The organism is Derxia gummosa DSM 723 (assembly GCF_000482785.1).
Taxonomy (GTDB): domain Bacteria; phylum Pseudomonadota; class Gammaproteobacteria; order Burkholderiales; family Burkholderiaceae_E; genus Derxia; species Derxia gummosa.
The window spans coordinates 1-56,387 of sequence record NZ_AXWS01000008.1 but is presented as its reverse complement, the minus strand read 5'-3'; the positions used below and the strand labels follow the sequence as shown (position 1 = coordinate 56,387).

Genomic DNA, 56,387 nt, shown 5'->3' with positions numbered 1-56,387 from the left:
TGGGTTGAACCCTGACTCAAGTCGTCGATGACAAATTCCGCACATGCACCTGTAAGAGCACTCCCTAGCATGCGACGCACTTCTCAAATTCGACGGTGAATGGAGACCCGGAATGACCCTGACGATGGAAGCCGTGCTGCGCAAGACCGAACTCGGTCGCGCCGAGATCAGCCGCCGTGGCGAAAGCCTCTCGCGCCATGAGCGCAATCTGCTCGTCGTGGCCGATGGCCGTCGTCGCGCGGCGGAACTGCTCGATCTCGTCGGCATGGAAAACCAGCATTCGCTGGTGCGTCTGCTCGAAGCGGGTCTGCTCGAGATCGTCAGTCTCGCCAGCGAGGCCGTGCACGCGGTCACGCCCTCGCGTGCCGAGCCTGAACCCGGCAGCCCTGCCGCGATCGCGCCCGAACTGTTCAAGGCCTACGCCTGTCCGCCAGACGCCTCGCGCCAGTTCCGGCTCTACGCCTTTCTCGGTGCCCAGATTCCGGAGTTCTTCGGGCTCGGCGCCATCCCGCTCACGCTGCGGCTCGAACGTGCCGATTCGCTCGACGAACTCGTCACCCTGTTCGACAAGCTCGTGGTCGCCGTCGAGAAGAAGCGCGGTCCCAAGGCCGTCGCGCTCTACCGCGAACGCCTCGACGAACTCCTGGCCACGTCCTAGTCACCCGGGCGGCAGCCGGCGAAAGCTCCCCGGGTAGAATCCGGGCCAATTTTGCGTTTCCGGAGTCACCGCATGGGCTTTCTCGCCGGCAAGAAGATCCTAATCACCGGTCTGCTTTCCAACCGTTCCATCGCCTACGGCATTGCCCAGGCCTGTCACCGCGAAGGCGCCGAACTCGCCTTCACCTACGTCGGCGAACGTTTCAAGGACCGCATCGACGGCTTCGCCAAGGAATTCGGCAGCTCGCTCGTGTTCCAGTGCGATGTCGGCAGCGATGACGAGATCGCCTCCACCTTCGCCGGCCTCGGTGAAGCCTGGAGCCAACTCGACGGCCTCGTCCATTCGATCGGCTTCGCGCCGCGCGAAGCCATCGCAGGCGACTTTCTCGACGGCCTGAGCCGCGAAGGCTTCCGCATCGCCCACGACATCTCGGCCTACAGCTATCCGGCGCTCACCAAGGCCGCGCTGCCGCTGCTGCTCAAGGCGGTCGAGGCAGGCGGCTCGCCGAGCAGCCTCACGCTGAGCTATCTCGGCGCCGAGCGCGTCGTGCCGCACTACAACACCATGGGCCTGGCCAAGGCCTCGCTCGAAGCCTCGGTGCGCTACCTGGCCGAAAGCCTCGGCCCGCGCGGCATCCGCGCCAACGGCATCAGCGCCGGCCCGATCAAGACGCTGGCCGCCTCGGGCATCGCCGACTTCGGCAAGATGCTCAAGTTCAACGAGATGAGCACGCCGCTGCGCCGCAACGTGACGATCGAGCAGGTCGGCAATGCTACGGCCTTCATGCTGTCCGACCTCGCGAGCGGCATCACCGCCGAGATCATGCATGTCGACAACGGCATGCACGCGGTCGTCGGCGGCATGGCCCAGCTCTGAACGCCAGGCAGGCGATCAGCAGGGGTTTGGCCCGACGCTGATCGCATGTCCCCGCGCGCCACGCATCGCGCGAACAGGCGGGGCAAAGCGGTGCTGCGCAAGGCAGCATCGGTTCAAGTCGCATGGCGGAACGGCCGTTAAACGGTCAGACACTTTCCGCTCCACCGCCATGCGCCCACCTCTACTCGTCGCCAGCGCGCTCGCGCTCACGCTCTTCCTGCCCGGTTGCGACAAGCTGACCGCCCTCACCGGCAACAGCAAGGCCGATATCGAGGCCGAAGGCAAGGCGATCGGCTCGGCCTGCCGCCACGCGGGCCGCGCGATCGAGGACTGCTTCACCCTCAACGCCAAGGCCAACAAGGCCGCCATCTTCGAGGGCTGGCGCGAGATGAACGACTACATGACCAAGAACAAGATCGAGGTCGTGGCACCCGTCGTCCCGCGCGATCCGCCCAAGCCGCCTCCCGTGCCGGCACCGGCCACCGCCGCCGCCCCGCCCGAACCCGAGCACGCCGCGCCGCCGCCCGACGACAGCAAGTCGCGCACGAAACGTTCGCGCAGTGGCCAGCAGGCCGACCTGCCACGCGATACGCCGGTCAGGGTCGCCAATGCGCCCGACCTCGCGGCCGACCCGCGCGCCGTGCTCCAGGAACGACGCGGCGGCACTCCCGAGCATGGCGCGGCGTCCGGTCACGCCGCTGCCGGCGAAGGCCATGCCGGCAGCACCGAGCACGCGCCGCCGCCCCGCGTCACCGCCGTGGGCGCATCGGAAATCCAGCGCATGAAGGCCTACGCGAACACGCCCTGAACCGCGCCACATCGATCGCGGCGCACGTCCGCCGCGACAGCGGCAACCGACGTCGATGACCTGCGTCTGCCGCCCCGACGGACCGACGCCGCACATGACAAAGGCCACGACGCCTCGCGGCAGTCGTGGCCTTGCACATTGATCGGCGAGCCTGCAGCCCGCCTCCTAGCATCGGTCGGCGCGGTGCCGGCGATGCAGACGCGTCGTCGGCCCGAACCGGTCCGTTATCCCGGGGCTGCGTCGGCGCGACGACAGCGGCGTTCAGCGCCGATTCGCATCCACGACGGCGAGCGCCGTCATGTTGACGATGCGCCGCACCGTCGCGCTCGGCGTCAGCACGTGCACCGGACGCGCCGCACCGAGCAGCACCGGCCCGATCGCCACGTTGTTGCCCGCCGCCGTCTTCAGCAGGTTGTAGGCGATGTTGGCCGCGTCGAGGTTGGGCAGCACCAGCAGGTTCGCCTCACCGTTGAGCGTCGAGCGCGGCATGATCGCCTTGCGCACGCTCTCGTCGATCGCGCAGTCGCCGTGCATCTCGCCATCCACCTCCAGCCACGGCGCCTGCTCGCGCACGATCGCCAGCGCCTTGCGCACCTTCTCCGACGACGCATTGGTGTGCGTGCCGAAGTTGCTGTGCGACAGCAGCGCCGCCTTCGGCGCGACGCCCAGGCGGTTCATCTCTTCCGCCGCCATGATCGTGATCTCGGCGAGCTGCTCGGCCGTCGGATCGACGTTCACGTGAGTGTCGACCAGGAACACCGTGCGGTTCGGCAGCAGCAGCCCGTTCATCGCCGCGTACACCGTCGCGCCGGGGCGCTTGCCGATGACCTGGTCGATGTACTTCATGTGGATGTCGAAGGTGCCGTAGGTGCCGCACACCAGCGCGTCGGCCGCGCCCTTGTGGATCAGCATGCTGCCGATCAGCGTGTGGCGACGGCGCATTTCCAGCTTGGCGTAGTGCTCGGTGATGCCCTTGCGCTCCGTCATCTGGTGGTAGGTCTGCCAGTACTCGCGGTAGCGCTCGTCGTACTCGGGATTGATGAGCTCGAAGTCGATTTCCGACCGCAGACGCAACCCGAAGCGCTCGATGCGCTGCTTGATGACCGCCGGCCGGCCAATGAGCACCGGCATCGCGATCTTCTCGTCGACGATGACTTGCACCGCGCGCAGCACGTTCTCTTCCTCGGCCTCGGCGAACACCACGCGCTTGCTCTTCGCCGGCAGCTTCTTCGCCGCCGAGAAGATCGGCCGCATCAGCGCGCCGGAGTGATAGACGAACTGCTGGAGCTGGGCGGTGTAGGCCTCGTAGTCCTGGATCGGGCGGGTGGCCACGCCGGAGGCTTCGGCGGCCTTGGCGACGGCCGGCGCGATCGTGGTGATGAGGCGCGGGTCGAAGGGCTTCGGGATCAGATACTCCGGGCCGAAGGACATGTTCTCGACGCCGTAGGCGCTCGCGACCACATCGCTGGCTTCCTGCTGGGCCAGTTGCGCCACGGCTTCGACCGCCGCGATCTCCATCTCGCGCGTCACCGTGGTGGCGCCCGCGTCGAGCGCGCCGCGGAAGATGAACGGAAAGCAGAGAACGTTGTTGACCTGGTTCGGATAGTCGGTGCGACCGGTCGCGATCAGCGCGTCGTCGCGCACCGCCTTGACCTCCTCGGGGAGGATTTCCGGCGTCGGGTTCGCGAGCGCGAAGATGATCGGGCGCGCAGCCATGCTCGCGACCATCTGCGGCTTGAGCACGCCGGCGGCCGAGAGGCCCAGGAACACGTCGGCGCCCTGGATCACTTCGGCCAGCGTGCGCAGCTGCGTCGGCTGGGCAAAGCGGGCCTTGTCCGGGTCCATGAGCTCGGTGCGGCCCTGGTAGACCACGCCTGCGAGGTCGGTCAGCCAGATGTTGCCGATGGGCACGCCCAGATCGACGAGAAGGTCCACGCAGGCCAGCGCCGCCGCGCCCGCGCCCGAGGTGACCACCTTCACCTCGTCGATCTTCTTGCCCGTGACCTTGAGCGCATTGAGGATGCCCGCGCCCACGACGATCGCGGTGCCGTGCTGGTCATCATGGAAGACGGGAATCTTCATGCGCTCGCGCAGCTTGCGCTCGACGACGAAGCAGTCCGGCGCCTTGATGTCTTCGAGGTTGATGCCGCCGAAGGTGGGTTCGAGCGCGGCGATGATCTCGACCAGCTTGTCCGGGTCGCGCTCGTCGATCTCGATGTCGAAGACGTCGATGTTGGCGAACTTCTTGAACAGGACGGCCTTGCCTTCCATCACCGGCTTGGCGGCCAGCGGGCCGATGGGGCCCAGGCCCAGCACCGCCGTGCCGTTGGTGATCACACCCACCAGGTTGCCGCGCGAGGTGTAGCGCACGGCGTTGGCCGGGTCTTCGACGATTTCCTCGCAGGCGAAGGCCACGCCGGGGGAGTACGCAAGCGCCAGATCGCGCTGGTTGGCGACGACCTTCGTCGAGCTGATCGCGATCTTTCCGGGGGTCGGAAACTCGTGATACTCGAGCGCGGCCTTGCGCAGCAGTTCCTTCTTGGACGGGTCCGCAGCCTGTTTGGAATTATCGGTCTCTGACATTTCTCTGTAAGCCTGGTGTTAGGAAACGGGGGCGTCGATTCTAGCCGCTCCACCTTGCCGGACTCTGGCGGAGCGGCCCGTTTGTTCAGAAGCCGAGCATCTTCGGCAGGAACAACGTGATCGACGGCACGTAGGTGATGACAAGCAGGAAGCCGACCATCGCCACAAGCCAGGGCGCGACCGCCACCGTCAGCTCGGTGATGCCCATCTTCGTGATGCCGGATGCCACGTACAGGTTGAGACCCACGGGCGGATGGCACATGCCCACTTCCATGTTCACCACGATCAGGATGCCGAAGTGCACCGGGTCGATCCCGAGCTTCATCGCGACCGGGAACAGGATGGGCGCCATGATCAGGATGATCGAACTCGGCTCCATCACGTTGCCCGCGAGCAGCAGCAGGATGTTCACCACCAGCAGGAAGGCGATCGGGCCGAAGCCTTGCGCCACCATCCAGTCGGCCATCGCCTGCGGAATGTTCTCGCTCGTCATGAGGAAGCTGAACAGCACCGCGTTGGTGATGATGTAGAGCAGCATCGCCGACATGCTGGCCGAGTCGAGCAGCACCTTGGGGAGCTGCTTGAGCTTCACGTCCTTGTAGACGAATACCGCGATGAAGAAGGCGTACACCGCCGCCATCGCCGCCGCCTCGGTGGGCGTGAACTTGCCGCTGTAGATGCCGCCGATCACCACGACGATCAGGAACAGGCCCCAGGCCGAATCCTTCAGCGCCTTGAGCCGTTCGGCCCAGCTTGCCTTCGGCATGCGCGGATAGCCGTTCTTCCAGGCCAGATACCAGGTGACGGCGCCGAGCAGCGTCGCGAGCAGGATGCCGGGGATGACGCCCGCCATGAACAGCGCGCCCACCGAGGTGTTGGTGGACACCGAGTACATGACCATCACGATCGACGGCGGAATCAGGATGCCGAGCGCGCCTGAGGTGGTGATGACGCCCGCGCCGAAGCGGTTGGGGAAGCCCTGCTTCACCATCGCCGGCAGCACGATCGAGCCGATCGCCACCACCGTTGCCGGGCTCGATCCCGACACCGCCGCGAACAGCGCGCAACCGAGCACGCCCGCGAGGCCGAGGCCGCCATGCCAGTGGCCGACCATCGACGAGGCAAACGTGATCATCCGTTTGGCCACTCCGCCATGCGTGAGGAAGTTGCCGGCGAGGATGAAGAACGGGATCGCCATGATCTCGAACTTCTCGATGCCCGTGAAAAGCTTGAGCGCGACCGATTCGATCGGCACCTGGGTCATCGTGAACAGGAAGGTCAGGACCGTCAGGCCCAGCGAAATGCTGATCGGCATGCCCGTGAGCATCAGCACGAACAGCAGCACGAAGATGATCGCGGCGCTCACTTGCGGCCCCCCTTGCGTTCGCCGGCGTCGAGCGCTTCCTCGATGCCCGGAATCTCGGCGCCCATCGGCGACGCGACCGCGCCGCCCTCGTCGATGCCTTCAACATGCGAATGGTCGTGATGCGGCAGCTCGCCGGTGCGCACGAACTGCACCGCCACCTGGAGGAAGCGGAAGCACATCAGGTAGGAGCCGAGCGGGATCGCGAGATAGACGATCCACATCGGCACTTCCATGTCGGCCGAGGTCTGGTCGGTGCCGGCCATGTGCCACACGAAGTTCGCGCCCAGCGTGCCGACGATGCCGGTGAACAGCGCGCCCGCCAGCAGCCCGAACACCACGAAGCCGTTGCGCCCCTTCGGCGGCAGCCGGTTGATGAGCACGTCCACCCCGACATGGATGCCGGTGCGCACGCCGTAGGCGGCGCCGAACTTGGCCATCCACACGAACATGTAGATGCACAGTTCCTGAGCCCAGCTCAAGTTGATGGACAGCATGAAGTCCTGCGTCAGTTCGACGGTGGACAGGTAGCGATGGACGACGGCGACGAAGATGACGAGCGTCGCGAGCGCCATGAGGCTCGCGATGATCGTCTCTTCGAGGCGGTCCAGAAGTTTCAGCACCATGAGCGTGCTTCTCCGAACCCGGACCGGCGGCTTACTTGACGCCGAGGTTGGCGGCTTCGGCGTTGATCGCCTTGATCAGGTCGGCGCCGACACGGCCTTCCACATCCTTCTGCACCGGCTTGAGCGCGTCGCGCCAGACCTTGCGCTGGGCCTCGGTCAGATGCGTCACCTGCGTCTTGCCCGACTTCTCGATCGCGGCGAGCGCGGCGTCGTTGTCCTGCTGGGCGATGGCGTTGGCATAGCGGGTGGATTCCTTCATCGCCGCTTCCAGCTCCTTGCGCACGTCGGCGGGCAGCTCGTCCCAGAACTTCTTGTTCACGATGACCGCGTAGCCGAGGTAGCCGTGATAGGTGTCGGTCGCGTACTTCTGCACCTCGTGCATCTTCTGCGTGTACATGTTGGACGGCGGGTTCTCGGTGCCGTCCACCACGCCGGTCTGGAGCGCCTGGTACACCTCGCTGAAGGCCATCACCTGCGGGATCGCGCCGAGCGCGCGCATCTGCGCGTCGAGCACCTTGCTGCTCTGGATGCGCATCTTCTGGCCCTTGACGTCGGTGGGCACGAGCAGCGGCTTGTTGGCGCTCAGCACCTTGAAGCCGTTGTCCCAGTAGCCGAGGCCGGTGATGCCCTTGCTCTCCAGCTTCTTGAACAGGCCCTGGCCGACCGGGCCGTTCTGCACCGCCTGGAGCACTTCCTTGTTGGGGAAGATGTAGGGCACGTCGAACACCTCGAATTCCTTCACGCCGAGCGGGCCGAACTTGGCCAGCGAGGGCGCCAGCATCTGCACCGAGCCGAGCTGGAGGGCTTCGAGTTCTTCCTTGTCCTTGTAGAGCTGCGAGTTGGGATAGACCTCGACCTTGACGCGGCCCTTGGTCTTTTCCTCGGCGAGCTTCTTGAAATAGTCGGCCGCGCGGCCCTTGGGCGTGTCGGGCGCGACGACGTGGCTGAACTTGATGACGATGGGGGACTGGGCGTGGGCGACGCCCGCGACGGCCAGGGCCAGGACGAAACCGAGCGGCTTCAGGAAGCGCATGTCTGTCTCCTCAAGGGATGCGCTGGCGGCGGTCATTGCCGCCATCTTGGTTTGTGTAGGGATGAATCCGCGCCTCGGGTGGTCTCTCACCCGGGCGGGTTGGGCGGGACTATGCCTTGCGGCAAGGTTTCAAACGAGCTTCGGATTTCCACAATGCCGGCAACCCTTGGTCGCGCGCGCGACGGGCTGGGGCATCATCGGCCCCCCCTGTCCGCCTGCCGATGCCGCCGATGTCCACGCCCGTCACGCCGTCCGCCGCGCCGCCGATGAACTGGCGCCGCCAGGGCTGGCGCCTGCGCCACTGGCTGCCGCCGCTGCTGGCCGGCCTGCTGCTGCTGGCGACGGCTGCCGGCATCCTGTGGATCAACTGGCGCAGCGAGGTGAGCCACCGGCTCGAAGCGCAGGTGGCCGACACGCTGTGGGTCAAGCAGAGCATTGAGTTCCAGCTGCGCCATCACGAGGAGGCGCTGCGCGAGCTGGCCACCGGCTGGCACCAGGGGCGCATCGGGCCGAAGGAGTTCGCCACCAAGGCGCGCTCGATGCTCTCGACCAACCACGAGCTGGTGCGCATCGCGCTCTACGACGCCGACGGCCATGCGGTCGCCGTCGAGCAGACCCGCGGCCTCGACACCGCCGCGATCGAGACCGAGCTGGCGATGTACGCACGCCGGCGCGGCGGCGAGCTGTACGGCGGGCCGAACGAGATCGGTGGCCAGGAACTGCTCACGCTCGCGGTGCCGGCCATCGGCGGGCGCGAGGGCACGCTGGTGCTCGAAGCCTCGCTCGAAGGGCTGTTGCAGGAATCGGTGCCGTGGTGGTTCGCGCGCAATAACGAGGTCGGCTTCGCCAACGGCTTCGGCGAGCTGATCGCGGTGCGGCGCGCGCCGGCGCCGGCACGCGGCCACTACCGCCACCAGACGCCGCTGGAAGCCGTGGGCGTGTCGCTGCTGCTCGTGACCGACTCGACCGAGGACACGCCGCGCGTCCTGCCCAGCCTCATGAGCGTGACCGTGGTGGTGCTGACGCTCACCCTGCTCGCGAGCCTCGTGCTGCTGTGGCGCGACAAGGCGCGCCGCGCCGAGGCCGAGCGCCGGCTCCAGGAGCAGCTGTCGTTCCGCCAGGCGATGGACAACTCGCTCATGACCGGTCTGCGCGCGCGCGACCTGTCGGGCCGCATCACCTACGTCAACCCGGCCTTCTGCCGCATGGTCGGCTACTCGCCCGAGGAGCTGCTCGGGCGCAGCTGGCCCATGCCCTATCACGACCCCGAGCGTGATCGCGTGTCGCGCGCGCGCTTCGCCCAGGTACTCGACGGCACGCTGCCCGCGAGCGAGTTCGAGAGCGTGTTCGTGCATCGCAATGGCCGACGGGTGCAGGTGCTGATCCACGAGGCGCCTCTCATCGACGCGCGCGGCCGGCGCACCGGCTGGATGAGTTCGGTGCTCGACATCACCGAGCGCAAGCATGTGGAGGAAGTGAACCGCCAGCAGCAGGAGGCGCTCCAGGCAACGGCGCGGCTCGTGACGATGGGCGAGGTTGCCTCGACGCTGTCGCACGAACTCAACCAGCCGCTGTCGGCCATTACCGCCTATGCGACCGGCTGCCTCAACCTCGTCGCGCATGACGAGGACGACGGCGAATTCAGCCTGCGCGCCACGCTGGAGAAGATCCAGCGCCAGGCCGCGCGCGCGGGCCAGATCATCCGCTCGGTGCACGACTTCGTGCGCCGGCGCGAACCCGAGAAGACGCGCTGCCAGATCCGCGAGGTCATCGACACCACGCTGCCGCTGGTGCAGATGCAGGCGCGCAAGCTCGGCGTCGCGGTCGAGACGCGAGTGGCGACCGAGCTGCCGGCGATCGACGCCGATCCGGTCATGCTCGAACAGGTGCTGCTCAACCTCGCGCGCAACGCGATGGAAGCGATGGCGTCCCAGCCGCCGCTGCGCCGCAAGCTGGAGATCGCCGCCGTGCCGCATGACGCCGGCGTGGAAGTGGCGGTGATCGACCATGGCACCGGCATCGCGCCGGCCGACGCCGAGCGGCTGTTCACGCCCTTCTTCAGCACCAAGGCCGAGGGCATGGGCATGGGACTGAACATCTGCCGCACGGCCATCGAATTCCACCGCGGACGCATCTGGCACGAGCCGACCGAGGGCGGCGGCACGACCTTCCGGTTTACGCTCCAGTCCTGACGCCCGGCCGGCGCCGTGGCCACCACCGCGCTTCGGCGCGCCGGCCACCGCGTGCCCCGCATCCCACCGCTCACGACCGCAGCACGCCATGAACCGACTGGTCCACATCATCGACGACGAAGAAGCCATCCGGGACGGCCTGGGCTGGCTGCTGCGCACGCGCGGCCTCGACTCGCGCGGCTGGGAGGACGGTGCCACCTTCCTCGCCGCCGGCGACGACGCGGTCGCCGGCGTGACCTGCCTCGTGCTCGACGTGCGCATGCCCCAACTCTCGGGACTGGAAGTGTTCGACCGGCTCCAGGCCCGCTATGGCGAGGCGATGCCGCCGGTCATCTTCCTCACCGGCCACGGCGACATCCCGATGGCGGTCGAGGCGGTCAAGAAGGGCGCCTTCGATTTCTTCGAGAAGCCGCTGAGCAACAACCGGCTGGTCGATCGCGTGATCGAGGCGCTCGACCGCGCCGAGGCCTCGCTCGCGCTGCGCTCGACCCAGGCCGAGACCGATCGGCGCCTCGCCAGCCTCAGCCCGCGCGAGACCGAGGTGATGGAGCGCGTGCTGGCCGGCAAGCTCAACAAGGTGATCGCCGACGAGCTGGGCATCACGATGCGCACGGTGGAGGTGCATCGCGCGAGCATCTTCAACAAGATGGGCGTGCGCGGCGCGGTCGAGCTGGCTCAGCTGCTCAAGCGCTGACAGCGCTTGCAGGCGCCCGCGCCCCAGCAGCGGCCCCAGCTCCGATCAACCACCGCACCTCGCTCCGCCGCCATCGCGGCGCCTCCTCCCGAAGCAGCACGACACCATGCAGCAAGCCTCCCCCGCGCTGGCCGCCCGCCTCGCCAACATCCAGCCCTTCCACGCGATGGAAATCGTCAAGGCCGCCGACGCGCTCGAACGCGCGGGCCGCGATCTCGTCTATCTCGCGCTCGGCGAGCCCGACTTCGCCGCGCCCGAGCCGGTGCAACGCGCCGCGCTCGCGGCGATGCAGTCGGGCGCGACGCGCTACACCGCCGCGCTCGGCCTGCCCGAGCTGCGCGAGGCGATCAGCGGCTTCTACGCCCGGCATTACGCGCTCGACGTGCCGCCCGAGCGCATCGTCGTGACGGCCGGCGCCTCGGGCGCGCTGCTGCTCGCCTGCCTCGCCACGCTCGATCCGGGCAGCGAGGTGCTGATGAGCGACCCCGGCTATCCGTGCAACCGGCATTTCGTCGCGGCGGTGGACGCCGTGCCGCGCGCCCTGCCCTGCGGACCGGAGCAGCGCTTCCAGCTCGACGCGCGCCAGATCGCCACGCACTGGACCGCCCGCACCCGCGCGGCGCTGCTCGCCTCGCCGTCCAACCCGACGGGCACCTCGGTGCTGCCGGCGGAGCTGGCCGCGATCGCGCGCGAGGTGCGCTCGCGCCACGGCTGGCTGATCGTCGACGAGATCTATCACGCGCTCAGTTACGACCTCGCCGATCCGACCACTGGCTGGGCACCGTCGGCGCTTGCGCTCGGCGACGACATCATCACCGTCAACAGCTTCAGCAAGTTCTTCGGCATGACGGGCTGGCGGCTCGGCTGGCTGGTGCTGCCACCAAGCGTCGTGCGCGCGGTCGAAAAGCTCGCGCAGAACCTGTTCATCTGCGCCTCGACGCTGTCGCAGCGCGCGGCGCTCGCGTGCTTCGGCGATGACGCGATGGCAACCTTTCTCGCCCGCCGCGACGAATTCCGTCGCCGCCGCGCCTTCCTGCTGCCCGCGCTGCGCGACCTCGGCCTCGACGTGCCGGTCACGCCCGACGGCGCCTTCTACATCTACGCTGACGTCAGCCGCCACGCGCCCGACAGCGACGCCTTCGCCAACCGCATGCTCGAAGAAGCCGGCGTCGTGCTGGTGCCGGGCAAGGACTTCGGCGCGGCCGGCACGCGCGACTTCGTGCGCTTCAGCTACGCCACCGGCTACGAGCGCATCGAGCTCGCGGTCGAGCGCATGGGTCGGGTGCTGCGCGGCTGAGCGAATCGGAGCGGCGACCCTGAGCGCGGCGCCTTGCGCGCCGGCCGACCCGGCGCAGGCCCGCCTCGCCAACGTAGGCCCAGGCCTGTCCAGCCTGCGCCTACACCATGCCGGCCGCGCCGTCGTGCCGCATCTCGATCACATCGAAGGGACAGACCGCCTCGCAGCGCGAGCAGCCGGTACAGCCCGACGCGTCGTGCAGGACCGACTGCTTGCGGCCCCAGCCGTTCGGCCCCGGCGCTTCCAGCCAGAGCACGCGCGGCGGACAGGCCGCCACGCAGCGGCCGCAACCGGTGCAGCGATCGGCATCGATGGCGGGCAGCGGCTGGTGGCGGTCGGCGGTCATGAAAGTTCTGCGGCGCAAGAAAAAGGCCCGCGCTCGGCGGGCCTTTCCGTGTGGGCGGCGACGCATCGCCGCGCGCATAGGGCAATCAGCTGCCCGGGGCTTCGGTCTGACGCTCCGGCGCCTTCGCCACCGTGTTGGCGGCGGTCTGCACCGGCTGGCGCACGCCGCGCATCGCGGCCTCGATGCGGGCGCGCTCGCTCATCACACGCTCGCCGTAACCGTTGTCGTCCACGCCCGGCTGGGCGCCGAGATAGGCGCGCAAGCCGGCCTCGACCGACCCCGTGCGCTCGATGGTCTCGCGCAGCACCTGGGCGCCGACGCGGATGTTCACGAGCGGATGGAAGGCCGCCGTCGCGCCGCCGAAGGCCGACAGCTTGTCGGCATGCACGACCGGCATCACCTGCATCAGCCCGCGCGCGCCCATCGGGCTTTGCGCGAACGGATTCATGCTCGACTCAATGCTCATCACCGCCAGCAGCAGCAGCGGATCGACCTTGAGCTGCTGGCCGGTGCGGAAGGCCTCGGCCACCACCTGGCCGATCGCCTCCGGCGCCAGCTTGTATTTGCTGGCCAGGAAATTGGCCGCCGCGCGCTGTTCGCGCGTGAGGCTGACGGGCCGGGTGAGCGCGGCCTGCTCGCGTTCGAGCGCCTCGCGCGTCGCGGTCTGGATGGCGTCGGCATCCGGCGCCTCGCGCTGGACCACGACAACCGTCTTCGGCACGCCGAGCACGCGGCTCGACATGTCCGTCGCCGCCTGCTTCATGACGGTGCGCGCTTCCGGATTGATGAAGCCGAACACCGCCGCGCACAGCGTCACGATGCCCAGCAGCGCGAAGCCCTTCTTCGCGCAGATCACCATGCCCGAGACAACGTCCGCGATCACGACGCGGAAGTTGCCGCCGGCGGTGGCGGTCTGGTTCACAACATTTGCAGCAGTCATCTGCATGCGTCACTCCTGTCAGAGTTGTGCCGCCGCGCGCCAGCCAGCACCCGTCGGACCCTTGGGTCGGGGGCGTGGTGCAGCGTGCTGCGACAATCGCGATCCTTTGATGCTCCGCTGTCCCTCACGGGGCAGGCGCCGGGCAGCGCATGGGCCGGCTGGCCCTCGGCGGATCGCTTGACTACGGTTGCTCTTCAGCCCGGCTTTGGGATGCCGGACCGTTTTCCGATGGCAGTTGGACGCTTCGTCCGGGCACCATCGGCAGCCGTTCGGGTCCGAAGCCGTGCGGCTGCGCCGCTGGGTGGGTGGCTTCGGGGAGGCCGAAATTCGTGGCGGAGTGTGTGAGACGACCACCACGCCGACAACTTGACAGCACCCAGACGAATGCGGCAGGCAAACCCGTAACAAGACACAAGCCACTGATTTTTCAAGGCTTTCCCGCCAATCACGAAAATCGGCAGCCTGATTGCAATTGACAATCAGAAACCTGAAATCATTTTAGGAAAGCTATGAAGTACCGCGATCTACGCGATTTCCTTAGGCAACTCGAGCAACGCGGCGAACTCCGCCGCATTGCCGCGCCGGTGTCGCCGGTGCTGGAAATGACGGAGATTTCCGACCGCGTGCTCAAGCGCGACGGCCCCGCGCTGCTGTTCGAGAACCCGGTCGGCCATTCGATGCCGGTACTCGCCAACCTCTTCGGCAGCACGCGCCGCGTGGCCTGGGGCATGGGCGAGAACGACATCCGGTCGCTGCGCGCGCTCGGCCAGCTGCTGTCCGACCTGAAGGAGCCGCAGCCGCCGCGTTCGCTGGCCGAGATCGGCAAGCTCGGCGGCCTCGTGAAGGCGCTGTGGGACATGAAGCCGAGCACGGTGCGCAAGCCGCCCTGCCAGGAAATCGTGCTGGAAGGACCGGATGTGGACCTCGGACAGATTCCGGTGCAGACCTGCTGGCCCGGCGACGCGGCGCCGCTCATCACCTGGGGGCTGGTGGTGACGCGCGGGCCGCACAAGCCGCGCCAGAACTTAGGCATCTACCGGCAGCAGGTGATCGGCAAGAACATGACGATCATGCGCTGGCTCGCGCACCGGGGCGGCGCGCTCGATTTCCGCGACTGGCGCATCAAGCATCCGGGCACCGACTTTCCGGTGGCGGTGGCGCTCGGCGCCGATCCGGCCACCATCCTCGGCGCGGTCACACCGGTGCCCGACACGCTGAGCGAGTACCAGTTCGCCGGGCTGCTGCGCGGCGCGCGCACCGAGCTGTCGAAATGCCTCGGCAACGATCTCCAGATTCCGGCGTCGGCCGAGATCGTGCTGGAAGGCCGGCTGACCGTCGCGACGCCCGAGCAGCTGCCGGGCTTGCAAGCGCTTTCCGCCGCGCCGCTCAAGATCGTCGACGGCTATCTGCATGCGCTCGAAGGACCCTACGGCGACCACACCGGCTATTACAACGAGCAGGAGTGGTTCCCGGTGCTGACGATCGACCGGCTCACGCGCCGCAGCGACGCGATCTATCACTCGACCTATACCGGCAAGCCGATCGACGAGCCGGCGGTGCTGGGCGTGGCCTTCAACGAGGTGTTCGTGCCGCTGCTGCAGAAGCAGTACCCCGAGATCACCGACTTCTATCTGCCGCCCGAGGGATGCAGCTACCGGCTCGCCATCGTGGCGCTGCGCAAGAGCTACGCAGGCCACGCCAAGCGCGTGATGTTCGGCGTGTGGAGCTTCCTGCGGCAGTTCATGTACACGAAGTTCGTCATCGTGGTGGACGACGACATCGACATCCGCGACTGGAAGGAAGTGATCTGGGCCATCACCACGCGCGTCGATCCGAGCCGCGACACCCTGCTCGTGGACAACACGCCGATCGACTACCTCGACTTCGCATCGCCGGTGTCGGGCCTCGGCTCGAAGATGGGCATCGACGCGACCAACAAGTGGCCTGGCGAAACCACGCGCGAATGGGGCACGCCCATCGTCATGGATGCGAAGGTCAAGGCGAAGGTGGATGCGATGTGGGGCGAGCTGGGGCTGGATTGAGCCGAGGGGCGCCGGCCGGGCTGCGCCCTCGCAGGTCGTCGGCCATCGGCGCGACGAACATCGCCAGACCGGCCGTTGTGCACGGGCGGGCCGCCGCCTCAGCCGTTGTCCGCCACCCAGCGGATCAGCGCGTCGTTGAAAGCGTTTGCACGCGGCACCTCGGCGCCGCTGACGATGCTCACCAGCACATAGCGCCGCCCCGACGCGCCCTGCACATAGCCGGCCACGGCGCGGGTTCCGTTGATCGCGCCCGACTTGATGTGCGCCGGCACCGGCGCGTCGGCGAGGCGGCGGCGCATCGTGCCGTCGCGCCCGACGATGGGCAGCGACGCGACCAGCTCGGCCTGGAAGGGCTGGCGCCAGGCCCAGGCCAGCAGGGCGGCGAGGTCGGTGGCGCGGATGCGGTCGATGCGCGACAGCCCCGCGCCGTTCTCGATCGCGAAGCCGTCGAACACGAAGCCGCGCGCGATCAGCCAGTCCACCACCGCCGTGCCGGCCGCGAGTTCGTCCGCGCCCGGGCCGGCCTGCTTCGCGCCCACGCTCAGGAACACCTGGCGCGCCATCACGTTGTTGGACAGCTTGTTCATGCCGACCAGCGCCTCGGCCAGCGTGGGCGAGTCGTGACGCGCGAGTTCGATGGCGTCGGCGGGCGCGGAGCCTTCCTCGATCGTGACCGGGCGCGCGAAGCGGCCACCCAGCTCGCGCCAGACCGTGTCGATCGCATCTCGCAGGTAGGCGTCGTGATCGCCGAGGCTGAGCCACCAGACGCGCGGGCCGCAGCTCGCGGGCAGCTCGCCGGTCACGCTGACGACACCGGCGTCGGCGCGCACGTCGATGGCCGACTTCCAGTCGCCGCAGGGCCGATCGGTGATGCGCAGGCGAGCGTCGAGGCGGCGTGACGGATCGGGCGGGTCGAGCACGACCGTCGCCCGGCCGTCGAGCGCGCCGAGCCGCAGCGCGCGCGCCTTGTAGCCGAGCAGCAGCGCGTCGGCACCGGTGTTGTAGGGCGCGAGACCTTCGCCGTCGAAGGCGGCATCGTCATGCGGCAGCGGCCGGAACACCGAGCGATCGACCACGACCGGCCCGTCCAGCGTGCGCACGCCGGCCAGCTTCAGCTCGCGCAGGCTGGCCCACAGGTCTTCGAGACGGAATTGCGGATCGCCGCTCGCGCGCAGGTAGAGCGGGCCGGCGAGCCGGCCGTCGCGCGGCAGCGCGCGCGCGGCGAAGCGAGTGGTCCAGCGGTAATCGGGGCCAAGCAGATCGAGCGCGGCGATGCTGGTGACCAGCTTCATCGTCGAGGCCGGCGCGCGCGGCAGCTCGGCATTGAGACGGGCGCGCAGCGGGCCACCGTCGAGCGGGATCACTTCCACCGCCGCCGCCTCGGGCGCGAGACCGGTGGCGGCGAACAGCGGCGCGAGCAGACGTGCGGAAGCGCCGCCCGGCAGAGCGGCATCCGACGCGCCGGCCGCCGCGTCGTCGGCTCGCATCGCCGCCACGCGTCCGTCCGTCCGGTCGCCGCTCCGCCCGTCGGGGCGAACCGGGCTGGTTGCGGACAGGCGCGCGACCACATCACCGCCCGCCGTGCCCTCCAACGGGAGCGCACGCTCACCCAAACCCCTCGTCTTCCCAGGTGGCGCCCCAGCACACCCCGCTGCGACGCAGCACGCGATCACGACCGCCGACAGCCTGATCGGTGAAATTGGCCGGCGCTTATCCAGCAAACTTGAATGTGAACTATGTCTCACTGCCATAAGATTTCCTGAGGCACACCGCTTGCAAGAACGGAATGAACACTGCTACGCGACCCGATCTGCCAGAACGGCGGACACAGCTGGAACAGGCCACCGACCTCGCGGTCGATGCCTTCGCGCGCTGTCTTCATGAAGTTCTGCCGCGCGTGGAGGCCGAACTCTACGCGGCGGCCGAACGCGAGCGCGACCGCACGCGCCAGGTGCGCCTGCTCGATGCGCAGCAGCTCGTGCGCCGGCACCGCGAATCGCTCGAGAACGCCTTCCGCCGCGCCTTTGCCGAGATCGTGCGCAGCCGCGTCACGCCCGGAGAGCGCCCGCCCACGCGCCCGACCGCCACCACGCCGCTGCTCGGCCTGAGCCTCGTCAACGATGCCGATGTCGAGGCCGAAGTCGTGGTGCGCCGGCTGGTCGAGCGCATGCGCAATCCGCGCGACGAGAAATCGGCCGAGACGCTCAGCGCCCTGGACGAGCGCGTCGGCTACCTGCTCGGCCGCGAGCATCTGAAGGATGACGAAAGCCCGCTCTCGCCCGAGGCGCTGGTGCGCGCGATCCAGCGCTGCTGCGAGATCCTCGACACCGAGAACGCAATCCGCGTCGAGATCCTCAAGTCCTTCGAGCAGGTGGTGGCGCCCGGCTTCGTGGCCGGCTTCGAGGCGGTCAACACCGGCTTCGTCCAGCGTCAGGTCCTGCCCGATCTCGCCGCCTGGCGTCGTGCCCGCGCCGAGTCGCGCCAGGGCCAGCACGACGGCGCCTATGCCAGCAGCGCGACCCAGCCGCTCGGTCGTCATCCGGCCGCGACCCAGCCTTTCGGCGCGCGTACCGCCGCCCATCCCGCCGCCGCGCCGGTCTCGACCCAGCCCGGCCTCGGCCGCAGCGCGCGCAACGGCATGCTCGCGGGCAATCTCAACACCGGCTCCTCCACCGGCGCCCAGATCGACACCCGGGGCGGCACCGGCCGCCACGACGTCCTGCCGCAAGACCTGCACGGGCATTACTCGCCGGCCGCCTCGCTCATCGACAGCTTCACGCTCTGGCGCGCGCGCCAGCCGGTGCGGCGTGGCCAGGGCGAGCCGACGCCCGACACGGTCTGGCCGGCCGGCCATCGCGCAGTGCTCGACGCGCTGCCGAGCCTGATCCCGGCCACGCCGGCGGTCGCCGCCGCGATGTCGGGCGTGGTGAACGCGCCGCTGTCCGACCTCAACCTGCTGCACCAGGTGCGCGACAACGCGCGCCGCGTGGGCGTGCCGACCGACGAGGAAATCCTCATCGACCTGGTCGCGCTGCTGATCGACAAGCTGCTCGCCGACGCGGTCATGCCCGAGCGCACGCGCCGGCTGATCGCGCGCCTCCAGGTACCGCTGTTGCGCGCCGCGCTGCTCGACCGCGCCTTCTTCGCGCGGCCCGAGCATCCGGCGCGCCGCCTGCTCGACGCGATCGGCCGCGCCGCAGTCGGCCGCGAACAGCCCGGCGAGGGCGACGCGCGCTTCTACGAGATGCTGTTCGACGTCGTCACGACGGTCGAGACCCGCTTCATCGACGACCTCGGCGTGTTCGAGCAGGAAATCGGCGTGATCGACGCCTTCCTCGCCGACGAGGCCGAGCGCACCGCCCTGCGCTATGCCCGCGCCACCGAGTTGCTGCGCCAGATCGAGCGGCGCCAGGCCGCCGACGCCCAGGTCGAGGCCCAGATCGACGAGGCGATGACCGGCACCACCCTGCCCGATCCGGTGCGCGGCTTCATCACCGGACCGTGGCGCCAAGTGCTGGTCGAGGCCGCCGTCTCGGGTGCCTCGGACGACACCCGTGCCGCGTTGCGCGATGTGATCTCCGACCTCGGCTGGAGCGTGCTGCCCAAGTCCGATCCGGCCGACCGCCAGCGTCTCGTGCAGCTGCTGCCGGGTCTGCTCAAGCGCATCAAGAGCGGGCTGCTGACCATCTCCTGGCCCGGCGAGGAGCAGAACCGCTTCTTCGCCGGCCTCATGCAGCTTCATTCCACCGCCGTGCGCCTGAGCGCGCCGCGCGCCGACGCCTTCGACAACGAGCGCTTCGAGCGCTTGGCCGCCCAGGTCCGCGCACTGCGCATCGACACCGACTCGACCGACCAGCCGCCGCCGCCGATCGCACCCGCCCTCGTGCGCGCGAGCGCCGAGGAATCGCGCCTGCCGCTGACCGTGCCAGAACCCTGGGCGCACAACCGCACCCTCAATGTCGTGCCGCTGCCGGCGGAGGAAGCCGACGGCTGGCTCGTCCAGCTGCGACGCGGTGACTGGATCGAGCGGCTTGACGGCAGCAAGCCCGCGCTGCTGCAACTGCGCTGGATCAGCCCGCTGCGCTCGCTCTGGCTGTTTACCGACCGCGCGGCGCAGAACGCCACCAGCTTCACGCCCGAGCTGCTGCGCGAGCAGCTCATGCTCAGGCTGATCCGTGTCGTGACCGATGCCCACGACCTGAGCGGCCGCGTCCTGCGCTCGGTGGAGGCGACGATTTCCGACTGAATCGCCAGCCATTCGGTGCTAGCCTTCGGCTATCGACGCTCTTTGCCCAATAGCCATGACGCTCACTGAACTGAAGTACATCGTCGCGGTCGCGCGCGAGCGGCATTTCGGCCGCGCGGCCGAAGCCTGTTTCGTCTCGCAGCCCACGCTGTCGGTCGCCGTCAAGAAGCTGGAAGACGAGCTGAACGTGCTCATCTTCGAGCGCGGCAACAACGAGGTGACGCTCACCGCGGTGGGCGAGCGCATCGTCGAGCAGGCGCGCCAGGTGCTCGACCAGACCGCCACCATCAAGGAGATCGCGCGCCAGGGCCGCGATCCGCTCGCCGGACCGCTGCGGCTCGGGATGATCTACACGATCGCGCCCTATCTGCTGCCCGCCCTGGTGCGCCGCATCATCGAGACGGTGCCGCAGATGCCTCTGCTGTTGCAGGAGAACTTCACCGTGCGGCTGATCGAGCAGCTCAAGCAGAACGAGATCGACGCCGCGATCATGGCCCTGCCCCTGCCCGACACCAGCCTCGCGACCGAATCGCTCTACGACGAGCCCTTCATCGTCGCCCTGCCGCGCGAGCACGCCTGGAGCCATCGCAAGACGGTGACGGCGGCCGAACTCAAGAACGAGACGATGCTCATGCTCGGCGCGGGCCACTGCTTCCGCGACCAGGTGATCGGCATCTGCCCCGAATCGACGCATCTCAACAGCGGCGGCGACGGCATCCAGCGCAGCTTCGAGGGCAGCTCGCTCGAAACCATCCGCCACATGGTCGCGTCCGGGCTCGGCATCACGGTGCTGCCGCAGACTTCGCTGGCACTCAACGGCCAGGACCCGCTGATCCGCTACGTGCCCTTCGAGGCGCCCGTGCCCGACCGGCGCGTGGTGATCGCCTGGCGCAAGAGCTTCACGCGGCCGCAGGCGATCCAGGCCGTGAGCGAAGCAGTGCGCGGCGTGATCCGCGACGGCCTGCTGCAAGGCGTGACGCCGGTCGAGAAGGTGGAAAAGGCGGCCTGACCGGCCATGCGCGCGGCAGCTGGTCGAAGCACCGCAGCTGTCTCCGGCACGCTGCCGGCCAGTGCGGTTGCCACCTCCGAAGCCCCCGTGCTGTCGGCCCGCGTTACCGGCTCGCGTAGGCGCGCACCGCCCGCCGAGCCCGATCTGTTGCAAGCCGTGCGTGGCTGTAGCCAGCGGTGAAACCTCTGCCGCGCGCGCCAACCCCGCCGCGAGCATGGCCTCTCCCAACCCACGAGAGGAAGCTCCCATGCCCGACAAGACCCCCACCCCCGACCGCGCCGGCATCAGCATCGGCATCCCCGACGCCAAGCGGCTGAAGGTGATCGAGCTGCTCAACACGCTGCTCGCCGACGAGGTGCTGCTGTACCTGAAGGCGCGCAACTTCCACTGGAACGTGCAGGGCATGCAGTTCGGCCAGCTGCACAAGTTCTTCGAGGACATCTACGAGCAGCTCGACGAGACGATGGACGACGTGGCCGAGCGCGCCCGTGCCCTCGACGGCAAGGCCGCCGGCTCGGCGGGCGAGATGCTCAAACTGTCACGGCTGAAGGAAAGCCCCGACACGCTCGACGCCATCGAGATGCTGCGCACGCTGCTGGCCGATACCGAGGCCGTCATCAAGTCGCTGCGCGAGGACTCTGAAAAGGCCGCCGACCTCGGCGATGCCGGCACCGAAGACTTCATGGTTGGGATCATGGAGGCGCACGAGAAGATGGCGTGGATGATCCGCGCGCACCTGCGCTGAAGCCCGGGCTGCAAGCGTTTGCAGCCGGACGTGACCTTGCCGGCCGTGCCATGCGCGCAGCCTGCAAGGCCGCGCCGCCCCGTCGTGCCCGATCGGCCGGCGTGGCTGCGCTCAAAACCCGATGCGTGCCTTCTTCACGCCGCGCTCGGTCTCGATGTCCTCGGGCCGGATCTCGTCGCGGCGCGCGAGCCGCGCGTTGCCGAAGGCGCCGGTCATGAGCCGGCGCATCTCGCGCGGGGCCACCCTGGCGAACTTGTCGAGCGCATCGTCGGACAGCCGCACCGGAAAGGCATCGCCCCAGCGATGCGATTCGCGGATCTCGCGGTAGATCGCCTGGGCGATGCGGCGCGCGGCCTCGGCATCGGGCGCGGCGATCTCGTACACGTTCATGCGGTTGAGGATGGGCTCGGGAATCGAGCGCGCATCGTTGGCCGTCGCCACCCAGATCACCTCGCCGGCATCGATCGGCACTTCGGCGAATTCATCGACGAACTCGCGCGCGGTGTCGATTTCGAGCAGCGAGTAGAGCGCGCCGAGCGGGTCGTACTGGCCGTCGCTGCCGGCCTTGTCGATCTCGTCCACGACCATCACCGGATTGGCGTAGTCGCCGTGCACGAGGGTGTCGAACACCTTGCCCGGCTTGGCGTTCTTCCACTGGCTTGACGCGCCCGACAGGACCCAGCCTGCCGTGAGCGAACTCATGCCGACAAAGCCGTAGCCCGTGCCGAGCATCCCCGACAGCCGCTTGGCGAAGTGCGTCTTGCCGATGCCCGGATCGCCGAGCAGCAGCATCGGCGTCAGCTCCAGCCGGTCGTCGGTGTTGACGCACAGCGCGACCTGCTTGCGGATGTCGTCGAGCACCTCGCCGAAGTTGGGCAGCTCGTCATACAGGTCGTCCATGTCGGGCAGCGACGCGGGCTTGACGCTGAAGCGCTGGCCGCCGGCCTTGATCATGCGTTCGTAGGTCGAGCGCAGGCTGTCGTTGGCGCTGTCGGCCAGATCGCCGAGCGCGCTCTCGACGGTCTGGGTGCGATACACCTCCTTGAAGGCGGCCACGGGGATGCCGGGCCTGCGCCCGGTGACGGCGGGGACGAGTTCACCCATTTCATTCGCTCCAGGATGACAAATCGACGGACGCCCCCACCGTTCGCAAATCGCGTGCCGGCACACTTGCGACAACATGCAGCGATCTTGCTGGCACTCGCCGGCAACGGCTGCTAACGGTGCCGATCCGGCACCAGCCGCCCGCCCGCCGCGCGCAGGCCTCGGCGCAGCTCGGCCACGAAGGGCAGGAACTCGATCAGGAAGGCCGCGCCGAGCACCGTCACCACATAGGCGGCGGGCAACGGATCGGGCTTGCGCGCGATCTCCCAGCGCGCCGGCTCGTCGCCGAGGCCGAGCGCTGCAAGCGCTTGCGGCCAGTGCAGCGCGGCGATCGTGAGCGCCGCCATGAGCGGGATCATCTCCAGAAAGCTGTGCACATGCTGCTCGAAGGGCGACACCCGTCGCCGTGTGACCGCATAGCTCACGTCCCACAGCGCCGTCGCCTCATGCACGAAGAACATCGCGAAGGCGAACACGATGACGAGCGCATTGATGTCGAGCAGCAGCCCGGCCACGAGGGCCGCGCCCACCTCGCCGAACATCAGCAGATGGATCAGCGATTCCTTGGCGCCCGCCGTGTGCTCGATGTCGCTGGCGCGATGGCAGAGCCAGTCGGCGATGCCGGCCGAGAACCAGAGCGGCATGAGGACGTAAAGCAGGATGAGGTGGGAGGGATCGGCGGGCATGATCGGCAGCCTGAAAAGCGGATGCCGCCGATTGTTCGCGCCGCGCGCCGGCCTTCGCCGCAGGCTTTGCAAGCGAATGCGCCGCGCCGCCCGACCGGGCTGCTAACCTGCCCGCCCCGAATCACTGTCAGGACAGCAATCCATGATCCTCGAACTCGCCGACCTCCAGATCCAGCCCGGCCGCCAGGCCGAATTCGACGCCGCCATCGAGCACGGCCTGCGCACCGTCATCAGCAAGGCCAAGGGCTTCAGCGGCGCCAAGGTGCAGAAGGGCATCGAGTCGCCCGAGCGCTATCTGCTCATGATCCAGTGGGCCACGCTGGAGAACCACACGGTCGATTTCCGCGAGTCGCCGGCCTTCGGCGAATGGCGCGCCATCGTCGGCCCCTTCTTCGCGCGTCCGCCGGTCGTCGAACACTTCGGGCTGCTGACCACGGTCGAATGAGCGCGCCGTGAAGCGCGAACCATCGCTGAGCCTGCTGCTGTGGGTCGTGGCCGCCGGCTTCTTCATGCAGGCGCTCGACACGACCATCGTCAACACGGCGCTGCCGGCGATGGCGCGCAGCCTGGGCGAAAGCCCGCTGCGCATGCAGTCGGTCGTCATCGGCTATTCGCTGACGATGGCGCTGTTCATCCCTGCTTCCGGCTGGATCGCCGACCGCTTCGGCATCCGCCGCGTCTTCCTCGCCGCGATCGCGGTGTTCTCGCTCGGTTCGCTGCTGTGCGCGCTGTCGCAGGCGCTGTGGCAGCTCGTCGCGGCGCGCGTGCTCCAGGGCGCGGGCGGCGCGCTACTGATGCCGGTGGGCCGGCTCGCGGTGCTGCGCCAGGTGCCGCGCGAGCGCTTTCTGGCGGCGATGAGCTTCGTGACCATTCCGGGCCTGGTCGGCCCGCTCATCGGCCCCACGCTCGGCGGCTGGCTGACCGAGGCGGCGTCCTGGCACTGGGTCTTCCTCATCAACCTGCCGGTCGGGCTGATCGGCGCCTTCGCCGCCGCGCGCGCGATGCCGTCGGGCCGGCTGGCCGAGAGTCCGCCCTTCGACCTGTCGGGCTTCGGCCTGCTGGCGGTGAGCATGGTCACGATCTCGATCGCGCTCGACGGCCTGGGCGAGATGGGCATGCGCCGCGCGACGGTGCTGATCCTGCTGTTCATGGGCCTCGCGAGCCTCGCGGGCTACTGGCTGCATGCGGCGCGAAAGGCCCAGCCGCTGTTCGCGCTGAGCCTGTTCGAGACCAATACCTTCAGCGTCGGCCTCATCGGCAACCTGTTCGCGCGCATCGGCGCCGGCAGCATGCCCTTCCTGATTCCGCTGCTGCTCCAGGTGAGCCTCGGCTACACGCCGATGCAGTCGGGAATGATGATGATCCCGACCGCCCTCGCCGCGATCGCGGCCAAGCGCGTCGCGGCCGGCGTGATCGGCCGCTGGGGCTACCGGCGCGTGCTGGTCGGCAACACGCTGATGGTGGGCGCGATGATCGCGAGCTTCGGGCTGTTCTCGCCCGAGCAGCCGATGTGGCTGCGGCTGGTTCAGCTCACGGTGTTCGGCGCGGTCAATTCGATGCAGTTCAGCGCGATGAACACCATCACCCTGCTCGACCTGCGCCAGGAGCAGAAGAGCAGTGGCAACAGCCTGCTGTCGATGGTGATGATGCTGTCGATGAGCCTGGGCGTCGCGGTGGCGGGCGCGCTGCTCGCGGCCTTCGGCGACGAGTACGGCGCGCATGACGCGGCGGCGGCCGGCGGCGTCGCGGCGGGTGCCGGCGATACCGAACTGGCGGGCGCGGCCGTGGCGGCGCATTCGGTGGCAACCGCCGCCGGCCACACGCTCGATGCCTTCCACGCGACCTTCGTTTGCGTCGGCGTCATCACCTGCGCGTCGGCGTGGGTGTTCGCACAGCTCGCGCCTGTGGCGCGCGACCGGGTCCGCGGCGGCGAGGACGCCTCCGAGCCGGGCTGACCTGCCTCAAACCCGGCCGCGCTGGCGGCCGGACGGGTATGGAATGTGGACGGAATTCCACCTTCGCACCGCCGACTGCCCGCAGAATCCGCGCTCCCGTTTCGCGCCGCCCGGCGCGCTCCCGGATCCAGTCAGTCAAGCGACTGCCCGCCTGCCCTTCCCCGCCTTCGTCCTGCCTGCCGCCATCGTCCGCCGACGCATGGCGCGGCATGTCGTGCGCCCCGGGCCGGCCGCCCAACCGCGACAACAATGACGATCACCGCCGAGTCCTCGCCGCCGCTGTCCCTCGCCGCCGCCTTCACCACCCATCGCACCGCTCTCCTGCCCGATCCCGCGCCCGCCGCGCCCGGCGCCCGCGCCGCCAACGACGCAAGTCCGCTGCCGCCCGGCTTCGACGCCGCCGCCTTCAAGCGCGACCTCGACGAGCTGCGCGAGCGCGTCGTGGCCGACCTCGGCCCGCGCGACCTCGCCCATCTGCGCCGCGTCGAATGGCGCGGCCGGCTCGCCACGCTGGCCGGCTACGCGACGCTGTGGCTGCCGCCCAATCCGCTCACCGCCTTCTGCCTGAGCTTCGGCCAGATCACGCGCTGGGGCTTGGCGCATCACATCCTGCATCGCGGCTACGACCGCGTGCCCGGCGTCGAGCCGCGCCACACCAGCAAGCTGTTCGCGCGCGGCAAGCGCCGCTGGCTCGACTGGTTCGACTGGATCCATCCCGACGCCTGGCACCGCGAGCACAACGTGCTGCACCACTACTACACCGGCGAGCAGGGCGACCCCGACCTCATCGAGCGCAATGTCGAATGGGTGCGCGAGTCGAAGGCGCCCAAGGCGCTCAAGTACCTGCTGGTGCTGCTGACGGGCCTGACCTGGCGTTTCACCTACTACGCACCGAGCACGATCAGCGTGGTCGATCCCGACGACACCAGCAAGGCCGCGCCGGCCGGCGCCAAGGGCATCAGCGTGCGCGACCTGTTCCGCTTCGGCCGACCGCAGGTGCGCAAGCTGTGGAAGAGCTGCTACCTGCCCTATGCGCTTGCGCATTTCGTGGCGCTGCCGGCGCTGTTCCTGCCCTTCGGCAGCGACGTCGCGCTGTTCGTGCTGGGCAACAAGCTGCTGGCCGAGGCGCTGCTGAACCTGCACTCCTTCATGGTGATCGGCCCCAACCACTCGGGCGAAGACCTCTGCCGCTTCGACCAGCACATCGGCAGCCGCGAGGAGTTCTACGTGCATCAGGTGCTCGGCTCGGCCAACTACGCGACCGGCCACGACCTTGGCGACCATGCGCAGATCTGGCTCAACTACCAGATCGAGCATCACCTCTTCCCCGACCTGCCGGCGCTCAAGTACCAGGAGATCCAGCCCGAGGTGAAGCGCATCTGCCTCAGGCACGGCCTGCCCTATGTGCAGGAAAGCATCGTCGAGCGCTTCCGCAAGATGGTCGACATCTGGGTCGGCAACACGAGCATGAAGAAGGTGCGGGTGTTTCCGGCCAGGTGACGGGAACAGGCGCGGTGGCTCAGAACCGCGAGCCGGGCGTCTTCAGGAAGGCCGCCTCCTCCGCCGTCGAGGCGCGGCCAAGCAGCTCGTTGCGGTGCGGATAGCGCCCGAAGCGATCGACGATCACCTTGTGCCGCTGCTCCCAGTACAGCCGCGTCTCCAGGCCGGGCTGGCCGAACAGCCGCACCGCCTCCTCGTGGATGAGGCGCGATTCGCTGTGCATGTAGGGCATGTAGAGGAACTCGCGCTCGGCCAGCGACAGCCGGCGGTCGTCGCCGCAGCGCACCGCTTCCTGCGCCAGCGCGAGCGCCATGCCGTCGCAGGCGAAGGCGGCGGGCGAGCCGCGATGCAGGTTGCGCGAGAACTGGTCGAGCACGATCACCTCGGCGAGCCGGCCGCGCGCATGCCCGCGCCAGTGCGCGCATTCGCCGGCCGCGGCCGCCGCATGCAGGCCGCCGAAGCGCGCGGCGATGGCCGCGTCGAAGGCCGGATCGGCGGCGAACCATGATTCGGGGCCGGCCTCGACGTACCAGAAGCGCAGCACGCCGGCGGCGGTGGGGTCGAGCGGAGGCGAGGCGGCGTCATTCATCGGGCATCCCTTTGCTGCGCCGGTTCGGCGCGTTCCGTGTTTCCGCGCTCGCTGGCGCGTTCCACTTGCTGCGCCCGTGGGCGCGTGATGGCCACCGCATGGCGGCCCTTCATGAACTGGACGAGCGCGGCATAACCCAGCAGCACCGCGATCAGCCACGGAAAGTATCCCCAGGGCAGCGCCGTGAACCGGAAAGCGCCGGCGAACGGCCCGTTCACCAGGAAGATGCCGAGCGCGGCCACCGCGACCGATGCGCCGATCAGCGCCGGCGCCGCGCGGCTTTCGACGAAGGGCAGCGCGCGCGTGCGGATGCAATGCACGATCAGCACCTGCGACAGCAGCCCCTCGACGAACCAGCCCGAGCGGAACAGCGTCGCGAAACCGTCCGACGCGCGGTCCATGCCGGCGCCGATCACCCACCAAATGAGCGCGAAGGTGGCGAGGTCGAATACCGAGCTGACCGGCCCGAAGCGCAGCATGAAGCGGCCGAGGTCGCCCGCGTCCCAGCGCTGCGGCGTGGCGGTCTGGTCGGCGTCCACGCGGTCGAAGGGGATGGCGGTCTGCGCGAAGTCGTAGAGCAGGTTCTGCGTCAGGAGCTGGATCGGCAGCATCGGCAGGAAGGGCAGCAGCGCGCTCGCCGCGAGCACCGACAGCACGTTTCCGAAGTTGGAACTGGCCGTCATGCGCAGGTACTTGAGCATGTTGGCGAACACCCGCCGGCCCTCGACCACGCCCTCCTGGAGCACGAGCAGGCTGCGCTCCAGCAGGATGATGTCGGCCGCCTCCTTGGCGATGTCCACGGCGGTATCGACCGAGATGCCGATGTCGGCCGCGTGGATGGCCGGCGCGTCGTTGATGCCGTCGCCCATGAAGCCGACCACATGCCCGTTGCCGCGCAGCGCGCGGACGATGCGCTCCTTGTGCGCTGGCGCGAGGCGCGCGAACAGCGTGTTCTCCTCCACCGCCCGCGCGAGCGCCGCGTCGTCGAGCGCCTCGGCTTCCGGGCCGAGCAGCGTGCCGCGCACGGCCAGCCCCACGTCGCGGCAGACCTTGCGCGCGACGACGGCGTTGTCGCCGGTCAGCACCTTGACGGTGATGCCGCTCGCGGCGAGCGCGCGCAGCGCCGGCGCGGCGCTGTCCTTGGGCGGATCGAGGAAGGCGATGAAGCCGACGAGCGTGAGGTCGGCCTCGTCGGCGACGCCGTACACCTCCTTGTCGGGCGGGACTTCCTTCATCGCGACGGCGACGACGCGCAGGCCGTCCTCGTTGAGCGCGTCGGCGACGGCGCGGATGCGGGCGCGCAGGGCGGTGGCGGGCGCGGTGGCGGACGCGTCGGCCGGCGGCGCATCGGCGCGAGGGCCGGCGGACGGTGCATCGGCCGACGCTTCGAGCGCCAGATCGCCGTCGCGGGTATGCACGCGCGTGCACAGCGCGAGCACCTCGTCGAGCGCGCCCTTGCAGATCAGCTCGTGGTGATGCTCGCGCTCGGCCACGACCACGCTCATGCGGCGGCGCTCGAAATCGAAGGGGATCTCGTCCACCTTGCGGTAGTCGGCGTCGAGCCGCAGGCGCTCGCCCACGTCCACATGGTCGAGCACGGCCACGTCGAGCAGGTTGCGCAGGCCGGTCTGGAAATGGCTGTTGAGATAGGCCATCTCCAGCACCGCCGCGTCGGGCTGGCCGAGCGCGTCCACATGCCGCTCCAGCACGATGCGGTCCTGGGTAAGCGTGCCGGTCTTGTCGGTGCACAGCACATCCATCGCGCCGAAGTTCTGGATCGCGTCGAGCCGCTTCACCACCACCTTGCGGCGCGCCATCGTCACCGCGCCGCGCGCGAGCGTGGCGGTGACGATCATCGGCAGCATCTCGGGCGTGAGGCCGACCGCGACCGACACCGCGAACAGCAGCGCCTGGAGCCAGTCGCGGTGCAGCCAGCCGTTGATGACGAACACCAGCGGCACCATCACCGCCGCGAAGCGGATGAGCAGCCAGCTCGTGCGGTTGACGCCGGTCTCGAAGGCCGTCGGCTCGCGTCGCGCAGCGCCGGCGCTGTGCGCGAGCTGGCCGAACAGCGTGCGCCGACCGGTCGCCACGACCACCGCCGTCGCGGTGCCGCTGACGATGTTGCTGCCCATGAAGACGAGGGCGGGGCTGTCGAGCGCGGAGGCGGGCACGACCGCCCCGCCCTGCGCGAACTTCTCCACCGGCAGCGACTCGCCCGTCATCGCCGCCTGGCTCACGAACAGGTCCTTCGACGCGAGCAGACGCGCGTCCGCCGGGACCATGTCGCCGGCGGCGAGCACGAGGATGTCGCCCGGCACGAGGTCGCGGATCGGCAGCTCGACGCGCTGCAGCGAAGCGCTGGTCGTGCCAGCCACGTTGATTGCACCGGCCGCACCGTCAGCACCGCCGGCGCCCGCCCCCCGCCGCAGCACCGCCGCGCGATTGCCGACCAGCTCCTTGAGCGCATCCGCCGCGCGCTGGCTGCGGCCTTCCTGCACGAAGCGGATGCCGACCGACAGCAGCACCATCGCCGCCATCACGAGCGTGGCGCGCAGGTCGTCCGTCAGCCAGGACAGCGCCGCGAGCGCGCTCAGCAGCAGGTTGAAGGGATTGCGGTAGCACTGCCACAGATGGCGCCAGGCCGGCAGCGGCGGCTCGTGCTCGACAAGGTTGGCGCCGCAGCGCGCGCGGATCGCGGCGGCCTCGGCGTCGGTCAGTCCGTCGGCGCGGCTGCCGAGGCTGGCGAGCAGCCGGTCGGGCGACAGCGCGGCGGTGGCGAGGCGTTCGGCACCGGTGGAATCGGCGGCATCGGGTTCACGCGCGCCGTCGCGCCCGAGCCAGTGCCCGACCATCGACAGCGACAGCGGCAGATACCCGCCGAAGTGCCGCCCCAGCCGGCGCGCCTGCACGAAGCGCGCAAAGCTGCCGTGGGGCGAGCGGGCCGGCATCGGATCAGCGCCGGTCCACCAGCGCCTGGGCGATCGTGCCGAGATCGACGTACTCCAGTTCGGCGCCGACCGGCACACCACGCGCGAGCCGCGACACCTTCAGCTCGATGCCCTTGTCCTTCGCGCGCGCCTTGATGAGCGCGCCGATGTAATGCGCGGTCGCCTCGCCCTCGTTGGTGAAGCTGGTGGCGATGACCACCTCCTTCACCTCGCCGTCGGTGGCGCGCTCGATGAGCTGGGCGAGTTGCAGGTCATTGGGGCCGATGCCGTCGAGCGGACTGAGCCGGCCCAGCAGCACGAAGTACTGGCCCTTGTAGCTGCGGGTCTGCTCGATCGCCGACTGGTCGGCGGGGGATTCGACGATGCAGAGCTGGCTCCGGTCGCGGTCGGGCGCGGCACAGGTCTCGCAGATCTCGTCTTCGGTGAAGGTGTGGCAGAGCGCGCAATGGCGCACCGTGGCGAGCGCGGTGTCGAGGCTGCGCGCGAGGCGCTCGGCGCCGTCGTGGTCGTGCTGGAGCAGGTGATGGGCCATGCGCTGGGCCGACTTGGGGCCGACGCCCGGCAGCGCGCGCAGCGCCTCGATCAGCGCCGACAGCGCGGGCGACGACAGGCCGTCGGCCTTCATGCCCGCGGGCGCGGCGCGCGGTGGCCGCGAAGCTGACGGCGGACGCTCATGCTCGACCGTGGCGTGCGCACTGGCCGGCGATCAGAACGGCAGCTTGAAGCCCGGGGGCAGCGGCAGGCCGGCGGTGAGGCCCGCCATCTTTTCGGAGGCGGTGGCTTCGGCCTTGCGCAGCGCGTCGTTGACGGCGGCGGTGACCAGGTCTTCGAGCATGTCGCGGTCTTCGCCGACGAGGCTCGGGTCGATCGTGATGCGGCGGATCTGGTTCTTGCAGGTGGCGACGACCTTGACCATGCCGGCGCCGGACTGCCCCTCGACCTCGATGTCGGCGAGCTGGTCCTGCATCTTCTTCATGTTGTCCTGCATCGCCTGGGCCTGCTTCATGAGCTGGCCGAGTTGGTTCTTCATCATCGCGAATCCTCCAGGGGTTTGATCGAGCCGGGCACGATGGTCGCGCCGTGCTCCAGCAGTGTCTTGACGAACGGGTCGTTCAGGAAGCCGTCCTCGGCCTCGCGCTGGCGTTCGGCGTTGGCGGCGATGCGGCGCAGGCCGGCGCTGTCGGTGACGGGGCCGGTCTCGATCACGAGCCTGACCGGCTTGCCCGAGCGCTCGCGCAGCGCCGCGACGAGCCGGTTGGCGATGGCCGCCTCGCCGAGCGCGGGATTTTCCACGCGCAGCCGCAGCGTGTCGCCCTCGATGGTGACGAGTTCCGTCTGGCGCGCGAGTTCGCGCGGCAGGCCCTTGAGGTCGAGTTCGCTGGCGTAGCTGGGCCAGTCGTCGATGGCGAGCAGCGCAGCGACGGCTGGGGACGGCGCGCGCGGGGGGCGGCGCTGGCCGGCGGATGCGGTCCAGCCGGTCTGGCCGCCAGCGCGCTCGCCGAACGCGCCGTTGCCGCGCGTGGCACCACGGGCGGCGGCGCCGTCGTCGGGCCAGTCGGCGTAGTCGGACGGGTCGATGTCGGGCAGGTAGCCGGCGTCCGCGGAGCTGGTGTCGCAGCTGTCGTCGTAGCCGGGATCGTCCTCGTCATAGGACGGAAGGTCGGCGGGCTGGGCGACGGTGCCGGGCACGGCGCCCTGTGTCGGACGCGGTTGCGCGGCCGGGAGCGCGGGCACGGCGTCAGACGGAGCGGACGCCGCCTGAGCCTGAGCCGGTGCAGGCGCGGGGCGACGGATGGCGGCGCCGCTGCCGCGCCCCTTGAGCAGGTCGAGCACGGCCTTCGCATTGCCGCTCGCCGGACGGGGGGCGGACCAGCCTTCGCCGTCGGCATCGCGTGCCGGCAGACCTCGGCCGAGCGCGGACATCGGCGCGGCGATGTCGGCCGGCGCGGGACGGTCATCGACCGACGGGGCTGGCACGCGCTGCTGCGGAACCGTCGCCGGGCTGGCAGCGGCGGGCGTCACCGTCGCGCGTGCGACGTAGGGCGGATCGAAGGGGATGCCGGCGTCGGCCGGTGCGGCAGCCGACGCCGATGCCTCGGAAGCCGGCATGGCTTCGGGAGCGATCGGCTCGGCCGGCAGCTTCGCCGGCGCCGCCTCGACCGCTGCCGCCTCGACCGCTGCCGGCGCGACCCGACCGGTCCGTGCATCCGGAGATGTCGAACCGACCGGCGCCGGCGCGATGGCGGGCATGGGCGCCGGCTTCGGTACCGCGACACGCGCCACGGTCGTCGAGGCGGGTGACGGCGCCACCAGCGCGGCGGGCCGCGACGGCGGCGGCGCGACCGGCGCCGATCCACCGCCCGATACCGTCACCGTCTCGCCCGAGCGCGCGGGCCGGAAGGCGAGCATGCGCAGCAGCGTCATCTCGAAGCCGGCGCGTTCGTCGGGCGCAAGCGGCAGGTCGCGCCGGCCTCGGATGGCGATGTCGTAATGCAGCTGGGCTTCCTGCGGATCGAAGGCCGCCGCGAGCCGGCGGATGTCGTCCACCTCGGGCAGATCGTCGGGCAGCGCCGCCGGCACCATGCGCACGAGCGCGACGCGCTGGAACAGCAGCGCCAGCTCCTGCAAGGCACCCGCGTAGCCGACCGAGCGCTCGGCCATCTCGGCCACGATCGCCATCAGCGTCGCGCCGTCCTCGGCCAGCAGCGCGTCGGCGATGCGCACGAGGTAGCCGGTGTCGATCGCACCGAGCATCGCGCGCACCGTCGCCTCGGCCACCGGCCCGGCCGAATAGGCGATGGCCTGGTCGGTGAGCGACAGCGCGTCGCGCATCGAGCCGTGCGCCGCCTGCGACAGCAGCCGCAATGCGTTCGGCTCGAAGGGAATGCCCTCGGCGCCCAGCACATTGCCGAGGTGCTCGACGATGTGCCCCGGCGGCATCTGCTTGAGGTTGAACTGGAGGCAGCGCGACAGCACCGTGACCGGCACCTTCTGCGGATCGGTCGTGGCGAGGATGAACTTGAGGTGCGCGGGCGGCTCTTCGAGCGTCTTCAGCATCGCGTTGAAGGCGTGGTTCGAGAGCATGTGCACTTCGTCGATCATGAAGACCTTGAAGCGCGCATTCGTCGGCGCGTACACCGAGCGCTCCAGCAGCGCGGTCATCTCCTCGACACCGCGGTTGCTCGCCGCGTCCATCTCGACGTAATCGACGAAGCGGCCGGCGTCGATCGCGCGGCAGGCCTCGCACACACCGCAGGGCTCGGGCGTGATGTCGCCCTGGCCGTCGGCGCCGACGCAGTTGAGCGCCTTGGCGAGGATGCGCGAGAGCGTCGTCTTGCCGACGCCGCGCGTGCCGGTGAACAACCAGGCGTGATGCAGCCGCTTCTGCTCCAGCGCATGGCGCAGCGCGCGCACCACATGCTCCTGGCCGACGACCTCCGCGAAATTGCGCGAACGGTACTTGCGGGCCAGGACGAGGTAGCTCATGCGGTACGGGAGGATTTGCGACCGGAGGAACTGCGGCGGCGCGGCGGAACTGCGGGGGGAGCGGAACTGGAAGAAGGGTGGTGAGCCTTGTCCTCGGCACTTGAAGGAAATCGCTGTGGCTGCTTCGTTCCCGACCTGACCAGGTTCACGACGCTCCAATGCGAGGGGGCCCACCGCTGACAATTGTAGCCGAGGTCGCGGACCTGGCCGCCGATAACGCCTGCGGACGCGGCTTGAATGCCGAATCCGCACCGTCCATCGGCCTGCTCCTTCCATCCGCCGTTACATCCGGTTCCCTCAAATGCGAGTCCGGACGGCCATTTATTCGCCGGCTCCCGTAGCATGCAAATTTAGTTCTAGTTAGGAGCAAATCATGTCCTTCCCCTCGCGCCAGCCCACGTACTACATCCCGCACGGCGGCGGGCCGTGCTTCTTCATGGACTGGCCGGGCGATCCGCACGCCTGGGACAAGCTCGCAGCCTGGCTGCGCGGCCTCGTCGCGACGCTGCCGGAACGGCCCAAGGCGATCCTCGTCGTCTCAGGCCACTGGGAGACGCAGGAACTCGCGCTGACGGGCGCGGCGAAGCCCGAGCTGATCTACGACTACTACGGCTTTCCGGAACACACCTACCGGCTTCAGTTTCCGGCGAGCGGTGATCCAGCCCTGGCTGCGCGCGTTTCGGGATTGCTCAACGAGGCGGGGCTGCCGGCGCATGTCGATCCGGAACGCGGCTATGACCACGGGGTGTTCATCCCCTTCCTGCTGGTGACGCCCGAGGCTGACATCCCGGTGCTGCAACTGTCGCTGCACCGCAGCCTCGATCCGGCGCTGCATCTGCGAATCGGTCGCGCGCTGGCGCCGCTGCGCGACGAGGGCGTGCTCATCGTCGGCAGCGGCATGAGCTTTCACAACCTGAGGATGCGCGGCAGCGCGCCGGGCCGCGCGGTGCCCGGCACCGAAGAGTTCGATCAGTGGCTGACCGCCGCCGTCGAGGCCGAGCCGGCCGAACGCGATACGCGCCTCACCGACTGGGAAAGCGCGCCGCATGCCCGTTTCGCGCATCCGCGCGAGGAGCATCTGATTCCGCTGATGGTCGTCGCGGGAGCGGCACCGGACGAGCCTGGCCGCCGCACCTTTGACGACTTGGCGATGGGCTGGCGGATCTCGGGCTACCGCTTTGGCTGAAGCCCGGTGGGTGGGGAGACCTGCCTGTTGGTCAGTCAGCCCGGTAGCCGCCCGTCAACCCGCCATCCCGGAAGGTCAGCCGGCTGACGGGTCGCGTTCGCGGCCGGCCTGCGCCATGCCCTCGGCGAGTTCGGTGCCGGCCTGCTCCTCGTCGTCCTCCTCGTTGTCGGTGTCGGAGGCCTGGGGAGCGTCGGCATCGGAGGCTTCGGGTTCGTCGGAATCAACGTCGTCGGCGGCCTGCTGCTCCTGCTCGTCGGATCCTTCGCTGCCGGCAGCGGCGCCGCCCGCAGCCTGCAACTGGCTTGTCGCCTGCCGCATCTGCTCGCCCTGGGCGGCCATTCCCTCGACGGCGGCGGTCGCGGCGCCGATCACCGCCGCGCCCATGCTCGCCGCCATCACCTGGCCGGCGACGACCGCGCTTTCGATCGTCTCGGCCATCGCCTGCCCGATGACGTTCGCATTCGCCTCGATGCTGTCACGGCCCTGATCCGCAGCCTGGTCGGCGAGTTGGCTGGCGGCATCCATCGCCTGACCCGTCTGGTTCGCGGTGGCGTCGAGGGTGTCGGTCGCCGCTTGCCGGGTCTCGGACGTGGCCTTGTCGATGTCGGTCGTGCTCATGCTGGATCTCCGAAGAAGGGGCGCGGGAACATCCCGGCGCCCGCTGCCGATGGCTCGGCAGCTCACGGGAACCAAGTGTGGGAAACGCTGCACCGCAGCGCGGCGGGCCGGATTGCCGAGCGCATGTCGGCGCGGCGGCAGTCCGGTGCCGATGCGTCCGACAGGTCTGACGGCGGGTGCCCCGGTGGCGATGCGCGGCTGACGGATTGCCGCTGCGAGCGCAGCCGCGCCGCCGCTTGCGTCTGCCATGCGCGGTCAGGCAGGCAACATGGCTCGCCGCCAGATCATTGGCCCCGTGGCTGCGTGCGCAAGCGGTCGCGACGTGATGGAACGCCGCCGTTATCGTCTGGCGCCCGATCCACCTTCGACACCGCCAAGATGACCGCCCCCCTTCCCCGCCGCCGCGCCGTCGCGCTCTGCCATGTCTCCTTCGAGGATCTCGACGCCATCGGCCCGCTGCTGGCCGATGCCGGCTACGACATCGAGATGGTCGAGATTCCGGTGCGCCCCGACTTCGCCGAACGCGCGCGTGACGTCGACCTGCTCGTCGTGCTGGGCGGGCCGATCGGCGTGTACGAGGCCGCCGACTTCCCCTTCCTCGTCGACGAGATCGCCGTCGTGCGCGAACGGCTGCTGGCCGGCCGTCCGACGCTCGGCATCTGTCTCGGCTCGCAGGTGATGGCGGCGGCGCTCGGCGCGCGCGTGTATGCGGGCACGAACGGCAAGGAGCTCGGCTGGAAGCCGCTCGCGCTTACCGCCGCCGGCGCCGATTCGCCGTTGCGCGGCCTCGCGGGCGAGGTGCCGGTGCTGCACTGGCACGGCGACACCTTCGACCTGCCCGAAGGCGCGACGCTGCTCGCGGGCAGCGACCAGTATCCGCATCAGGCCTTCGCGTTCGGGAGCCACGGGCTGGCGCTGCAATTCCACATCGAGGGCAGCCCGGCCGGGCTGGAGCGCTGGTATGTCGCGCACGTGGGCGAACTGGCCGGCGTCGGCATGCCGATCGCGAAGCTGCGCGAACAGGCGCTGGCCTTCGCACCGGCCGCGCATGCGGCGCTGAGGACGATGCTCGCGGACTTCCTTGCGGCGAACGCGGCGCGTTGAGCGGCCGGACGCGGCGGGCTGAGCAGCCGGCCGCCACCGGCTGGGCGGCCGTGCACCGCGCGCCCGCACCGGGCGGGCAAGCAGGTGCCCGGCATCACCGGCCGGGCGCCGCCGGCGCTCAATCGTCGCTGTCGCCGCCGAACAGCCCGCCCAGCAGCCCGCCGGCCGCGAAGCCCGGCAGCATCGAGCCTTCCTCGCGGCTGCCGCCACGCTGGGGCGCGGCCGCGAACACGCGCGAGGCGAGCCGCGAGAACGGCAGGCTTTGCAGCCACACCGTGCCGGGGCCGGTGAGCTTGGCGAGGAACAGCCCCTCGCCGCCGAACAGCGCCGTCTTGATCTTGCCGACGTACTGCACCTCGAAATCGGTGCTCGGCGTATAGGCAACCACGCAGCCGGTATCGACCATGAGCGTCTCGCCGGCACGCAACGTGCGGCGCTCGATCGTGCCGCAGGCATGCACGAAGGCCAGGCCGTCGCCGTCGAGCCTTTGCATGATGAAACCCTCGCCGCCGAAGAAGCCGGTGCTCAGCCGCTGCTGGAACGCGATGCCGAGCGCCACGCCGCGCGCCGCGCACAGGAAGGCGTCCTTCTGGCAGATGAGCGTGCCGCCCAGCAGGCTCAGGTCCATCGGGATGATCTTGCCGGGGTAAGGCGCGGCGAAAGCCACGCGGCGCTTGCCGCTGCCCTGGTTGGTGTAGACGGTCGTGAACAGCGATTCGCCCGTCACCAGCCGCTTGCCCGCGCCGAGCAGCTTGCCGAACAGCCCGCCGCCGCCCTGGTTGCTGCCGTCGCCGAACACCGTGTCCATCGCGATGCCGGCCTCCATGAACATCATGGAACCGGCCTCGCCGATCGCCGCCTCGCCGGGGTCGAGCTCGACCTCGACGAACTGCATCTCGTTGCCCTTGATCTCGTAATCGACGACGTCCATGGCCATGGCGTTTCTCCTCGGGAAATGGCGCCGGGCGGCCGGCCCGGCGGCGGTGTGCGTTGCAAAGGCTTGCAGGCTGCGTCAGAGCAGCCCGGCATCCGACAGCAGCTGACGGTACAGCGCATGCCGGCGCGGCGTGATGTCACCGCCGGCCAGCGCGCCGAGCACCGCGCAGCCCGGCTCTTCCAGATGCCGGCAGTTGTAGAAGCGGCAGCCGCCCAGATGGGCGCGGAACTCGGGGAAGGCGTCCTGGATCTGCTCGGCCGTCAGGTGGGCGAGGCCGAATTCCTGGAAGCCCGGCGAATCGACGATGCGCAGCGCCTGGCCATCGGGCAGCACGGCTTCGTGCAGCTGGGCGAAGGTGGTCGTGTGCTTGCCGGAATCGAGCCGCTCCGAGATTTCCTGCGTGGCGGCGGCGGCGCCGGGGATGAGCAGGTTGACGAGCGTTGACTTGCCCATGCCGGACTGGCCGAGCACGAGGTTGGTCGGAGCGGGCGACGGCGGAGATGTGTCGGCCGAACGTGCGGCGACTCCGACGGCCGACGGCTCGGCACCGGAGGAATCGGCATCGGAGGAATCGGCATCGGCAGGAGCCTCGCCCGCCGCCGGCCCGGCCAGCAGCGGCAGCAGCCGCGCCAGCGCCGTCTGCGGATCGGCCTTGAGCGACACCTCGACGATCTCGGCGCCGATGCGCGCATAGCTCGCGAGCCGTTCGCGCGCCACCGGCGCGGACGCCAGCTCGACCTTGTTGAACACGATCAGCGCCGGCACGTCGATGCTCTCGGCCGCGACCAGCGCGCGCGACAGCAGGTCGTCGGAAAACGTCGGCTCGGCGGCCACGACGATCACGATGCGATCGACGTTGGCCGCGAGCAGCTTCTGGCGGAACTGGTCGGAGCGGTAGACGAGGTTGCGGCGCTCGCGCACCTCCTCCACCACGCCCTGGGGCACGTCGTCGATCGCGCCCTGGGGCGTGACGCGCACGCGGTCGCCGCAGGCGGCCTCGCTCTTCTTGCCGCGCGTGAGGCAGTGCCAGTCGGCACCCGCGACGCGCACGCGGTAGTGCCGGCCGTAGGCGGCGATGACCTCGCCTTCGAGGCTGCCATCGCCGGCGGTTTCGGTGCGGCGGCCGCGCGCGGCGCGGTTGGCGGCGGCGATCTCGCGGCCGCGCTTCATGCGTTCACCCGCGTCATGTGCAGCGCGCTGCCCGCACGCTTCATGCCCGTTCCGCTGTCAGCGCGCGTCATGCGCGCTGCCCTCGGCTGCAAACCCTTGCAGCACCGGCGCAGCGCCACGTCGCCGGCAGCTTCAAGCGCCTTGCCCCGCGAGCTGCCCGAGCCTTGCGATGCGCAGCGGCGCGGGCGGATGGCTGTCGTGCCAGGCGGAATAGAGCGGGTCGGGCGTGAGCGTGGAGGCGTTGTCTTCATAGAGCTTGACGAGGGCGCTGACGAGCGCGTTGGCATCGGACTGGCGGGCGGCGAAGGCATCGGCCGCGAACTCGTCGCGGCGCGACAGCCAGCTCGCCACCGGCCCGAAGGCGAAGCCGAACACCGGCATCGCGAGAAAGAAGAGCAGCAGCGCAAGCGCCGCGTTCGAGCTGTCGAGCATCGGCGTGACGCCGAGCCCGACGTAGAACCAGACCTTGCCCGCGAGCCAGCCCAGCAGCGCGAACACGCCGAGCGAGATCGCGAAGCTCGCGAGCATGCGGCGCGTGACGTGCTTCAGCTTGAAATGCCCCAGCTCGTGCGCCAGCACCGCCTCGATCTCGACCGGCGCCAGCCGCTCGATGAGCGTGTCGAAGAACACGATGCGCCGCGCCTTGCCGAAGCCCGTGAAGTAGGCATTGCCGTGGCTGGAGCGCCGGCTGCCGTCCATCACGAACAGGCCCTTGCTCGCGAAGCCGCAGCGCGCCATCAGCGCCTCGATGCGGCTGCGCAGCGCCTCGTCATTCAGCGGTTCGAACTTGTTGAACAGCGGCGCGATCACCGTCGGAAAGATGACGAGCAGCAGCAGGTTGAAGCCGCTCCACAGCGCCCAGGCCCAGAGCCACCAGCGCTCGCCGGCCGCGTCCATCAGCCACAGCAGCGCTGCCAGCAGCGGCCCGCCCAGCACCAGGCCCACGAGCGTGCCCTTGACCATGTCGGCCAGCCACAGGCCGAGCGTCATGCGGTTGAAGCCGAAGCGCGCCTCCAGCCGGAACTGCCGGTACCACGCGAGCGGCAGATCGGTCAGCGAGCTGATCGCGAGCACCGCGCCCACCAGCGCGAGCTGCTGCCACAGCCCCGCGCCCATCAGCCCGAGCAGCCAGCCGTGCAGCGCGCCGATGCCGCCCAGCAGCGTGAAGCCCAGCAGCAGCGCCGCGCCGATCACGCGGTCGAGCATGCCGAGCTGCACCCGCGCGATCGTGTAGCCCGCCGCCTTGCGATGCGCCTCGGCCGACACGCGCCCCGCGAACTGCGCCGGCACCTCGGCCGCATGCCGCGCGACATGGCGGATCTGCCGCAACGCGAGCCATTGCCGCAGCCCGAAGGACAGCAGCAGGCACAACGAAAAGGCCGCCGCCAGCAGCAGCGGCGCCTGGGTGTGAAACCAATCCGACAGCATCGAAAACCTCTCGAAAGCCGCCCCGGTGACAAGGTCCGGGGCGCCGTTACTTTACGCAAAGCCCTTGGAATGGCCGCCCTGCCCATGGGATAACGCCGGCCGAGCCGGCGGCACCTCCTCCGCCATCCCGTCGAAAGGTTCATTTCCAATGCAGAACAAGACCCATCGCATTCCCGGCGCGCAAGACGCGGCACGCCTTGTCACCCTTGCCGCCTGCGCCTTCGCGCCCGCGGCCTTTGCGCAGAGTTCGCCAACCCTCGCCCTGCCCACCGAAAGCTGGGGCTGGCAGGAGCAGGACAAGTGGACCGGCACCGTCGGTCTCGGTGCCACGGTCTCGCGCGGCAACAACGATTCGACCACGCTCACCGCCAATGGCGACGCGCAGAAGAGCACGCAGGTCGATCGCATCATCATCAAGGCCAACGCGGTGCGCTCCAGCACCGAGGGCGCCCGTACCGCCAACAACGCCCTGCTCAGCGGCCGCTACGAAGAGAACCTGAACCGCAACACCTTCGCCTTCCTGAGCGCCGACCTGCAGCGCGATCCGCTGGCCGACCTCACGCTGCTGCAGAGCTACGGTGGCGGCTTCGGCCGGCGCGTCATCAACGAACAGGGCAACCTGCTCAACTTCTACGCCGGTGTCGCCTACACGATCCAGAACAACATCGTGGCCGAGGACCGCAAGGGTGCCGACCTGCTGCTCGGCAACGACTGGACCTACAACCTGTCCGAGAACGCCGTGTTCAAGCAGAGCCTGGCCTACTACCCGGGCTTCGGCGAAAACGCCCGGCGTGCCATCTTCCAGAGCAGCGTGACCAGCAAGCTGGTCGGCCCGCTCGCGCTCCAGGTCAGCTACCTGTGGAAGTACAACGGCGACGTGACCGCCGGCGTGAGCAAGACCGACAGCCTGCTGACCGCCGGCGTGACCGTGAAGTTCTGAGCCCGGCACGGCGCGACGCCTGCGGTCCGCGCGATGCGCCGGCCCGCCGCGCTGCCCGGCGCCCGCGGGCCATCACCGAGCGGGATGGCCGGTCCGGCACCGACTGATCCGCCGATTGCCGCGCGGGTCGCGTGCGACAATCCGCCGCCCCCGACGGCCGGCCGTTCCCGTGATGGTCGGCCGTCTGCATTTCAGCCTCGCCGCCCGCGCGCGGCGTCGGCCTCCGGCCCCAACGAATCGCGAGAACCACCCCTCATGACCACGACCGCCGCTCCCGCCACGCCCGTCACCGGCCGCCATGACGACAACCTCGTCTGGGTGGACATGGAAATGACCGGCCTGTCGCCCGACACCGACCGCGTGCTCGAGATCGCCATCATCGTCACCGACGCCCATCTCAACGTGCTGGCCGAAGGCCCGGTGATCGTGCTGCATCAGAGCGACGCCCAGCTCGACGCGATGGACGCCTGGAACAAGGGCACGCACGGCCGCTCGGGCCTGATCGACAAGGTCAAGGCCTCGACCATCGACGAGGAACAGGCGCAGGCGATCCTGCTCGACTTCATGCGTACCTGGGTACCGAAGTCGAAGAGCCCGATGTGCGGCAACACGATCTGCCAGGACCGCCGCTTCATGGCGCGCTGGCTGCCCAAGCTGGAGGCCTACTTCCACTACCGCAACATCGACGTCAGCACGCTCAAGGAGCTGGCGCGGCGCTGGAAGCCGGGCGTGGTGGAAGGCTTCAGGAAGGCTCAGGCGCACACCGCGCTGGCCGACATCCGCGAGTCGATCGAGGAACTCAAGCACTACCGCCAGCACTTCCTGTCGCTGTGATCGCGCCGGGCTGGCGGCACGCGCTCCGCTTCGGGCACGCCGCCGCCAGACTCGCGCTCAGCTGACGCCAGCTTGCGGCGCACCGCGCCGCCATGCCGACGCGAGCAGCCAGCGCAGCAGCACCGCCGTGGCATACAGCCCGGCCGCCGCCGCGAGCCAGAAGCCGGTCGCGCCATGCAGCGCCGGCGCGAACCAGCCGGCCGGATCGAAGGCCAGCAAGGCGCCCAGCCCGATGCCGATGCCCCAGACGGCGAACAGGTTCACCAGCATCGGCGCGGTTGCAATCTTGTGCGCGCGCAGCACCGCCGCGACCGTCGCCTGCGCGGCGTCGCCCACATGGAAGACCGCCGTGATCGGCAGCAGCGCGAGCGCGGCCGTCGCCACCTCGGCCTCCCGCGTGTAGAGCCCGACGATCGGCCCGCGCAGCACGAACACCGACAGCCCCACGCACAGCCCGCCGCCCAGGCCGATGCGCATGCCCGTGCGCGCCACCGCGCGCGCCAGTCGCTGCCGGCCGGCGCCGATCGACTGGGCCACGAGCGTGGTGGTCGCGCTGCCGATCGAGAACGGCACGAGGAACATCAGCGCGCCGAGGTTGGCGACGATCTGGTGGCCCGACACCTCGACCGCGCCGAAGCGCGAGATGAACAGCGCCATGAAGGTGAAGCCCGTTACCTCGACCAGGATGGACGCGCCCATCGGCACGCCGAGCCTGAGCAGCCGCCCGAGCGCGGCGGGACGAGGCCATTCCCAGCCCCGGCCGAGCACGGCGCAGGCGCGCAGGCTGCGCGAGCGGCGCAGCGCGATCCAGGCCGCAGCGCACTGGCACCAGTAGCAGACGGCCGTCGCCACCGCGCAGCCGGGCGCGCCCATGGCCGGTACCGTCAGCGGACCGAGCGAAGCGCCCTGGATGAACAGCGCGTTCAGCGGCAGCTTGAGCGCCAGCAGCGCGACGAGCTGCACCGTCATCGGCAGGCGCGGCGCCGCGAGCGCATTGGCAAAGGCACGCCAGACCGCGAACACCAGCCCGGCGGGCAGCGCGAAAGCCAGCCAGCGCAGTTGCGCCTCGATCTGCGGCGCGAGGGCCGGATCAGGCTTGGCGAAGGCGATCCACGGTTCGGGAAACAGCAGCGCGGTCGAGCCGATGGCCGACAGCAGCGCCGCGAGCCACAGCGCCTGACGGAACTCGCCGCCCGCGTCGCGATGGCGGCCCGCGCCAACCAGCTGGCCCGCGATCGGCCCGATCGCGAGCAGCACGCCCATGAGGCCGACGAAGATACTGATGTAGGCCGCGTTGCCGACGGCGAGCGCGGCGAGTTCGTGGCCCGGCGCGCGCGCCACCATCGCGGTATCCAGCGTCGCGAAGCTCATCGTCGCGAGCTGGCCGACGGCGGTCGGCCAGGCGAGGCGAGCGATGGCGCGCCAGTGCGGCGCGGCGGTGATTGCGGCGGGGCTGCCAGTGGCGGGGCCGTCGGATCCGTCGGTAGCGGGCATTGCGGTGGAGGACGCCTTGGTGCGGCCACTCCCGGAGGATGGCGGAACAGTGGTCAATGCCGCTTGCCCGCGGCAGCGTGGGCTGGCGCAGCGCCGGCATCAGCTCCGCGAGCCGATGCCACTGGCTGGCGCTTGCCGTCGGTGTCGGTCTTGCCACCGGTGTTGCTGATGCCGCCGGCTTCGCTCCTGGCCTGGGCGTCGGCCTTGCCGTCGGCATCGGTCGCGCCGGCCGGTGCCGGTGCGCGCAGGGCAGCAGCGTCCTCGATAGCCGAGGCAACGTCGTGGCCGGTTGCGACATCGGCCCCCTCGGCGGTCGCGGCCTTGCCCGGCAGGCGCCGATAGAGCACGAAGCGCTCGGTCGGATCGGTGCGGCGGCGGCCGGTCCAGACTTCCTTCCACGACGCGGCCGGCGGCGCCGCGACCGGCGCGTTGCGGTTCTCGTGCGTGAGCAGCCAGCCGCAATCGGCACCGCCGATGCGCAATTCGTCGAAGTACACCAGCGAGGCGCGTTGCGGCAGCCCGACTTCCGCGGCCTGCACGCAGGCATCGGTCGGCAGCTGTGCATGCAGCTCGGCCGAGACGTGGCGATAGGTCTTCACGTAATCGACGTAGGGCAGCAGGAAGGTCATGAACAGCGACCAGCACACCGTCAGCCCACCGGCCGACAGCACGGCGCTGCGCCACAGCACCTCGGGCTGGGCACGCACGCGCCACAGCACGAGCCGCACCCAGCCGTAGCAGACCGCCGCCGCGACCAGCAGCTCGGCGAAGGAGAAGCGGCTCTGCCAGCCCGGCGCGCGTCGCGCGAGGCTGAGCGCGAAATGGCTTGGCCAACCCGACAGCGTCGTGATCCAGGTGAACCACAGCGCCAGGCCGAACAGCGTGAACACGATCAGCGCAAACCAGTCGATGAGGTTGGCCGCGCCGCGCCTGAGCATCGGCAGGCCGAAGGCCGCGAGCATCGCGACCGCCGGCATCACGACCAGCAGCGGGATGTCGCCCGGCGTGCGGCCACAACCGATGTAGAGCAGTCCGGCCAGCATGCCCGCCGTGGGCAAGCCGAATTGCGGCAGCCGCCAGTGCGCGCGCCAGACCCAGGCGGCCCAGGCCGCGACAGGCCAAAGCGGCCACAGGAACCAGGCTGCGTTCTGCGGGTAGAAGGCCCAGACGCGCAGCGTCCCGGCCCAGAAACCGGCTTGGGAATTGGCCAGCCAGTCGTCGAGCCGGGCGCGGCCCGCGTCGCCGAACATCGTCGCCAGCGGCCAGAACCAGACGGCGAGCAGCGCCGCCGCCGTCGCCCAGGCGATCAGGTGCCAGACCGGCCCGAGCCGGCGGAACGGCGGCGAGATGAGGCTCGCGAACAGCACGCAGAACGGCCAGATCGCCGCCGCCGTCCAGCCGAGCGTGAGGCCGGACGCACCGACCGCCGCGCCGAAGCTGAGCGCGCCGGCGATCGGCCGGTCGAGCGAACGCGCGAGACCGAACAGCGCGAAGCTCGCGCAGGCAAAACCGGCGATGGGCAGCGAGCTTTCATGCGCGCGCACCAGCAGACCGAGCGTCGCGAGCACGAGCAGCAGACCGCCATCGGCGATCGCGCGGCCGTAGGCCTTGGGCTCGGGCTGGCCGCCGAAGGCGAGCGCCTGAGGTTGGGCATCCGGCCGGCGGCCGAGCAGATAGACGCCGTACCAGAGCGCCGCCGCGCCGCCCGCCGCCGCGACGAGCGTCGCGATCCGCGCGGCCTCGTCGGCGGTCACGATGCTGCCGAACAGCCGGATGAACAGCGCGCCGATCCAGTAGAAAAGCGGCCCGTCGCCGAGCACGGCCGAGCCGAAGATGTTGGGCATCCACCAGTCGGCGGCCGTGCCGCGCGCCATCGTCAGCATCACGCCGAAGCCGCTCGCATCGTCGGCGCGCCACGGGTCGCGGCCGAACAGGCCGGGCAGCGCATAGACGAGCAGCATCACGGCGAGCGCCCAGCGCGGCAGCTTGCGCGTGGCGGCTTCGGTCAGGCGTAGCGGGGTCGGAGAGGCCATCATGTCGAGGGAGTGTCGGTCGGCGACGGAGCATGCCGCACCGACGTTGCGCGCCATGCACTGGCGCCGGAAAAACAAAAAGGCAGCCGAGGCTGCCTTTTTGCTGCGGGCCTCGGCCCGGCCGGATAACCGGGGCTGGAGATCAGCCGCCGATCTTGCCGGTGCGGTTGCCGAAGCGCTGACGGAACTTGTCGATACGGCCGGCAGTGTCCATGACCTTCTGCTTGCCGGTGTAGAACGGATGCGATTCCGAGGTCACGTCCAGCTTGTACAGCGGGTATTCCTTGCCGTCGGTCCAGGTGATCTTGTCGCGGCACTGGATGGTGGAGCGGGTTTTGAACGTGAAGTCGATCGACAGATCCTGGAAGATCACTTCGCGGTATTCGGGGTGAATGCCTTCTTTCATGGCGGTTCCTTTTGCGTTGGGTCGCCGGCCTGGCGGATGCCCGAAAGCGCCCTGCGATCACCCGACCGCCGCGCTTCCCCTGTAAGGCATCAAGGGTTTAACTCGACGCCAGCCACGTGCCCGGGAAGAAAAGCCAGCGATTATAGCGGGTGATTCCGGTCGCGCAGCGGCGTCAGCCGCCGCGACGCATCATGTCGAAGAACTCGGCATTGCTCTTGGTCTCGCGCATCTTGCCGAGGATGAACTCCATCGCCTGGATCTCGTCCATGTCGTAGATGAGGCGGCGCAGCACCCAGATCTTCTGCAGCAGTTCCTTCGGGATCAGCAGCTCTTCGCGCCGGGTGCCCGACTTGTTGAGGTTGATCGCCGGGTAGACGCGCTTCTCGGCGAGGCGGCGTTCGAGGTGCACTTCCATGTTGCCCGTGCCCTTGAACTCCTCGTAGATCACGTCGTCCATGCGCGAGCCGGTCTCGATCAGCGCCGTCGCGATGATGGTGAGCGAGCCGCCCTCCTCCACGTTGCGCGCCGCGCCGAAGAAGCGCTTCGGCCGTTGCAGCGCATTCGCGTCCACACCGCCCGTGAGCACCTTGCCCGAGGTGGGCACGACGGTGTTGTAGGCGCGGCCGAGCCGGGTGATCGAGTCAAGAAGAATGACCACGTCCTTCTTCATCTCGACCAGGCGCTTGGCCTTCTCGATGACCATCTCGGCCACCTGCACGTGACGCGTCGCGGGTTCGTCGAAGGTGGAGGCAATGACCTCGCCGCGCACCGAGCGCTGCATCTCGGTCACTTCTTCCGGGCGCTCGTCGATGAGCAGCACGATCAGCACGACCTCGGGATGGTTGGAGGTGATCGCATGCGCGATGTGCTGCATGAGCACCGTCTTGCCCGACTTCGGGCTCGCGACCAGCAGGCCGCGCTGGCCCTTCCCGATGGGCGCGATCATGTCGACGATCCGCCCGGTGATGTTCTCCTCCCCGCGCATGTCCCGCTCGAGCCGCAGCGGCTCGTCCGGGAACAGCGGCGTCAGGTTCTCGAACATGATCTTGTGCTTGTTCTGTTCGGGAGTGACGCCGTTGACCTTGTCAACCTTCACCAGCGCGAAATAGCGCTCGCCGTCCTTCGGCGTACGCACTTCGCCCTCGATCGAATCGCCGGTATGCAGGTTGAAGCGGCGGATCTGCGACGGGCTGATGTAGATGTCGTCGGTGCTGGCCAGATAGCTCATTTCCGGCGAACGCAGGAAGCCGAAACCGTCAGGCAGCACTTCCAGCACGCCATCTCCGAAGATCTGTTCGCCGAGCTTCGCCTTCTTTTTGAGGATCGCGAACATGAGTTCCTGCTTGCGCAGGCGGTTCGCGTTGTCGATCTCGAGCTGGTTCGCCAATTCGAGCAGCTGGGATACGTGTTGGGCCTTGAGGTCGGAAAGATGCATTGCTGGAGCTTCGGCCGGGCCGAGCGATTGAGGGGTGGAAGTGGGGCGCCCGGACTCGCGATGTGGCGCCGGTGGAAACCGGCTGCGCGAGGCGCCCGCGGGGAGAGAATTTGAGAAGGATTACAGGTTGGCTTCGAGGAAACCGGTGAGCTGCTGCTTGGACAGCGCGCCGACCTTGGTGGCCGCGACCGCGCCGTTCTTGAACAGCATCAGCGTCGGGATGCCGCGGATGCCGAACTTGGCGGCCGTGGCCTGGTTGTCATCGACGTTGAGCTTCGCGATGGTCAGCTTGCCGCCGTACTCCTTGGCCACCTCTTCGAGGATGGGGGCGATCATCTTGCAGGGGCCGCACCATTCGGCCCAGTAATCGACCAGAACGGGCGTGTCGGACTTGAGCACGTCGGCTTCGAAGCTGGCATCGGACACATGCTGGATGGCGTCGCTCATGCATGAACCTTTCGGAGGTTTGGAACTGAAAGTCGGAGGATTCGGCAGGAATTGCCGGAGGAAACTCGGGAAGGAAAATACGGACCGGGCAAGTCGTGAATACGCAGAAGACGATTCACTTGCCTGGGATCTCGAATGACCGCACACGCTGGCCGGTCATTCGGGTGCCGTTTCATGAAGTGACGGCGAACTGCCGGAATTCAATCAACAGGGCTCGGTTCGATTCGAACGCGCCCGCAATTCAATAATTCGATGGATCGCGGTGGCCGATTGGCGAATGCTGCTCCGAGCATTTCAGGCTTGTCAACGCAAAACAATTAATTGCATCGATCAAACGCGCCGAATGGCGCACGAACGACGACTCAGGCGACCCACATCGCGATCGAGAACAGCAGCAGCAGCACCAGCCAGAGCACCATCGCCCGCCATACCAGACCGACGGCGGCCTTGAGATGCTCGGCGCGCACGGTGCGTTTCAGGCCGACATCGGCTTCGCTCGCGTCGGCGGCACCGGAGCTTTCGAGCACGACCGGATGCTCGGCACCGCCCGCGAGGGTCAGGCCCATTGCGCCACCACCGGCCGCAAGCACGATCGCTCCGCTCTCGTCACCCCAGCGCGCGGCGCCGGTGCGCCACGCGTACATCGCATCCTCGAAGTTGCCGACGATCGCAAAGCCGAGTGCGGTCAGACGCACGGGCAGCCAGTCGATCACCGCGAAGGCGGCACGCGCGAACTCGCCGAAGCGGGCGGTATCGGGCCGATGCCAGATGCGCGCGGCCGACTCGGTCACGCGGTAGAGCACGGCGCCGACCGGTCCAGCCAGCACGTACCAGACGAACACGCCGAACACGTGGCGATGCACCAGCGTGAGCGCACGCAGCAGCGCGGCGCGCGCGACCTCGCCGGCGGACAGACGCTCGGCCGAGAATTCGGGGTCGGTCTCGCGCTTCCAGTCGGTGAGGACGGCCCGCGCCTCGTCGAGCTGACCGGCTTCGAGCGCGGCCTGGATGCGGCTGAACGGGTGGCTGAACTGCCGGAAGCCGAGCGTCAGGTAGAGCACCAGCACCTGGAACAGCAGCAGCGGCACCGGCCCCGCGAGCCAGACGAGCCAGTAGAGAAAGCCGGTCACGAGCGCGAACAGCAGCACCAGCACGACCCAGCCGATCACGCCATGACGGCGGTCACCGGCATTCATCGACTGCTCGATCCAGCGCACCACGGCGCGGACGGCGCCGTGCACGAGGTTGTCGGATCGCAGTGGCCTGAACTGCTCGATGATCAAGGCGATGACGACGGACAGGAAGGTCATGTGCGGACGCAGTGGTGGCGGTCGGGGGATTCTAGCGACGACGCTCAGTCCGCCCCGGAGGCGAGCAGGCGGTACAGGCTGTGGAGCATGGCTGCGGTCGCGCCCCAGATGAAGTAGCGCTCGCCGTCGCTGTGCCAGGGCATGGCGCGGAAGCGGCGGGTCATGGCAACGCCGCCTTCGTTCCAGGCGACTTCGCGCAGCTCGTGGTTGCGCGGGTCCATGAGGAAAGCAAGCGGCGTCTCGAACACCTCGGCGACCTCGAAGGGTTCGGGCGCGAAGGCCTCGACCGGCTCGACCAGCGCCACGACCGGCGTGACGATGAAGCCCGTGGAAGTGTCATGCAGCGGCAGCCGACCGATGACCTCGACGGCGCTCGGCGCGAGGCCGACTTCCTCGTGCGCCTCGCGCAGGGCGGTTGCGACGGGGGAGGCGTCATCAGGATCGGTGCGGCCACCCGGAAAGCTGATCTGGCCCGCGTGGTCGTTGAGATGGGCGGTGCGCCGCGTGAGCAGCACCGTCAGGCCGGCGGGTCTTTGCACAAGGCCGACGAGCACGGCGGCCGGTGTGAGCGCGGCGAGTTCGGTGGCGGTCGGCAGCGGCCGGGAATCGACCGGATCGGGACTGGCCGCGCGAGCGATGGAATCGATGCCGCCAGCGGCGCGCGTGAAGAAGCGGCGCAACGCTGGAGCGTCGAGTCGCGCGTCCGGAATGAGCACGCCCGCCGCGTCGGGTTCGACGAGGCGGGCGTGTTCGGGGTCGAAGCGTGGTCTGGCCATCGCAGCACGGTGCGGACGGCGCCGGAGCGCCCTCCGCGATCCGGTCTTACTTGGCGACCTTCTTCGCCGGCAGCTTTTCCTTGATGCGCGCCGACTTGCCCGAGCGATCGCGCAGGTAGTACAGCTTGGCGCGACGGACGTCGCCGCGGCGCTTGACTTCGATCGACGCGATCAGCGGCGAGTAGAGCTGGAAGGTGCGCTCGACGCCTTCGCCCGACGAGATCTTGCGGACGATGAAGCTCGAGTTGAGGCCGCGGTTGCGGCGCGCGATCACGACGCCTTCGTAGGCCTGGACGCGCTTGCGCGTGCCTTCGACCACGTTGACGTTGACGATCACCGTGTCGCCGGGGGCGAATTCGGGGATCGACTTGTTGAGACGCGCGATCTCTTCCTGCTCGAGGATCTGAATGATGTCGGCCATGACATTCTCCAAGGGACCATCAGTGATCCGGCGTGTGGTTGTGTGTTCGCCGGCCAGAGGATGGGGTTGCTGACAACTACTGTTCCAACTGCTTCAGGTACTTCTCGTCGCGCGCACTGAGCAGTCCAAGTGCGCGCGCCCGTTCGATCAGATCGGGCCGCTTGCGCGCGGTGGCGAGCAGCGATTGCTCCCGCCGCCATTGCGCGATGTTGGCGTGGTGCCCGGACAGCAGCACCTCGGGCACCGGCATGTCGCGCCAGCTTTCCGGCCGCGTGTAGTGCGGGCAGTCCAGCAGGCCGCCGGTCGATGCGTCCGCGAAGCTGTCGCGGGCGGTCGATTCGGCGTCGTTCATCGCGCCCGGCAGCAGTCGCACGCAGGCATCGATGATGGCCATCGCCGCGATCTCGCCGCCCGAAAGCACGAAATCGCCGAGGCTGATTTCCTCGTCCACCAGACTGGCCAGCACGCGCTCGTCGATGGCCTCGTAGCGGCCGCAGACCAGCACGTGCCGGCTGTCGCCGCCGGCCATCTCGACCGCCTTTGCATGCGAGAACGGTCGGCCCTGCGGCGACATCAGCACCACCTTCGCGGGACGTTCGTCGGCGGCCTTGGCCGCCTCGATCGCCTGCGACAGCGGTTCGGCCAGCATCACCATGCCGGGACCGCCCCCGAAGGGCCGGTCATCGACGCGGCGATACGCATCGACCGTGCAATCACGCGGATTCCAGGCGGCGAACCGCCAGAGATCGTTGCGCAGCGCCCTCGCGCCGATGCCGCTTTCGGTGACCGCCGAAAACATCTCGGGGAACAGCGTCACGACATCGAAGCGCAGCGCCATCGGCTCAGCCCTGCGGCTCGAACATCCAGTCGACGACGATGCGTCGCCCGGCGATGTTCACGTCGCGCAGGTAGGCATCGACGAAGGGAATCAGTTCCGTCACCGGCTTGCCGTCGCGCTCGCTCACCTGGACTTCGAGGATGGAGTGCGCGCCGTTGTCGATGAGGTTGACCACCTTGCCTGCCGCCTTGCCGTCGCTCTCGGCGACCACCTCGCAACCGAGCAGATCGACCCAGTAGTAGGCGTTCGGCTCGGGTTCGGGGAAGTCGCCGCGCGAGACGGCGATTTCATGTCCGCGCAGCGCCTCGGCCGTGTCGCGATCGGCGCAGCCTTCGATGCGGGCCACGATCTGCCCCGAATGCGGCTTGAGATCGTGACACTCGCGCAGCTGCCAGCGACCGGAATCACGCGGTGCGATCCACCAGCGGTCGGCGCGTTGCAGCGCCGAGGCCTCGGCCGAGAACGCTTCCACCTTGATCCAGCCCTTGACGCCGTAGGCACCGACGATTCGCGCAACGACCACGAGATCGCCCGGCACGGACTGCGTCACGGTACTGGTCATCAGGCGGCGGGCTGGGCAGCCTTCTTGGCGAAGTCCTTGACTAGACGCGCCACGGTGGGCGACAGCTGGGCGCCGACGCCGGTCCAGTAGCTGACGCGGTCGAGGGCGATGCGGAGCTTCTCGTCGCCTTCGTGGGCGACGGCGTTGTAGAAGCCGACGCGCTCGATGAAGGCGCCGTCGCGACGGTTGCGCGAGTCGGTGACGACGATGTTGTAGAACGGGCGCTTCTTGGCGCCGCCACGGGAAAGGCGAATGACGACCATGCTTGTTCCTTGTGCGAGACGGAGGTTCGGAAATCCGGCCGACACTTGCCGGCGCCGAACGCGACCACGCTGTTTGCGATGCCCTTAGGCCTGTGCCTTCGGGCGTTCAGAACGGTTGCGACCGCGCCGGCCGGCGCTTTTGCGCACTTGCCGGCCGCTGATCGCGGCCACCCAAGCCGGAGCAATGGCTTTGGGAAACCGCGCATTATAAGCACACAAGTCAGAACAGCGAAGCCTGTGCGCCCGGCAATCCGGGCGGACGGAACAGGTCGGAGCGCAGCGGCGTCATCGCGCGGCCGAGCCCAGCGCGATTGACCGCGAGGCGGAATCGCTGGCGGATCAATTCGGCCCACGGGCCGCGCCCTTTCATGCGGGTCGCGAAATCGGCGTCATTGAAACGGCGGCGGCCGGATCGCGCTTCGGCGGGCGCGGTGCGCATGTCGGCGATATGCGCGAGCACGCGCTCGGCCCGATCGGGGAAATGCGCGCCCAGCCAGTCGTTGAACAGGCCGGTCAATTCCCAGGGCAGGCGGATGACGGTGTAGTGCGCCGATTTCGCGCCCGCCTCGGCGACGGCCGCGACGATGCGCTCGATTTCCGGCTCGTTCACGAAGGGAATGATCGGCGCGACGAGCACGCCCACGGGCACGCCCGCCTCGACGAGCGCGCGCACCGTGCGCAGCCGGCGCTCGGGGCTGGCGCAGCGTGGCTCCATGAGCCGGGCGAGCGCCGGATCGAGCGTGGTGATCGAGACGAATACTTCGACAAGACCGTCGGCGGCCATCGGCGCGAGCAGGTCGAGATCGCGCTCGACGAGGCTGGCCTTGGTGACGATCGACAGCGGATGGCGGCAGTCGGCCAGCACCTCGACGAGGCCGCGCGTGATGCGCAGCTCGCGCTCGACGGGCTGGTAGGCGTCGGTCGCGGCGCCGAGGTTGATGAGCTTCGGCGCGTAGCGCTTGGCGGCGAGTTCCTGCCGCAGCAGTTCGACCGCGTTGACCTTGGCGACGAGCCGCGACTCGAAGTCGAGCCCCGGCGACATGCCGAGCCAGGAATGCGTCGGCCGCGCGTAGCAGTAGATGCAGCCGTGCTCGCAGCCGCGATAGGGATTGATCGACTGCTCGAACGGGACGTCGGGCGAGTCGTTGCGCGCGATGAGGGATTTCGCGCGCTCGGCGCGGACGTGCGTCGTCAGGCGAGGGCCGGCTTCGTCGTCGCCCTGCGACTCGAAGCTGCGCCAGTCGTCGTCGGCCTCGCGCGCCAGCCGCTCGAAGCGGCCGGCCGGATTGGAGACGGCCCCTCGGCCCTTGATGACGCCCGTTGCCGGCTCCCGATCAGAAGTCCTCGGGCGTGAAGGCGTTGACGGACGCGCCGCCGGTGACGATGGCGCTGCCCAGACCCGGGACGGTGGCGACGAAATGCTCGGCGAAGAAGCGCGCGGTCGCGACCTTGTTCACGAGGAAACGGTCGGTCTCGCCCGCCGCGAGCTTCGCCTTGGCGACGAGCAGCGCGCGCGCGAGCTGCCAGCCGCTGAACAGGATACCGGCGAGCTTGAGGTAGGGAACGCTGCCCGCGTACACGCCCTTCGGATCGGCCTTGGCGTTCTGCACCAGGTAGCCGACCACCTGCTCGAAGGCGTTGACGCCCGCGATCAGGTTGGCCGCGACCGGCTTGGCGTCGGCGTCGCCGAGGGTTTCGAGTTCGGCGATGGTCGCCTTGATCGCGCCCGCGAACTTGAGCGCGAGGGCGCCGCCGTCGCGCGTGGTCTTGCGGCCGACGAAGTCGTTGGCCTGGATCGCGGTCGTGCCTTCGTAGATCGTGAGGATGCGGGCATCGCGGTAGTACTGGGCGGCACCGGTTTCCTCGATGAAGCCCATGCCGCCATGCACCTGCACGCCGTCCGACGCGACCTGGATCGACATCTCGGTGCTCCAGCCCTTGACGACCGGCACGAGGAATTCGTACTCGGCCTGGGCTTGGGCGGCAGCCTCGGCGTCGGGCGAGTGGTGCGCGACGTCGTAGCGCGCGGCGGCCACATAGGCGAGCGCGCGGGCGCCCTCGGTCTGGGCGCGCATGTTCATGAGCAGGCGCTTGACGTCGGGGTGGTTGATGATCGCGACCGGCTCCTTGCCGCCCGTGAGGTCGCGCGACTGCACGCGGTCCTTCGCGTACTGCACGGCCTTCTGGTAGGCGCGCTCGGCCACCGCGATGCCCTGCATGCCGACGCCGAAGCGCGCCGAATTCATCATCACGAACATGTATTCGAGGCCGCGGTTCTCCTCGCCGACGAGGTAGCCGATGCCGCCCGCGCCAACCTCGCCCTTGTCGTCGCCGAACAGCAGCACGGCGGTCGGGCTGGCCTTGATGCCGAGCTTGTGCTCGATGCTCGCGCACCAGACGTCGTTGCGCTTGCCGAGGCTGCCGTCGTCATTGACGAGGAACTTGGGCACCACGAACAGCGAGATGCCCTTCACGCCCTCGGGCGCGTCCGGCAGACGCGCGAGCACGAGGTGGACGATGTTCTCGGCGAAATCGTGCTCGCCGTAGGTGATGAAGATCTTCTGGCCGCTGATGCGGTAGGTGCCGTCGCCCTGGGGCACGGCGCGCGTGCGCACCTGGGCGAGATCCGAGCCGGCGCCCGGCTCGGTCAGGTTCATCGTGCCGGTCCAGCGGCCTTCGATCATCGGGCCGATGTAGGTCTGCTTCATCGTGTCGCTGCCAGCGGTCAGCAGCGCCTCGATCGCGCCATCGGTCAGCAGCGGGCAGAGCGCGAAGCTCAGGCTGGCCGAATTCACCATCTCGATGCAAGGGCTTGCAAGCAGCTTGGGCATGCCCATGCCGCCGTATTCGGCGGGGTGCAGCACGCCCTGCCAGCCGCCTTCGACGAACTGCTTGAAGGCTTCCTTGAAGCCCGGCGCGGTCGTGACGACGCCGTTCTCGAGCTTGCCGTAGTCGGTGTCGCTCGCATGGTTGAGCGGGGCGACGACTTCGCTGTTGAAGCGCGCGTTCTCGTCGAGGATGGCGCCGGCGGTGTCGGCGTCGAGTTCGGCGAAGGCGGGAATCGTCAGCAGGTCGGCGAAGCCGGCGAGTTCGTTGATGACGAACTGCATGTCCTTGACGGGGGCGGTATAGCTCATGGCTTTCTCCTGATCGGGGGCACGCTTACAGCTTGGAAGTGAGTTCCGGGACAGCCTGGAACAGATCGGCGACGAGGCCGTAGTCGGCCACCGAGAAGATCGGCGCCTCGGCGTCCTTGTTGATCGCCACGATCACCTTCGAGTCCTTCATCCCGGCCAGATGCTGGATCGCACCCGAGATGCCCACCGCGATGTACAGCTGCGGCGCGACGATCTTGCCGGTCTGGCCCACCTGCCAGTCGTTGGGCACGAAGCCGGCGTCGACCGCCGCGCGGCTCGCGCCCATCGCGGCGCCGAGCTTGTCGGCCAGCGGCTCCAGCAGCTTGAAGGCGTCGCCCGAGCCCATGCCGCGGCCGCCCGAGACGATGGTCTTGGCCGCCGTCAGTTCGGGGCGTTCGCTCCTGGCGAGTTCGCGGCCGAGGAAGCGGGTCTTGCCCTTCGCGGCGACGGGCGTGAGCGTGGTGGTGGTGGCGCTGCCGCCGGTGGCGGCGACGCCGTCGAAGGCCGTCGTGCGAACCGTCAGCACGCGCTTGGCGTCCGAGGTCTTGACCTGGGCGATGACGTTGCCGGCGTACATCGGGCGCTTGAAGGTGTCGGGCGCGATGACTTCGACGATGTCGCTGATCTGCTGGACGTCGAGCCGGGCCGCCACGCGCGGGGCGATGTTCTTGCCGCTGACGGTGCCGGGCAGGACGATGGCGTCGTAGTTGCCGGCGATCGCGAGGATCTGTTCGGCGTGGGTCTCGGCGAGGTCGTGGGCGAGGGTTTCGCCGTCGGCGACGAGCACTTGGGCGACGCCGGCGATTTGGGCGGCTTGGGTGGCGGCGGCGCCGACGTTGTGGCCGGCGACGAGCAGGTGGATGTCGGCGCCGAGCTTCTGCGCGGCGGCGAGCGTGTTGAGGGTGGCGCCCTTGATCTGGCTGCCGTCGTGTTCTGCGATGACGAGGGTGGTCATGGTTCGTTCGGCTCCGCTGCTCAGATGACCTTGGCTTCGTTCTTGAGTTTGTCGACGAGCGTGGCGACGTCGGCGACCTTGATGCCAGGAGCGCGTTCGGGCGGGTCGGTGGCTTCCACCAGCGTCAGGCGCGGGGCGACGTCCACGCCAAGGTCGGCCGGGCTCGTGGTGTCGAGCGGCTTCTTCTTGGCTTTCATGATGTTGGGCAGCGTGGCGTAGCGCGGCTCGTTCAGGCGCAGGTCGGTCGTGATGACGGCCGGCAGGTCGAGTTCGAGGGTCTCGAGCCCGCCGTCGATCTCGCGCGTGACCTTGACGGTGCCGCCCGTGACTTCGACCTTGCTGGCGTTGGTGGCCTGGGGCCAGT

Annotated in this window: 51 protein-coding genes and 1 other RNA gene (1 of these 52 running past the window's edge); 18 read left to right on the top strand and 34 right to left on the bottom strand. The window is 69.2% G+C overall.

What is annotated here, in order from left to right:
• The 4 genes from H566_RS28085 to H566_RS30480 all read left to right on the top strand — a co-directional run.
• On the top strand, positions 1 to 8 hold the end of the coding sequence (locus H566_RS28085) for a DUF2946 family protein (protein WP_028310810.1). It extends 634 nt beyond the left edge of the window; only the last 8 of its 642 coding nucleotides appear in the window; the start codon falls outside the window, past its left edge; it ends in the stop codon at positions 6 to 8.
• A 104-nt stretch (positions 9 to 112) separates the two neighbouring features.
• Positions 113 to 658 (top strand): hypothetical protein, encoded by a 546-nt coding sequence (locus H566_RS0106520; RefSeq protein ID WP_028310809.1) that lies wholly within the window; start codon positions 113 to 115, stop codon positions 656 to 658.
• 72 nt (positions 659 to 730) lie between these two features.
• Entirely contained in the window at positions 731 to 1,534 is an 804-nt protein-coding gene (fabI, locus tag H566_RS0106515) for an enoyl-ACP reductase FabI (protein ID WP_028310808.1), read from the top strand.
• Between the two features lie 169 nt (positions 1,535 to 1,703).
• The gene (locus tag H566_RS30480; RefSeq protein WP_342668669.1) at positions 1,704 to 2,342 is read left to right on the top strand and encodes a hypothetical protein; all 639 of its coding nucleotides are present in this window, start codon (positions 1,704 to 1,706) and stop codon (positions 2,340 to 2,342) included.
• Positions 2,343 to 2,603: 261 nt separating this feature from the next.
• Here H566_RS30480 and H566_RS0106505 read toward each other — a convergent pair whose 3' ends face one another.
• The 4 genes from H566_RS0106505 to H566_RS0106490 form a co-directional block, all read right to left on the bottom strand.
• Positions 2,604 to 4,925 (bottom strand): NADP-dependent malic enzyme, encoded by a 2,322-nt coding sequence (locus H566_RS0106505; RefSeq protein ID WP_051378246.1) that lies wholly within the window; start codon positions 4,923 to 4,925, stop codon positions 2,604 to 2,606.
• An 85-nt stretch (positions 4,926 to 5,010) separates the two neighbouring features.
• A complete protein-coding gene (locus H566_RS0106500) occupies positions 5,011 to 6,291 on the bottom strand; it encodes a TRAP transporter large permease (protein ID WP_028310806.1) in 1,281 nt (426 codons plus the stop codon).
• Positions 6,288 to 6,908, bottom strand: a complete 621-nt coding sequence (locus H566_RS23370) for a TRAP transporter small permease (protein ID WP_211238066.1) — start codon at positions 6,906 to 6,908, stop codon at positions 6,288 to 6,290. Before H566_RS23370 ends, H566_RS0106500 begins: the two co-directional genes overlap by 4 nt.
• Before the next feature lie 37 nt (positions 6,909 to 6,945).
• Positions 6,946 to 7,947, bottom strand: coding sequence for a TRAP transporter substrate-binding protein (locus tag H566_RS0106490; RefSeq protein ID WP_034410945.1), 1,002 nt, complete (start codon positions 7,945 to 7,947; stop codon positions 6,946 to 6,948).
• 230 nt (positions 7,948 to 8,177) lie between these two features.
• Between H566_RS0106490 and H566_RS0106485 the strand changes: the two genes are divergently transcribed.
• From H566_RS0106485 to H566_RS0106475, 3 genes are all read left to right on the top strand, one after another.
• Positions 8,178 to 10,139: a sensor histidine kinase gene (locus H566_RS0106485; RefSeq protein WP_034411086.1), complete on the top strand. Its 1,962-nt coding sequence runs from the start codon at positions 8,178 to 8,180 to the stop codon at positions 10,137 to 10,139.
• 97 nt (positions 10,140 to 10,236) lie between these two features.
• Positions 10,237 to 10,833 (top strand): response regulator transcription factor, encoded by a 597-nt coding sequence (locus H566_RS0106480; protein ID WP_034411084.1) that lies wholly within the window; start codon positions 10,237 to 10,239, stop codon positions 10,831 to 10,833.
• A gap of 106 nt (positions 10,834 to 10,939) precedes the next feature.
• Positions 10,940 to 12,130 carry a pyridoxal phosphate-dependent aminotransferase gene (locus H566_RS0106475; RefSeq protein WP_028310802.1) on the top strand — a complete coding sequence of 397 codons (1,191 nt, stop codon included), beginning with the start codon at positions 10,940 to 10,942 and terminating at the stop codon, positions 12,128 to 12,130.
• Positions 12,131 to 12,230: 100 nt separating this feature from the next.
• On the opposite strand, the gene H566_RS0106470 is transcribed toward H566_RS0106475, so the two are convergent.
• Together H566_RS0106470 and H566_RS0106465 are read right to left on the bottom strand one after the other, a co-directional pair.
• Positions 12,231 to 12,476: an ATP-binding protein gene (locus H566_RS0106470; protein WP_028310801.1), complete on the bottom strand. Its 246-nt coding sequence runs from the start codon at positions 12,474 to 12,476 to the stop codon at positions 12,231 to 12,233.
• Between the two features lie 85 nt (positions 12,477 to 12,561).
• Positions 12,562 to 13,422: a lytic transglycosylase domain-containing protein gene (locus H566_RS0106465; protein WP_156924320.1), complete on the bottom strand. Its 861-nt coding sequence runs from the start codon at positions 13,420 to 13,422 to the stop codon at positions 12,562 to 12,564.
• Between the two features lie 503 nt (positions 13,423 to 13,925).
• On the opposite strand from H566_RS0106465, the gene H566_RS0106460 reads away from it, so the two are divergent.
• Complete coding sequence (locus H566_RS0106460) at positions 13,926 to 15,458, top strand: UbiD family decarboxylase (RefSeq protein WP_028310799.1); 1,533 nt, start codon at positions 13,926 to 13,928, stop codon at positions 15,456 to 15,458.
• A gap of 98 nt (positions 15,459 to 15,556) precedes the next feature.
• On the opposite strand, the gene H566_RS0106455 is transcribed toward H566_RS0106460, so the two are convergent.
• A complete protein-coding gene (locus H566_RS0106455; RefSeq protein WP_028310798.1) occupies positions 15,557 to 16,945 on the bottom strand; it encodes a D-alanyl-D-alanine carboxypeptidase/D-alanyl-D-alanine-endopeptidase in 1,389 nt (462 codons plus the stop codon).
• A gap of 299 nt (positions 16,946 to 17,244) precedes the next feature.
• Between H566_RS0106455 and H566_RS0106450 the strand changes: the two genes are divergently transcribed.
• The 3 genes from H566_RS0106450 (at position 17,245) to H566_RS0106440 (ending at position 21,458) form a co-directional block, all read left to right on the top strand.
• Positions 17,245 to 19,704: a DUF1631 family protein gene (locus H566_RS0106450; RefSeq protein ID WP_028310797.1), complete on the top strand. Its 2,460-nt coding sequence runs from the start codon at positions 17,245 to 17,247 to the stop codon at positions 19,702 to 19,704.
• 55 nt (positions 19,705 to 19,759) lie between these two features.
• Complete coding sequence (locus tag H566_RS23365; protein ID WP_051378239.1) at positions 19,760 to 20,713, top strand: LysR substrate-binding domain-containing protein; 954 nt, start codon at positions 19,760 to 19,762, stop codon at positions 20,711 to 20,713.
• 247 nt (positions 20,714 to 20,960) lie between these two features.
• On the top strand, positions 20,961 to 21,458 hold the full coding sequence (locus H566_RS0106440; protein WP_034410944.1) for a Dps family protein: 498 nt from the start codon (positions 20,961 to 20,963) through the stop codon (positions 21,456 to 21,458).
• A gap of 111 nt (positions 21,459 to 21,569) precedes the next feature.
• Here the strand turns inward: H566_RS0106440 and H566_RS0106435 are convergent, their stop codons facing one another.
• Both H566_RS0106435 and H566_RS0106430 read right to left on the bottom strand, forming a co-directional pair.
• Positions 21,570 to 22,562: an AAA family ATPase gene (locus H566_RS0106435; RefSeq protein ID WP_051378237.1), complete on the bottom strand. Its 993-nt coding sequence runs from the start codon at positions 22,560 to 22,562 to the stop codon at positions 21,570 to 21,572.
• Positions 22,563 to 22,675: 113 nt separating this feature from the next.
• Complete coding sequence (locus H566_RS0106430; protein ID WP_028310794.1) at positions 22,676 to 23,248, bottom strand: hypothetical protein; 573 nt, start codon at positions 23,246 to 23,248, stop codon at positions 22,676 to 22,678.
• A gap of 142 nt (positions 23,249 to 23,390) precedes the next feature.
• On the opposite strand from H566_RS0106430, the gene H566_RS0106425 reads away from it, so the two are divergent.
• The 3 genes from H566_RS0106425 (at position 23,391) to H566_RS23355 (ending at position 26,703) form a co-directional block, all read left to right on the top strand.
• Positions 23,391 to 23,693, top strand: a complete 303-nt coding sequence (locus H566_RS0106425; RefSeq protein WP_028310793.1) for an antibiotic biosynthesis monooxygenase family protein — start codon at positions 23,391 to 23,393, stop codon at positions 23,691 to 23,693.
• Positions 23,694 to 23,700: 7 nt separating this feature from the next.
• The gene (gene mdtD, locus H566_RS23360; RefSeq protein ID WP_051378235.1) at positions 23,701 to 25,203 is read left to right on the top strand and encodes a multidrug transporter subunit MdtD; all 1,503 of its coding nucleotides are present in this window, start codon (positions 23,701 to 23,703) and stop codon (positions 25,201 to 25,203) included.
• Between the two features lie 249 nt (positions 25,204 to 25,452).
• The gene (locus H566_RS23355; RefSeq protein ID WP_084544843.1) at positions 25,453 to 26,703 is read left to right on the top strand and encodes a fatty acid desaturase family protein; all 1,251 of its coding nucleotides are present in this window, start codon (positions 25,453 to 25,455) and stop codon (positions 26,701 to 26,703) included.
• 19 nt (positions 26,704 to 26,722) lie between these two features.
• On the opposite strand, the gene H566_RS0106410 is transcribed toward H566_RS23355, so the two are convergent.
• From H566_RS0106410 to ffs, 6 genes are all read right to left on the bottom strand, one after another.
• Positions 26,723 to 27,292, bottom strand: a complete 570-nt coding sequence (locus H566_RS0106410; protein ID WP_028310792.1) for a DUF924 family protein — start codon at positions 27,290 to 27,292, stop codon at positions 26,723 to 26,725.
• Positions 27,289 to 30,243: an HAD-IC family P-type ATPase gene (locus tag H566_RS23350; protein ID WP_169732496.1), complete on the bottom strand. Its 2,955-nt coding sequence runs from the start codon at positions 30,241 to 30,243 to the stop codon at positions 27,289 to 27,291. The genes H566_RS0106410 and H566_RS23350 overlap by 4 nt, the downstream gene beginning before the upstream one ends.
• 4 nt (positions 30,244 to 30,247) lie before the next feature.
• On the bottom strand, positions 30,248 to 30,868 hold the full coding sequence (gene recR / locus H566_RS0106400; protein ID WP_034410942.1) for a recombination mediator RecR: 621 nt from the start codon (positions 30,866 to 30,868) through the stop codon (positions 30,248 to 30,250).
• A gap of 81 nt (positions 30,869 to 30,949) precedes the next feature.
• Positions 30,950 to 31,276 carry a YbaB/EbfC family nucleoid-associated protein gene (locus H566_RS0106395; protein WP_028310790.1) on the bottom strand — a complete coding sequence of 109 codons (327 nt, stop codon included), beginning with the start codon at positions 31,274 to 31,276 and terminating at the stop codon, positions 30,950 to 30,952.
• Positions 31,273 to 33,729 (bottom strand): DNA polymerase III subunit gamma/tau, encoded by a 2,457-nt coding sequence (gene dnaX / locus H566_RS0106390; RefSeq protein ID WP_028310789.1) that lies wholly within the window; start codon positions 33,727 to 33,729, stop codon positions 31,273 to 31,275. The genes H566_RS0106395 and dnaX overlap by 4 nt, the downstream gene beginning before the upstream one ends.
• Before the next feature lie 76 nt (positions 33,730 to 33,805).
• An RNA gene (gene ffs / locus H566_RS28080) (signal recognition particle sRNA small type) lies at positions 33,806 to 33,904 on the bottom strand.
• Between the two features lie 198 nt (positions 33,905 to 34,102).
• Here ffs and H566_RS0106385 point away from each other — a divergent pair.
• Positions 34,103 to 34,915 (top strand): DODA-type extradiol aromatic ring-opening family dioxygenase, encoded by an 813-nt coding sequence (locus H566_RS0106385; RefSeq protein ID WP_034410941.1) that lies wholly within the window; start codon positions 34,103 to 34,105, stop codon positions 34,913 to 34,915.
• 75 nt (positions 34,916 to 34,990) lie between these two features.
• Here H566_RS0106385 and H566_RS0106380 read toward each other — a convergent pair whose 3' ends face one another.
• The gene (locus H566_RS0106380) at positions 34,991 to 35,533 is read right to left on the bottom strand and encodes a hypothetical protein (RefSeq protein ID WP_028310787.1); all 543 of its coding nucleotides are present in this window, start codon (positions 35,531 to 35,533) and stop codon (positions 34,991 to 34,993) included.
• 378 nt (positions 35,534 to 35,911) lie between these two features.
• Here H566_RS0106380 and H566_RS0106375 point away from each other — a divergent pair, with 378 nt between their 5' ends.
• Positions 35,912 to 36,637, top strand: coding sequence for a glutamine amidotransferase (locus H566_RS0106375; protein ID WP_028310786.1), 726 nt, complete (start codon positions 35,912 to 35,914; stop codon positions 36,635 to 36,637).
• 118 nt (positions 36,638 to 36,755) lie between these two features.
• Here H566_RS0106375 and H566_RS0106370 read toward each other — a convergent pair whose 3' ends face one another.
• The 3 genes from H566_RS0106370 to H566_RS0106360 all read right to left on the bottom strand — a co-directional run bounded on the left by H566_RS0106370 (position 36,756) and on the right by H566_RS0106360 (position 40,172).
• Positions 36,756 to 37,574: a TIGR00266 family protein gene (locus H566_RS0106370; protein ID WP_028310785.1), complete on the bottom strand. Its 819-nt coding sequence runs from the start codon at positions 37,572 to 37,574 to the stop codon at positions 36,756 to 36,758.
• Positions 37,575 to 37,649: 75 nt separating this feature from the next.
• A complete protein-coding gene (gene rsgA / locus H566_RS0106365) occupies positions 37,650 to 38,744 on the bottom strand; it encodes a ribosome small subunit-dependent GTPase A (RefSeq protein WP_028310784.1) in 1,095 nt (364 codons plus the stop codon).
• Positions 38,745 to 38,876: 132 nt separating this feature from the next.
• A complete protein-coding gene (locus H566_RS0106360; protein ID WP_051378233.1) occupies positions 38,877 to 40,172 on the bottom strand; it encodes a M48 family metallopeptidase in 1,296 nt (431 codons plus the stop codon).
• A gap of 148 nt (positions 40,173 to 40,320) precedes the next feature.
• On the opposite strand from H566_RS0106360, the gene H566_RS0106355 reads away from it, so the two are divergent.
• A complete protein-coding gene (locus tag H566_RS0106355; RefSeq protein ID WP_028310782.1) occupies positions 40,321 to 41,112 on the top strand; it encodes a DUF481 domain-containing protein in 792 nt (263 codons plus the stop codon).
• A 255-nt stretch (positions 41,113 to 41,367) separates the two neighbouring features.
• Positions 41,368 to 41,946, top strand: a complete 579-nt coding sequence (orn, locus tag H566_RS0106350; protein ID WP_028310781.1) for an oligoribonuclease — start codon at positions 41,368 to 41,370, stop codon at positions 41,944 to 41,946.
• Positions 41,947 to 42,003: 57 nt separating this feature from the next.
• On the opposite strand, the gene H566_RS23345 is transcribed toward orn, so the two are convergent.
• From H566_RS23345 to H566_RS0106275, 15 genes are all read right to left on the bottom strand, one after another.
• Entirely contained in the window at positions 42,004 to 43,440 is a 1,437-nt protein-coding gene (locus tag H566_RS23345; protein ID WP_051378231.1) for an MATE family efflux transporter, read from the bottom strand.
• A gap of 53 nt (positions 43,441 to 43,493) precedes the next feature.
• On the bottom strand, positions 43,494 to 45,476 hold the full coding sequence (locus H566_RS23340) for an ArnT family glycosyltransferase (protein WP_051378229.1): 1,983 nt from the start codon (positions 45,474 to 45,476) through the stop codon (positions 43,494 to 43,496).
• 139 nt (positions 45,477 to 45,615) lie between these two features.
• Positions 45,616 to 45,879 carry a type B 50S ribosomal protein L31 gene (locus H566_RS0106335; protein WP_028310780.1) on the bottom strand — a complete coding sequence of 88 codons (264 nt, stop codon included), beginning with the start codon at positions 45,877 to 45,879 and terminating at the stop codon, positions 45,616 to 45,618.
• Positions 45,880 to 46,051: 172 nt separating this feature from the next.
• Positions 46,052 to 47,314 (bottom strand): transcription termination factor Rho, encoded by a 1,263-nt coding sequence (gene rho / locus H566_RS0106330; RefSeq protein ID WP_028310779.1) that lies wholly within the window; start codon positions 47,312 to 47,314, stop codon positions 46,052 to 46,054.
• Positions 47,315 to 47,434: 120 nt separating this feature from the next.
• Positions 47,435 to 47,761, bottom strand: a complete 327-nt coding sequence (gene trxA / locus H566_RS0106325) for a thioredoxin TrxA (RefSeq protein WP_028310778.1) — start codon at positions 47,759 to 47,761, stop codon at positions 47,435 to 47,437.
• 362 nt (positions 47,762 to 48,123) lie between these two features.
• Positions 48,124 to 49,071, bottom strand: a complete 948-nt coding sequence (locus tag H566_RS0106320) for a CobD/CbiB family protein (protein ID WP_028310777.1) — start codon at positions 49,069 to 49,071, stop codon at positions 48,124 to 48,126.
• Between the two features lie 44 nt (positions 49,072 to 49,115).
• Positions 49,116 to 49,847 (bottom strand): CoA pyrophosphatase, encoded by a 732-nt coding sequence (locus H566_RS0106315; protein ID WP_028310776.1) that lies wholly within the window; start codon positions 49,845 to 49,847, stop codon positions 49,116 to 49,118.
• A gap of 46 nt (positions 49,848 to 49,893) precedes the next feature.
• Entirely contained in the window at positions 49,894 to 50,268 is a 375-nt protein-coding gene (rplS, locus tag H566_RS0106310; RefSeq protein WP_028310775.1) for a 50S ribosomal protein L19, read from the bottom strand.
• A gap of 76 nt (positions 50,269 to 50,344) precedes the next feature.
• Positions 50,345 to 51,100: a tRNA (guanosine(37)-N1)-methyltransferase TrmD gene (gene trmD, locus H566_RS0106305; RefSeq protein WP_028310774.1), complete on the bottom strand. Its 756-nt coding sequence runs from the start codon at positions 51,098 to 51,100 to the stop codon at positions 50,345 to 50,347.
• Between the two features lie 10 nt (positions 51,101 to 51,110).
• A complete protein-coding gene (gene rimM / locus H566_RS0106300; protein WP_084544842.1) occupies positions 51,111 to 51,668 on the bottom strand; it encodes a ribosome maturation factor RimM in 558 nt (185 codons plus the stop codon).
• Entirely contained in the window at positions 51,668 to 51,931 is a 264-nt protein-coding gene (gene rpsP, locus H566_RS0106295; protein ID WP_028310772.1) for a 30S ribosomal protein S16, read from the bottom strand. The genes rimM and rpsP overlap by 1 nt, the downstream gene beginning before the upstream one ends.
• A 220-nt stretch (positions 51,932 to 52,151) precedes the next feature.
• Positions 52,152 to 53,243, bottom strand: coding sequence for a PA0069 family radical SAM protein (locus H566_RS0106290; protein ID WP_028310771.1), 1,092 nt, complete (start codon positions 53,241 to 53,243; stop codon positions 52,152 to 52,154).
• 22 nt (positions 53,244 to 53,265) lie between these two features.
• Complete coding sequence (locus H566_RS0106285) at positions 53,266 to 55,068, bottom strand: acyl-CoA dehydrogenase (RefSeq protein WP_028310770.1); 1,803 nt, start codon at positions 55,066 to 55,068, stop codon at positions 53,266 to 53,268.
• Positions 55,069 to 55,093: 25 nt separating this feature from the next.
• Positions 55,094 to 56,023 carry an electron transfer flavoprotein subunit alpha/FixB family protein gene (locus tag H566_RS0106280; RefSeq protein ID WP_028310769.1) on the bottom strand — a complete coding sequence of 310 codons (930 nt, stop codon included), beginning with the start codon at positions 56,021 to 56,023 and terminating at the stop codon, positions 55,094 to 55,096.
• A 20-nt stretch (positions 56,024 to 56,043) separates the two neighbouring features.
• Positions 56,044 to 56,387: electron transfer flavoprotein subunit beta/FixA family protein (locus H566_RS0106275; protein WP_028310768.1), on the bottom strand; the 344-nt coding region annotated here is incomplete at its 5' end.

Bases quoted from the DNA above. Each gene is read 5' to 3' on its own strand.
- H566_RS0106430 (WP_028310794.1), bottom strand. From the start codon at position 23,248: ATGCCCGCCGATCCCTCCCACCTCATCCTGCTTTACGTCCTCATGCCG.
- rplS (WP_028310775.1), bottom strand. From the start codon at position 50,268: ATGGCCGACATCATTCAGATCCTCGAGCAGGAAGAGATCGCGCGTCTC.
- H566_RS0106490 (WP_034410945.1), bottom strand. From the start codon at position 7,947: ATGCGCTTCCTGAAGCCGCTCGGTTTCGTCCTGGCCCTGGCCGTCGCG.
- H566_RS23350 (WP_169732496.1), bottom strand. From the start codon at position 30,243: ATGCCGGCCCGCTCGCCCCACGGCAGCTTTGCGCGCTTCGTGCAGGCG.
- H566_RS23355 (WP_084544843.1), top strand. From the start codon at position 25,453: ATGACGATCACCGCCGAGTCCTCGCCGCCGCTGTCCCTCGCCGCCGCC.
- H566_RS0106450 (WP_028310797.1), top strand. From the start codon at position 17,245: ATGAACACTGCTACGCGACCCGATCTGCCAGAACGGCGGACACAGCTG.
- rsgA (WP_028310784.1), bottom strand. From the start codon at position 38,744: ATGAAGCGCGGCCGCGAGATCGCCGCCGCCAACCGCGCCGCGCGCGGC.
- H566_RS23365 (WP_051378239.1), top strand. From the start codon at position 19,760: ATGACGCTCACTGAACTGAAGTACATCGTCGCGGTCGCGCGCGAGCGG.
- H566_RS0106320 (WP_028310777.1), bottom strand. From the start codon at position 49,071: ATGACCTTCCTGTCCGTCGTCATCGCCTTGATCATCGAGCAGTTCAGG.
- H566_RS0106425 (WP_028310793.1), top strand. From the start codon at position 23,391: ATGATCCTCGAACTCGCCGACCTCCAGATCCAGCCCGGCCGCCAGGCC.
- H566_RS0106285 (WP_028310770.1), bottom strand. From the start codon at position 55,068: ATGAGCTATACCGCCCCCGTCAAGGACATGCAGTTCGTCATCAACGAA.
- recR (WP_034410942.1), bottom strand. From the start codon at position 30,868: ATGAAGGCCGACGGCCTGTCGTCGCCCGCGCTGTCGGCGCTGATCGAG.
- trxA (WP_028310778.1), bottom strand. From the start codon at position 47,761: ATGAGCGACGCCATCCAGCATGTGTCCGATGCCAGCTTCGAAGCCGAC.
- orn (WP_028310781.1), top strand. From the start codon at position 41,368: ATGACCACGACCGCCGCTCCCGCCACGCCCGTCACCGGCCGCCATGAC.
- rimM (WP_084544842.1), bottom strand. From the start codon at position 51,668: ATGACCAGTACCGTGACGCAGTCCGTGCCGGGCGATCTCGTGGTCGTT.
- H566_RS30480 (WP_342668669.1), top strand. From the start codon at position 1,704: ATGCGCCCACCTCTACTCGTCGCCAGCGCGCTCGCGCTCACGCTCTTC.
- H566_RS0106435 (WP_051378237.1), bottom strand. From the start codon at position 22,562: ATGGGTGAACTCGTCCCCGCCGTCACCGGGCGCAGGCCCGGCATCCCC.
- H566_RS23340 (WP_051378229.1), bottom strand. From the start codon at position 45,476: ATGATGGCCTCTCCGACCCCGCTACGCCTGACCGAAGCCGCCACGCGC.
- H566_RS0106355 (WP_028310782.1), top strand. From the start codon at position 40,321: ATGCAGAACAAGACCCATCGCATTCCCGGCGCGCAAGACGCGGCACGC.
- H566_RS0106485 (WP_034411086.1), top strand. From the start codon at position 8,178: ATGTCCACGCCCGTCACGCCGTCCGCCGCGCCGCCGATGAACTGGCGC.
- H566_RS0106410 (WP_028310792.1), bottom strand. From the start codon at position 27,292: ATGAATGACGCCGCCTCGCCTCCGCTCGACCCCACCGCCGCCGGCGTG.
- rho (WP_028310779.1), bottom strand. From the start codon at position 47,314: ATGCATCTTTCCGACCTCAAGGCCCAACACGTATCCCAGCTGCTCGAA.
- H566_RS0106460 (WP_028310799.1), top strand. From the start codon at position 13,926: ATGAAGTACCGCGATCTACGCGATTTCCTTAGGCAACTCGAGCAACGC.
- H566_RS23345 (WP_051378231.1), bottom strand. From the start codon at position 43,440: ATGCCCGCTACCGACGGATCCGACGGCCCCGCCACTGGCAGCCCCGCC.
- H566_RS0106280 (WP_028310769.1), bottom strand. From the start codon at position 56,023: ATGACCACCCTCGTCATCGCAGAACACGACGGCAGCCAGATCAAGGGC.
- H566_RS0106475 (WP_028310802.1), top strand. From the start codon at position 10,940: ATGCAGCAAGCCTCCCCCGCGCTGGCCGCCCGCCTCGCCAACATCCAG.
- H566_RS0106360 (WP_051378233.1), bottom strand. From the start codon at position 40,172: ATGCTGTCGGATTGGTTTCACACCCAGGCGCCGCTGCTGCTGGCGGCG.
- dnaX (WP_028310789.1), bottom strand. From the start codon at position 33,729: ATGAGCTACCTCGTCCTGGCCCGCAAGTACCGTTCGCGCAATTTCGCG.
- H566_RS0106315 (WP_028310776.1), bottom strand. From the start codon at position 49,847: ATGGCCAGACCACGCTTCGACCCCGAACACGCCCGCCTCGTCGAACCC.
- H566_RS0106380 (WP_028310787.1), bottom strand. From the start codon at position 35,533: ATGAGCACGACCGACATCGACAAGGCCACGTCCGAGACCCGGCAAGCG.
- H566_RS0106395 (WP_028310790.1), bottom strand. From the start codon at position 31,276: ATGATGAAGAACCAACTCGGCCAGCTCATGAAGCAGGCCCAGGCGATG.
- fabI (WP_028310808.1), top strand. From the start codon at position 731: ATGGGCTTTCTCGCCGGCAAGAAGATCCTAATCACCGGTCTGCTTTCC.
- H566_RS0106375 (WP_028310786.1), top strand. From the start codon at position 35,912: ATGACCGCCCCCCTTCCCCGCCGCCGCGCCGTCGCGCTCTGCCATGTC.
- H566_RS0106440 (WP_034410944.1), top strand. From the start codon at position 20,961: ATGCCCGACAAGACCCCCACCCCCGACCGCGCCGGCATCAGCATCGGC.
- H566_RS0106520 (WP_028310809.1), top strand. From the start codon at position 113: ATGACCCTGACGATGGAAGCCGTGCTGCGCAAGACCGAACTCGGTCGC.
- H566_RS0106470 (WP_028310801.1), bottom strand. From the start codon at position 12,476: ATGACCGCCGACCGCCACCAGCCGCTGCCCGCCATCGATGCCGATCGC.
- H566_RS0106505 (WP_051378246.1), bottom strand. From the start codon at position 4,925: ATGTCAGAGACCGATAATTCCAAACAGGCTGCGGACCCGTCCAAGAAG.
- H566_RS0106385 (WP_034410941.1), top strand. From the start codon at position 34,103: ATGTCCTTCCCCTCGCGCCAGCCCACGTACTACATCCCGCACGGCGGC.
- H566_RS0106370 (WP_028310785.1), bottom strand. From the start codon at position 37,574: ATGGCCATGGACGTCGTCGATTACGAGATCAAGGGCAACGAGATGCAG.
- H566_RS0106465 (WP_156924320.1), bottom strand. From the start codon at position 13,422: ATGCAGATGACTGCTGCAAATGTTGTGAACCAGACCGCCACCGCCGGC.
- rpsP (WP_028310772.1), bottom strand. From the start codon at position 51,931: ATGGTCGTCATTCGCCTTTCCCGTGGCGGCGCCAAGAAGCGCCCGTTC.
- H566_RS0106335 (WP_028310780.1), bottom strand. From the start codon at position 45,879: ATGAAAGAAGGCATTCACCCCGAATACCGCGAAGTGATCTTCCAGGAT.
- H566_RS0106455 (WP_028310798.1), bottom strand. From the start codon at position 16,945: ATGCGAGCCGACGACGCGGCGGCCGGCGCGTCGGATGCCGCTCTGCCG.